The 50,712-nt window shown below is 71.5% G+C and carries 47 protein-coding genes and 1 tRNA gene (1 of these 48 running past the window's edge); 24 read left to right on the forward strand and 24 right to left on the reverse strand.

Going from position 1 to position 50,712, the window contains the following annotated elements; translation table 11 throughout:
• From mshC to ABZX90_RS18960, 4 genes are all read right to left on the reverse strand, one after another.
• On the reverse strand, window position 1 holds a 1-nt sliver of the coding sequence (gene mshC, locus ABZX90_RS18945; RefSeq protein ID WP_355206193.1) for a cysteine--1-D-myo-inosityl 2-amino-2-deoxy-alpha-D-glucopyranoside ligase. It extends 1,229 nt beyond the left edge of the window; only 1 of the gene's 1,230 nt is visible here; the start codon is cut by the window's left edge — 1 of its three bases falls inside, at window position 1; its stop codon lies off the left edge, out of view.
• A gap of 109 nt (window positions 2-110) precedes the next feature.
• Complete coding sequence (locus tag ABZX90_RS18950; RefSeq protein ID WP_355206196.1) at window positions 111-938, reverse strand: SCO1664 family protein; 828 nt, start codon at window positions 936-938, stop codon at window positions 111-113.
• On the reverse strand, window positions 902-1,492 hold the full coding sequence (locus ABZX90_RS18955) for a DUF3090 domain-containing protein (RefSeq protein WP_351134483.1): 591 nt from the start codon (window positions 1,490-1,492) through the stop codon (window positions 902-904). The genes ABZX90_RS18950 and ABZX90_RS18955 overlap by 37 nt, the downstream gene beginning before the upstream one ends.
• A 120-nt stretch (window positions 1,493-1,612) precedes the next feature.
• On the reverse strand, window positions 1,613-2,299 hold the full coding sequence (locus tag ABZX90_RS18960; protein WP_351134484.1) for a histidine phosphatase family protein: 687 nt from the start codon (window positions 2,297-2,299) through the stop codon (window positions 1,613-1,615).
• 98 nt (window positions 2,300-2,397) lie between these two features.
• Between ABZX90_RS18960 and corA the strand changes: the two genes are divergently transcribed.
• A complete protein-coding gene (gene corA / locus ABZX90_RS18965; protein WP_351134485.1) occupies window positions 2,398-3,396 on the forward strand; it encodes a magnesium/cobalt transporter CorA in 999 nt (332 codons plus the stop codon).
• A 49-nt stretch (window positions 3,397-3,445) separates the two neighbouring features.
• On the opposite strand, the gene ABZX90_RS18970 is transcribed toward corA, so the two are convergent.
• Together ABZX90_RS18970 and ABZX90_RS18975 are read right to left on the reverse strand one after the other, a co-directional pair.
• The gene (locus ABZX90_RS18970) at window positions 3,446-4,234 is read right to left on the reverse strand and encodes a ferritin-like domain-containing protein (RefSeq protein WP_351134486.1); all 789 of its coding nucleotides are present in this window, start codon (window positions 4,232-4,234) and stop codon (window positions 3,446-3,448) included.
• Between the two features lie 225 nt (window positions 4,235-4,459).
• Window positions 4,460-5,515, reverse strand: a complete 1,056-nt coding sequence (locus tag ABZX90_RS18975; protein WP_351134488.1) for an LLM class F420-dependent oxidoreductase — start codon at window positions 5,513-5,515, stop codon at window positions 4,460-4,462.
• A gap of 264 nt (window positions 5,516-5,779) precedes the next feature.
• On the opposite strand from ABZX90_RS18975, the gene ABZX90_RS18980 reads away from it, so the two are divergent.
• Both ABZX90_RS18980 and ABZX90_RS18985 read left to right on the forward strand, forming a co-directional pair.
• Complete coding sequence (locus ABZX90_RS18980; protein ID WP_355206202.1) at window positions 5,780-6,763, forward strand: aldo/keto reductase; 984 nt, start codon at window positions 5,780-5,782, stop codon at window positions 6,761-6,763.
• Window positions 6,760-8,991: a helix-hairpin-helix domain-containing protein gene (locus tag ABZX90_RS18985; protein ID WP_355206205.1), complete on the forward strand. Its 2,232-nt coding sequence runs from the start codon at window positions 6,760-6,762 to the stop codon at window positions 8,989-8,991. The genes ABZX90_RS18980 and ABZX90_RS18985 overlap by 4 nt, the downstream gene beginning before the upstream one ends.
• Before the next feature lie 117 nt (window positions 8,992-9,108).
• On the opposite strand, the gene ABZX90_RS18990 is transcribed toward ABZX90_RS18985, so the two are convergent.
• Window positions 9,109-9,807, reverse strand: coding sequence for a hypothetical protein (locus ABZX90_RS18990; protein WP_351134494.1), 699 nt, complete (start codon window positions 9,805-9,807; stop codon window positions 9,109-9,111).
• A gap of 47 nt (window positions 9,808-9,854) precedes the next feature.
• Between ABZX90_RS18990 and ABZX90_RS18995 the strand changes: the two genes are divergently transcribed.
• A complete protein-coding gene (locus tag ABZX90_RS18995) occupies window positions 9,855-10,043 on the forward strand; it encodes a DUF5703 family protein (protein WP_326788735.1) in 189 nt (62 codons plus the stop codon).
• 105 nt (window positions 10,044-10,148) lie between these two features.
• Here the strand turns inward: ABZX90_RS18995 and ABZX90_RS19000 are convergent, their stop codons facing one another.
• From ABZX90_RS19000 to ABZX90_RS19010, 3 genes are all read right to left on the reverse strand, one after another.
• Window positions 10,149-11,036: a chaplin family protein gene (locus tag ABZX90_RS19000; protein WP_355206208.1), complete on the reverse strand. Its 888-nt coding sequence runs from the start codon at window positions 11,034-11,036 to the stop codon at window positions 10,149-10,151.
• A 212-nt stretch (window positions 11,037-11,248) separates the two neighbouring features.
• A complete protein-coding gene (gene chpH / locus ABZX90_RS19005; RefSeq protein WP_351134498.1) occupies window positions 11,249-11,482 on the reverse strand; it encodes a chaplin ChpH in 234 nt (77 codons plus the stop codon).
• 212 nt (window positions 11,483-11,694) lie between these two features.
• Window positions 11,695-13,020, reverse strand: a complete 1,326-nt coding sequence (locus ABZX90_RS19010) for a M20/M25/M40 family metallo-hydrolase (RefSeq protein WP_351134500.1) — start codon at window positions 13,018-13,020, stop codon at window positions 11,695-11,697.
• A 186-nt stretch (window positions 13,021-13,206) separates the two neighbouring features.
• On the opposite strand from ABZX90_RS19010, the gene ABZX90_RS19015 reads away from it, so the two are divergent.
• The 4 genes from ABZX90_RS19015 (at window position 13,207) to ABZX90_RS19030 (ending at window position 19,375) form a co-directional block, all read left to right on the forward strand.
• Window positions 13,207-13,294, forward strand: a tRNA-Leu gene (locus tag ABZX90_RS19015).
• Window positions 13,295-13,621: 327 nt separating this feature from the next.
• The gene (locus ABZX90_RS19020; RefSeq protein WP_355206212.1) at window positions 13,622-17,497 is read left to right on the forward strand and encodes a Pls/PosA family non-ribosomal peptide synthetase; all 3,876 of its coding nucleotides are present in this window, start codon (window positions 13,622-13,624) and stop codon (window positions 17,495-17,497) included.
• Between the two features lie 74 nt (window positions 17,498-17,571).
• Window positions 17,572-18,996, forward strand: coding sequence for a M1 family metallopeptidase (locus ABZX90_RS19025; protein WP_355206215.1), 1,425 nt, complete (start codon window positions 17,572-17,574; stop codon window positions 18,994-18,996).
• 4 nt (window positions 18,997-19,000) lie between these two features.
• Complete coding sequence (locus ABZX90_RS19030; RefSeq protein ID WP_355206218.1) at window positions 19,001-19,375, forward strand: YchJ family metal-binding protein; 375 nt, start codon at window positions 19,001-19,003, stop codon at window positions 19,373-19,375.
• 88 nt (window positions 19,376-19,463) lie between these two features.
• On the opposite strand, the gene ABZX90_RS19035 is transcribed toward ABZX90_RS19030, so the two are convergent.
• A complete protein-coding gene (locus tag ABZX90_RS19035) occupies window positions 19,464-20,165 on the reverse strand; it encodes a FadR/GntR family transcriptional regulator (RefSeq protein ID WP_351134508.1) in 702 nt (233 codons plus the stop codon).
• 130 nt (window positions 20,166-20,295) lie between these two features.
• Between ABZX90_RS19035 and ABZX90_RS19040 the strand changes: the two genes are divergently transcribed.
• Together ABZX90_RS19040 and ABZX90_RS19045 are read left to right on the forward strand one after the other, a co-directional pair.
• Window positions 20,296-20,823, forward strand: a complete 528-nt coding sequence (locus ABZX90_RS19040) for a gluconokinase (RefSeq protein WP_351134510.1) — start codon at window positions 20,296-20,298, stop codon at window positions 20,821-20,823.
• 223 nt (window positions 20,824-21,046) lie between these two features.
• The gene (locus ABZX90_RS19045; RefSeq protein ID WP_351134512.1) at window positions 21,047-22,444 is read left to right on the forward strand and encodes a gluconate:H+ symporter; all 1,398 of its coding nucleotides are present in this window, start codon (window positions 21,047-21,049) and stop codon (window positions 22,442-22,444) included.
• 97 nt (window positions 22,445-22,541) lie between these two features.
• Here ABZX90_RS19045 and ABZX90_RS19050 read toward each other — a convergent pair whose 3' ends face one another.
• From ABZX90_RS19050 to ABZX90_RS19070, 5 genes are all read right to left on the reverse strand, one after another.
• The gene (locus ABZX90_RS19050) at window positions 22,542-23,177 is read right to left on the reverse strand and encodes a cytochrome b/b6 domain-containing protein (RefSeq protein WP_351135328.1); all 636 of its coding nucleotides are present in this window, start codon (window positions 23,175-23,177) and stop codon (window positions 22,542-22,544) included.
• Window positions 23,161-23,850 carry a molybdopterin-dependent oxidoreductase gene (locus ABZX90_RS19055; protein ID WP_351135334.1) on the reverse strand — a complete coding sequence of 230 codons (690 nt, stop codon included), beginning with the start codon at window positions 23,848-23,850 and terminating at the stop codon, window positions 23,161-23,163. Before ABZX90_RS19055 ends, ABZX90_RS19050 begins: the two co-directional genes overlap by 17 nt.
• A gap of 291 nt (window positions 23,851-24,141) precedes the next feature.
• Window positions 24,142-25,707: an APC family permease gene (locus ABZX90_RS19060; RefSeq protein WP_351135330.1), complete on the reverse strand. Its 1,566-nt coding sequence runs from the start codon at window positions 25,705-25,707 to the stop codon at window positions 24,142-24,144.
• Window positions 25,708-25,748: 41 nt separating this feature from the next.
• Window positions 25,749-26,699 (reverse strand): hypothetical protein, encoded by a 951-nt coding sequence (locus tag ABZX90_RS19065; RefSeq protein WP_351135332.1) that lies wholly within the window; start codon window positions 26,697-26,699, stop codon window positions 25,749-25,751.
• A 409-nt stretch (window positions 26,700-27,108) separates the two neighbouring features.
• Window positions 27,109-28,764: an FAD-binding dehydrogenase gene (locus tag ABZX90_RS19070; protein WP_355206225.1), complete on the reverse strand. Its 1,656-nt coding sequence runs from the start codon at window positions 28,762-28,764 to the stop codon at window positions 27,109-27,111.
• 302 nt (window positions 28,765-29,066) lie between these two features.
• Between ABZX90_RS19070 and ABZX90_RS19075 the strand changes: the two genes are divergently transcribed.
• The 7 genes from ABZX90_RS19075 (at window position 29,067) to ABZX90_RS19105 (ending at window position 34,166) form a co-directional block, all read left to right on the forward strand.
• Window positions 29,067-29,960 (forward strand): DMT family transporter, encoded by an 894-nt coding sequence (locus ABZX90_RS19075; RefSeq protein ID WP_351135229.1) that lies wholly within the window; start codon window positions 29,067-29,069, stop codon window positions 29,958-29,960.
• A gap of 76 nt (window positions 29,961-30,036) precedes the next feature.
• Window positions 30,037-30,552 (forward strand): NUDIX domain-containing protein, encoded by a 516-nt coding sequence (locus tag ABZX90_RS19080; RefSeq protein WP_355206229.1) that lies wholly within the window; start codon window positions 30,037-30,039, stop codon window positions 30,550-30,552.
• A gap of 65 nt (window positions 30,553-30,617) precedes the next feature.
• On the forward strand, window positions 30,618-31,010 hold the full coding sequence (locus tag ABZX90_RS19085; RefSeq protein WP_355206232.1) for a DUF202 domain-containing protein: 393 nt from the start codon (window positions 30,618-30,620) through the stop codon (window positions 31,008-31,010).
• Window positions 31,007-31,333, forward strand: a complete 327-nt coding sequence (locus tag ABZX90_RS19090; protein WP_351135224.1) for a DUF202 domain-containing protein — start codon at window positions 31,007-31,009, stop codon at window positions 31,331-31,333. The genes ABZX90_RS19085 and ABZX90_RS19090 overlap by 4 nt, the downstream gene beginning before the upstream one ends.
• A gap of 152 nt (window positions 31,334-31,485) precedes the next feature.
• Window positions 31,486-31,782 (forward strand): hypothetical protein, encoded by a 297-nt coding sequence (locus ABZX90_RS19095; protein WP_351135222.1) that lies wholly within the window; start codon window positions 31,486-31,488, stop codon window positions 31,780-31,782.
• Between the two features lie 140 nt (window positions 31,783-31,922).
• On the forward strand, window positions 31,923-32,945 hold the full coding sequence (locus ABZX90_RS19100; RefSeq protein ID WP_351135220.1) for a phosphotransferase family protein: 1,023 nt from the start codon (window positions 31,923-31,925) through the stop codon (window positions 32,943-32,945).
• 6 nt (window positions 32,946-32,951) lie between these two features.
• On the forward strand, window positions 32,952-34,166 hold the full coding sequence (locus ABZX90_RS19105) for an acyl-CoA dehydrogenase family protein (RefSeq protein WP_355206236.1): 1,215 nt from the start codon (window positions 32,952-32,954) through the stop codon (window positions 34,164-34,166).
• A 134-nt stretch (window positions 34,167-34,300) separates the two neighbouring features.
• On the opposite strand, the gene ABZX90_RS19110 is transcribed toward ABZX90_RS19105, so the two are convergent.
• The 3 genes from ABZX90_RS19110 to ABZX90_RS19120 form a co-directional block, all read right to left on the reverse strand.
• Window positions 34,301-34,894: a TetR/AcrR family transcriptional regulator gene (locus ABZX90_RS19110; RefSeq protein ID WP_351129704.1), complete on the reverse strand. Its 594-nt coding sequence runs from the start codon at window positions 34,892-34,894 to the stop codon at window positions 34,301-34,303.
• Between the two features lie 80 nt (window positions 34,895-34,974).
• The gene (locus tag ABZX90_RS19115) at window positions 34,975-36,636 is read right to left on the reverse strand and encodes a long-chain fatty acid--CoA ligase (RefSeq protein WP_355206239.1); all 1,662 of its coding nucleotides are present in this window, start codon (window positions 36,634-36,636) and stop codon (window positions 34,975-34,977) included.
• Entirely contained in the window at window positions 36,633-37,397 is a 765-nt protein-coding gene (locus ABZX90_RS19120; RefSeq protein WP_351129709.1) for an SDR family oxidoreductase, read from the reverse strand. The genes ABZX90_RS19115 and ABZX90_RS19120 overlap by 4 nt, the downstream gene beginning before the upstream one ends.
• A 197-nt stretch (window positions 37,398-37,594) precedes the next feature.
• Between ABZX90_RS19120 and ABZX90_RS19125 the strand changes: the two genes are divergently transcribed.
• Both ABZX90_RS19125 and ABZX90_RS19130 read left to right on the forward strand, forming a co-directional pair.
• On the forward strand, window positions 37,595-38,842 hold the full coding sequence (locus ABZX90_RS19125; protein WP_355206242.1) for a DUF1343 domain-containing protein: 1,248 nt from the start codon (window positions 37,595-37,597) through the stop codon (window positions 38,840-38,842).
• Window positions 38,843-38,968: 126 nt separating this feature from the next.
• A complete protein-coding gene (locus ABZX90_RS19130; protein ID WP_351129713.1) occupies window positions 38,969-40,291 on the forward strand; it encodes a serine-threonine protein kinase in 1,323 nt (440 codons plus the stop codon).
• Between the two features lie 55 nt (window positions 40,292-40,346).
• Here the strand turns inward: ABZX90_RS19130 and ABZX90_RS19135 are convergent, their stop codons facing one another.
• Entirely contained in the window at window positions 40,347-43,139 is a 2,793-nt protein-coding gene (locus ABZX90_RS19135) for a penicillin acylase family protein (protein ID WP_355206245.1), read from the reverse strand.
• Window positions 43,140-43,437: 298 nt separating this feature from the next.
• Between ABZX90_RS19135 and ABZX90_RS19140 the strand changes: the two genes are divergently transcribed.
• Both ABZX90_RS19140 and ABZX90_RS19145 read left to right on the forward strand, forming a co-directional pair.
• Entirely contained in the window at window positions 43,438-44,040 is a 603-nt protein-coding gene (locus tag ABZX90_RS19140) for a hypothetical protein (RefSeq protein WP_351129717.1), read from the forward strand.
• A gap of 437 nt (window positions 44,041-44,477) precedes the next feature.
• Window positions 44,478-45,584 (forward strand): RNA ligase (ATP), encoded by a 1,107-nt coding sequence (locus tag ABZX90_RS19145; protein ID WP_351129719.1) that lies wholly within the window; start codon window positions 44,478-44,480, stop codon window positions 45,582-45,584.
• A 78-nt stretch (window positions 45,585-45,662) separates the two neighbouring features.
• On the opposite strand, the gene soxR is transcribed toward ABZX90_RS19145, so the two are convergent.
• Window positions 45,663-46,217 carry a redox-sensitive transcriptional activator SoxR gene (gene soxR, locus ABZX90_RS19150; protein ID WP_355206250.1) on the reverse strand — a complete coding sequence of 185 codons (555 nt, stop codon included), beginning with the start codon at window positions 46,215-46,217 and terminating at the stop codon, window positions 45,663-45,665.
• Between the two features lie 106 nt (window positions 46,218-46,323).
• Here soxR and ABZX90_RS19155 point away from each other — a divergent pair, with 106 nt between their 5' ends.
• Window positions 46,324-46,785 carry a MaoC family dehydratase gene (locus ABZX90_RS19155; protein WP_351129724.1) on the forward strand — a complete coding sequence of 154 codons (462 nt, stop codon included), beginning with the start codon at window positions 46,324-46,326 and terminating at the stop codon, window positions 46,783-46,785.
• A gap of 111 nt (window positions 46,786-46,896) precedes the next feature.
• On the opposite strand, the gene ABZX90_RS19160 is transcribed toward ABZX90_RS19155, so the two are convergent.
• From ABZX90_RS19160 to ABZX90_RS19170, 3 genes are all read right to left on the reverse strand, one after another.
• Window positions 46,897-47,523, reverse strand: a complete 627-nt coding sequence (locus ABZX90_RS19160) for a TetR/AcrR family transcriptional regulator (RefSeq protein ID WP_351129727.1) — start codon at window positions 47,521-47,523, stop codon at window positions 46,897-46,899.
• A gap of 96 nt (window positions 47,524-47,619) precedes the next feature.
• On the reverse strand, window positions 47,620-47,874 hold the full coding sequence (locus ABZX90_RS19165; protein WP_355206254.1) for a YiaA/YiaB family inner membrane protein: 255 nt from the start codon (window positions 47,872-47,874) through the stop codon (window positions 47,620-47,622).
• A 78-nt stretch (window positions 47,875-47,952) separates the two neighbouring features.
• Entirely contained in the window at window positions 47,953-49,104 is a 1,152-nt protein-coding gene (locus ABZX90_RS19170; protein WP_355206257.1) for an acyl-CoA dehydrogenase family protein, read from the reverse strand.
• Window positions 49,105-49,193: 89 nt separating this feature from the next.
• On the opposite strand from ABZX90_RS19170, the gene ABZX90_RS19175 reads away from it, so the two are divergent.
• Window positions 49,194-49,835, forward strand: coding sequence for a TetR/AcrR family transcriptional regulator (locus tag ABZX90_RS19175; RefSeq protein WP_355206260.1), 642 nt, complete (start codon window positions 49,194-49,196; stop codon window positions 49,833-49,835).
• Between the two features lie 99 nt (window positions 49,836-49,934).
• On the forward strand, window positions 49,935-50,648 hold the full coding sequence (locus ABZX90_RS19180; RefSeq protein WP_355206263.1) for a winged helix-turn-helix domain-containing protein: 714 nt from the start codon (window positions 49,935-49,937) through the stop codon (window positions 50,646-50,648).
• Window positions 50,649-50,712: the final 64 nt, after the last annotated feature.

A 50,712-nucleotide genomic window follows, 5' to 3' on the forward strand; every position in this document is an offset into this window, starting at 1 on the left:
TGTCATGAGACTAACCGGACGGAACTTGCGTATACGAACCGGCCAGCACCTGATGGCCGGGAAGGCCCTCTTGCGCGACGCTCCGCGCCGTGCTGGGACGCCCCCGCCCGCTACACCGGCGGCCAGGGGATCGCGGGCCACTCCCCGCTCGGCTCCGGGTGCTTCCCGGACGCGAGCATCGCCTCGACCCGTGCGCGGGTGGCGTCGATCTCGACGGCGGTGACGAGTTGGGCCAAGCGGGTGGCCAGCGGTGCGCCCGGTGCCAGAGCGTCCCGCAGTGAGGCGAGGACCTCCAGCGCCTCGGCCGTCAGCGGCTCTCCCGCCCAGCCCCACAGCAGCGTGCGCAGCTTGTTCTCGGCGTTGAAGGTGACCCCGTGGTCGATGGCGTAGAGACGGCCCTCCCCCGCGGGCAGCAGATGGCCGCCTTTGCGGTCCGCGTTGTTGATCACGGCGTCGAGGACGGCGAGCCGCCGCAGCCGGGTGTCGTCGGCGTGCACGAGCAGTGCCCTCTCGCCCTCGCCGACCTCGGCGAAAACGATCGCCTTCCAGCCCTCGGCCGGCTCCTCGCCCTCCACGAGCGCGAGCAGCCCGTCGCCGTCCTGCGCGGCCGGTGCCTCGATCCACAGCTGGCACATGCCCTCGCCATACGGCCCGTCGCGCAGGACGGTGGTGGGCACGAGTCCCCAGCCGGTCGCCTCGGAGACCTCGTACGCGGCGACCTCGCGCTGGGCGAGCGTGCCGTCGGGGAAGTCCCACAGGGGCCGCTCCCCGGCGACGGGTTTGTAGACGCAGAACGCCTCGCGGCCCTCGTACGACACGGAGCAGTACAGCACCGCGTTCGAGGCCTCACGGATCCGTCCGCGTACCTTCAGCTCGCCCCGGGCGAGCAGGTCGGCGGTCGTCACGCTCCGCGACGGTATCCGTTCTGGCGCGGACATACGTGTCCTTCCGGGTCGAGCGGGAGGCTGCACAGCGGGCACGGGGGCCGGCCGGCGTTGACGACGTCGAGTGCGCGCTTGGCGAAGGCCCGGGCCTGCGCGCCGGTCAGCCGGACCCGGAGCATCGGCGGACCGTTCTCCTCGTCCTGGAGCAGCCGCTCCTCGGCCTCCGCGAGGTCTTCGTCGGAGTCCGCTTCGAGTTCCACGAGAGCCTGCGCCTCGACGATCATGCGCTGCTCCTCACCGTCCCAGGCCAGCGCCATGGTGCCGACCCTGAACTCCTCCTCCACGGGTGTGTCGAGAGGAGCGGTGTCGGACACCTCGGTGGGGGCCATGGCCGGGACCGGGGCGCTGCCGCCGGTACGCCGGACGACCTCGTCGAGGAGCTCGTCCATCCGCTCGGCGAGTGCGGCGACCTGGGTCTTCTCCAGGGCCACGCTGGTCACCCGGGGGCCTGAGGAGGCCTGCAGGAAGAAGGTACGGCGCCCGGGCAACCCGACCGTACCGGCCACGAAACGGTCCGGGGGGTCGTAGAGGAACACCTGACGGGACACGTCCTGTCTCCATTGAATCGGCATGGGGACCGGCTGACTGCCCCGGTCCGCATCGGCTGCTGAGAACTGGCTGGCAACTGCTGTGCTGGTTCGACCGCTTCACCCTACTGCGGCCGACGATCACGGTGCGCCCGCACCGCCCCCGACCGGGGCGTCGCCGCTCGGGGGTTCCTCGTGCGGGGCGAGGGACGCGAAATCACCGGTGTCCCCGAGGCGCACGAGAAAGGGCCTCAACCGGGTGTAACGGATCGCGGTGATGGAACACGGTTCTACAGAGATCCGCTGGAAGAGGTCGAGATGAAGTCCGAGTGCGTCGGCGACGAGCGACTTGATGATGTCGCCGTGAGAACACATGAGGTAGACGGCGTCGGCTCCGTGGTCGCGCTCCACGCGCGCGTTCCACTCGCGCACGGCCTCGGCGGCCCGGGTCTGCATGGCCCGCATCGATTCGCCGCCCGGGAAGGCGGCCGCGGACGGGTGCGCCTGGACGACCTCCATCAGCGGCTCGTCCTTGAGCTCGGCGAGCTTGCGGCCCGACCAGTCGCCGTAGTGGGCCTCCCCTATGCGTTCCTCGGTGTGCGCGGGGACCTCGGGGCGGGCCTCCAGCAGCGGCTGGACGGTCTCCTGGCAGCGCTGGAGGGGGCTCGTGACGACCTCGGCGATGGGCAGCCCGGCGAGCCGCCCGGGCAGGGCCGCGGCCTGCTGGGTGCCGCGCTCGTCGAGGGCGACGCCGGGCGTCCAGCCGGCGAGCAGTCCCGCGGTGTTGGCGGTGGAGCGTCCGTGCCGGACGAGGATCAGGGTGGGCATGCGGCCCAGCGTAAACGGACGGCTCGCGGAGCCGGCGGGCCCTGTGGAAAGCGGCGCCCGGAGTGCGACGGGGCCGCAACGGCGGGAGAATACGCTCCGTGATCGTCGACTGTGCCATCTACCGTGACGGACGGCGGACGGAGGGCCCCGACGACCTCTCCGACGCCCTGGCGCAGTGCCGTGCCGGGCGGGACGCCTTTGTGTGGATCGGGCTGTACGAGCCCACGGAGAAGGAGTTCGACCTCGTCACCGAGGAGTTCGGGCTGCATCCGCTGGCGGTCGAGGACGCTCTCAAGGCCCATCAGCGGCCCAAGCTGGAGGTGTACGAGGACTCGCTCTTCATGGTCCTCAAACCGGTGTCGTACGAGCCGGAGAGCGATGCCGTCTCCTCCGGCGAGGTCATGGTCTTCGTCGGCGACTCGTTCGTGGTGACCGTGCGGCACGGCGAGGAGTCTCCTCTCGCGGCGGTCCGGCAGCGTCTGGAGTCGGACCGCGAGACGCTGCGGCACGGGCCGACGGCGGTGCTCTACTCGATCGCCGACGCCACGGTGGACCACTACCTGGACGTGGCGACCGAACTCGGCACCGACCTGGAGGAGCTGGAGGCGGAGGTCTTCTCGCCGCAGCTCGGCGGCCGGCGGAACACCGCGTCGCGGATCTACGCGTTCAAGCGGCAGGTGCAGGAGTTCCGCAGGGCGACGGTCCCGCTGGCGGTGCCGCTGGCCCGGCTCGCGGGCTCGGGCCTCGCCTCGACGGCGGTGCCGTTCGTGAACGAGAAGGCGCAGCCCTTCTTCCGCGACGTCAACGACCATCTGCTGCGGGTCAACGAGTCCGTGGAGGGCCTGGACCGGCTGGTGTCCGACATCCTCTCGGCGCATCTCGCGCAGATGAGCGTGCGGCAGAACGGCGACATGCGGAAGATCTCCGCGTGGGCGGCCATGGCGGCTGTCCCGACGATGATCGCCGGGATCTACGGGATGAACTTCGACCACATGCCCGAGCTGCACTGGGTGTGGTCGTATCCGACGGTGATCGCGTGCATGGTCGTGCTCGAGTTCACGCTGTACCGGACCTTCAAGCGACGGGGCTGGCTGTAGCCCGGTCGAGTGCGGGTCCGGGTCTGCCCCGGAGCGGGTCCGGGGGCGGTCAGGCGAATTCCGGTGCCGTCGTGGCGGGGCCGTTCAGCGCGCCGCGCCGTTCGGGCATCTTCAGGGAGACCATCCGGCGCCAGCCCACGGCCCGCTCGTAGGCGTACACGGCGTGGATGCCCGCGGCGAGAACCGTCGCTCTGACCCTGGACCAGCCGAGGATGCGCCCCATGTGGGCCATCACGGCGAGGCTGACGTCCCGGTAGATGCGGATCTCGGCGAGCGCGCACTCGCGCAGGGCCCGCTGGATGGCGCGGCCGTGGCCGGCGTAGGCGAAGCGCAGCAGTTCCTCGTGGCAGTAGGCGAGGTGGTTGTCCTCGTCGCCCGAGATCATCCTCACCGCGCGGCCGATGTCGGGGTGGTCGGCGAAGTGCTTGCGCAGCAGGTCCATCTGCTCGGAGGCGCGCTGTTCGGTGACCCTGCTGTGGGCGAGGTAGGTGACGATGTCCGGCACGGTGAGCGGCTGGTCGTCCTTGAGCTTCTCGTGCGCCAGGCCGATGCCGTGCCGCTCCAGGAGCATCGTGTAGTCGGTGTCGGGCGGAACCTCGACGGGTTCGAGGCCGCGCTTCTTCATGAGGGCGTTGAAGATCCGCCCGTGCTTGTCCTCGTCGGCGCCGTGCCGGGCGATCTTGGGGGCGAGCTCGCGTTCGCTCGCCGGGACCAGTGCGGCGATCCGGGCGTTCTCCCAGCCCCCCTGCGACTCCCCGCTGGCGGCGATGGAGCAGAAGAGCCGGTACGACTCGTCGTGGTCGAGGATCTCCTGGAACAGACTCTTGGCCGAAAGCATCACTGACACCTCTCCGCAGGGTTGTGCAGAAAACGAGTCAAATGGGATGTCAGCGACCCGGCAACCGATGTGTCGGACAAATGCGCCGAACGGTGGACGAGGAGGCGGGCCCGGGCGCGTAACCAAGGAGCCGCCGACGCGTTGTTCTGCATGACGGCCGTGGCGGGGAAGACCCCCGAGCCCCCACCACGGCCGTAGAACTTTCCCGGCGCCGTTCCGGCCCGGTTACGCGAGTCCGGCCCGCTCCATGGCGTCGGAGCCGGCCCGCAGCGAGGCGATCCGGTCGTCCAGCGTGAAGCCCGCGGGGGCCAGCGTCAGCGTGGTGACCCCGGCGGCGGCGTACGCCTTCATGCGGTCGGCGATGCGGTCCACCGAGCCGAGCAGCGTCGTCTGGTCGATCAGCGCGTGCGGGACGGCGGCCGCGGCGCCCTCCTTGTCGCCGGACAGGTACTTGTCCTGGATCTCGGCGGCTTCCTTCTCGTAGCCCATGCGCTGGGCGAGCTGGTTGTAGAAGTTCTGCTTGCGGCTGCCCATGCCGCCGACGTACAGCGCGGTGTACGGGCGGAACATGTCGGCGAGAGCGGGGACGTCCTTGTCGTCGCCGAGGGCGAGCGGCAGGGTCGGGCAGACGTCGAACCCTTCCATCGTCTTCCCGGCCTTCTCGCGGCCCGCGCGCAGGTATTTGATCGCGGTGTCCTCGAGGTGCTCGGCCGAGGGGAAGATGAGCAGCGCGCCGTCGGCGATCTCGCCGGTCTGCTCCAGGTTCTTGGGGCCGATCGCGGCGACGTACAGCGGGATGTGCTCGCGCTCGGGGTGCACGGTCAGCTTGAGCGGCTTGCCCGGGCCGCCCGGCAGCGGCAGGGTCCAGTGCTCGCCCTCGAACGACAGCCGCTCACGCGTCATCGCCTTGCGTACGATCTCCACGTACTCGCGGGTGCGGGCCAGCGGCTTGTCGAACTTGACGCCGTACCAGCCCTCGGAGACCTGCGGCCCGGAGACGCCGAGGCCGAGGCGGAAGCGGCCCCCCGACAGCGAGTCCAGCGTCGCGGCGGTCATCGCGGTCATCGCGGGCTGCCGGGCCGGGATCTGGAAGATGGCCGAACCGACGTCGATGCGCTCGGTCTGGGCGGCGACCCAGCTGAGCACGGTGGCCGCGTCGGAGCCGTAGGCCTCGGCGGCCCAGCAGACGGCGTATCCGAGCCGGTCGGCCTCCTGGGCGACGGCGAGATTGTCCCCGTCCATTCCGGCGCCCCAGTAGCCGAGGTTGATGCCGAGCTGCATGGCCGATTCCCCTTACCGATCAGTAACGTCCCTTGTGTCCGAGACCCTAGCGTGCGTGCGGCCCGGGCGGGGAGCGGCTCGTTCGCCTTCTCGGCACGGGTGCGGGACGCAACCGTGCGGCCCGGCGCCGCCCCTTGTGTCCGCCCGCGCACGCCGGTCCCGGCCGCCGTCCGGCGCCACCCGTCGTCACGTGCGGCAATCGGTGGAATTTCGGTTGTCCACAGGCCCCCACGCGGCCGGTGTCGGACAGTAATCTCGGCGTCCATGGAGCAGAGGCATCTCGGCCGTACCGGCCTGCGTGTGTCCCGGATCGGACTCGGCACCCTCACATGGGGCCGGGACACCGACGAGCATGACGCCGCCGACGTCTTGAAGACGTTCTGGGAATCGGGCGGGACCCTCGTCGACACCGCGGACGTGTACGGCGACGGGGAGGCCGAGTACCTCCTCGGACGCCTCATGGAAGGGCTCGTGCCGCGCCGGGACCTGGTCATCTCGACGAAGGCGGGGAGCGTCCCCGACCCGGACCGCCGCTTCGACGGCTCGCGCAGCCATCTGCTGTCGGCCCTGGACGCCTCGCTCGCCCGCCTGGGCACGGACTACGTGGACCTGTGGCACGTCCACGCCTACGACCCCGACACGCCCCTGGAAGAGACCCTCCAGGCCCTCGACCTGGCCGTCAGCAGCGGCCGAGCGCGCTACGCGGGCGTGTCCAACTTCTGCGGCTGGCAGCTCGCCAAGGCCGCCACCTGGCAGCTCGCGGCGCCCGGTATACGCACCCGGCTGGCCAGTACGCAGATGGAGTACTCCCTGCTCCAGCGCGGCGTCGAGCGGGAGGTGCTGCCCGCCGCCCTCGACCTGGGCATCGGGCTGCTGCCTTCCTCACCGCTCGGGCGCGGGGTGCTCACCGGCAAGTACCGCAACGGCACGCCGACCGACTCCCGTGGCGGCTCCGAACACCTCGCGCCGTTCGTCGCGCCCTATCTCGACGACACGGCGAGCGGCATCGTGGAGGCGGTGACGACCGCGGCGGACGGTCTCGCCGTGACGGCGCTCCAGGTGGCGCTCGCCTGGGTCCGCGACCGGCCTGGGGTCGCCGCCCCCATCGTCGGCGCGCGCAACGCGCAGCAGCTCACGGCCGCGTTGTCAGTGGAGACCCTTAGTCTTCCTGACGAGATCTGCCGGGCGCTCGACGATGTGTCGGCCCCGGTGCACCACTATCCCGATCACGACTGGAGCACGCTGTGAGCACGGAGCCCGAGACCACGGAGGACGCGGAGCCGAGGACGCCGGGCGCGGGCACGGCCGGCGCCGCCCCCGAGAGCACGGGCGAGGACGTGGGCCACGCGGACGCGCACGCCGGGGACGAGGGCACAGACACCGAGGCCGGCGCCGGTGCGGAGGCCGCCGCGGGGACCGAGACCGCCGAAGGCGCCGCCCAGCTGTCCGAGGCGGCCGCCGAGTTGGCGGCCCAGCGCCTGGAGCGGGAGCGGATCGAGCGGCGGAAGGCCGAGAAGCAGGCGCCGATCGAGGCCGGGACCAAGCTCAGCGGCACGGCCGCGGATCTGCTCGCGGCGGTACGGGCCGTGGAGCGCGGCGAGAAGCCCGTGGCCACCGCCTTCCGTGAGCCGGAGCCCGCGCCGCGCCGGGCCGCGCAGGAACCCGTGCGGCGACCGCAGCCCATGGCCGCACCGGCCGCGGCGGCGCCGGCCGCCGCGCCGGAAGCCGTCGGGGCCGTCCGTGCCGTGCTCACCGAGGGCGGCGCGCCCGAAGCGCTCGCGGCACAGATCGTCGCGGCCCTGGGCGAGGGTGCCGACGACCAACTGCGTGAGGACCCCTGGCAGTTGCTGCGGGTCGCCGGAGTGCGGCCCGAGCAGGCCGACGGGTTCGCCCGGGCGCTGCTCGGCGCGGAGTGCGGCCCGGACGACGAGCGTCGAGGCCGGGCGCTGACCGTGTGGCTCCTGGAGCAGGCTGCCGTCGCCGGGCACACCGCCCTGGACGCCCCGGCGCTCGTCGCGGCGCTCTCCCAGCGCTCGGTGCCGGACCCCGACGCGGCCGTGCAGAGCGCCCTCGCGGAGGGCGAGGCCCTGGTCTTCCAGGACGCGCTCGACACCGCTCCCCCGGCGCCGCAGGACGACGAGGAAGAGCCGCAGGAGCGCCCGGTGCGGATCCTGATCGGCCTGGAGCGGTACGCGCTGGCCGAGGAGAGCCTCGCCGACGGACTCGCCCGGGTGATGAACTCGGTGCCGAAGGAGGACGGTTCGGCCGCCGACTGGGAGCGGGCCGCGGCCGCGGCCGACCGCTCCGCCGGGGAGCTGATCCGCGCGGTCGCCGCTCACGGCCTGGTCCTGCACACCGGCGGCGACGCCTCCCGGTCCGAAGCGGCGGCGCTGTTGCAGGCGGCGCGTGGGCTCGGCCTGCGCGGCTGGGCCGCCACGCACACCGCCGGCGGCCGCGACGGCTTCGCCGCCGAGCCGGCCCGGCACGACCTCGCGGACACGTCCGCGGACGGCCCGCCGACCGGCGTCGCCACCGTCGGCGGACTCCTCTCCGGCGCCGAGGGCCCGGGCCGGGACGCGGAGGGTGCCCTGGACCTGGACGTCCTGGTCGTCCTCGACGCGCCGCAGCTCGACGTCGAGGCGGCGGCGATGATCGCCGAGTCGCTGCCGGACGGGGCGCGCCTGGTGCTGAGCGGTGATCCGGGGGTGCTCTGGTCGGCGGGCCCCGGCCGTGTCTTCGCGGATCTGCTCGCCGCCCGTGCCTGCCCGCAGGTGGCCTCGCGCACCCCCGACCCCGGGCCCATCGGCGAGCTGGTCTCCGGGGTCGGCATCGGCGAGCTCAACCAGGTCGAGGCGCCCGGCAAGGAGGTCGTGATCGTCCCGGTGCGTGACGCCGGCGAGGCGGTTCACCGGACTGTGCAGCTGGTCGCGGACTCGGTGCCGCGCGCGATCGGCATCCCGGCCGAACAGACGCAGGTGATCACGCCGGGGCACGGCGGCGCGGTCGGCACCCGCGTGCTGAACACCGCGCTCAAGGAGCGGCTGAACCCCGGCCCGGGCCGCTTCGGCGGCTTCGACCCGGGCGACCGGATCGTCCACTCCCCCGAGCCGGGTCGTTCGGTGCCGGGCCACGTGGTGAAGGCCGACGCCGAGGGGCTGCACCTGGAGTGCTCGGGCGCCCCCGTCGTCGTACCGAAGGAGCGGGTGGAGCAGGCCGTGCGGCACGGCTGGGCGCTCACCGCGCACCAGGCGGTGGGCATGCGCTGGCCCGCCGCGGTCGTGGTGCTCCCGGGCGACGCCGCGGCGGCCCTGACGCGGCCGTGGGTCTACACGGCCTTCGGCCGGGCCGAGCGTCACCTCTCCGTCGTGCACGGGGTGGAGCAGGCCCTGCCGCACGCCGTGGCCGAGGTCCCGCAGAAGCCGCGCACGACACGGCTGCAGGCGCTGCTGAAGGCGCAGGCGCCGGCCGCGGGCTGATCGGCACCGGGCGGGCTGATCGGTACCGGGCCCGTACCGGTGCCCGTGAACACACGAGTGGCGGCCACCGTTGTCCGGTGGCCGCCACTCGTGTGCGCCCACCGTGGTGGGCCGGGCTCAGCGATCCGCGTCCGGCTGGTCCAGGGGGGCGAGCTCCCCGTCGGGGCCGAGGTCGTCGTCCAGGTCGTCGTCGTCCGACTCGTCGTCGAAGACCGCGCTCACGTCGAAGCGGCAGACGACGCGCTGCGGGTCGATCGACTCGAAGGGTGCCTCCAGCCATTCACCGGGCTCGGCGGGTTCGTCCGCGGCGGTCACCCAGAGTGTGGAGTCGCCCTCCTCCAGACCGAATTCCTTGTGCCGGGAAGCGATCTCGTCCGGCTCGAACTCGCCGAACAGGACTCCGAGCGCCCCGTGAACGGTGCCGGCCGCCGCGTCGAAGCCCTCGGTGGCGGTGGCGCCGTCCTCCTCCACGGCTTCCACCCGCTGGGCCTGCGCGAGCAGTCGCTGCGGCTCCACCACCGCGTAGTCCCGGCGGATCACCACGCTCAGCGCGTTCGGCTCCTCGGGTCCGGTGTACGGAGGCAGCGTGTCATCACTGCCGGGGATCTCGAAGGGCGTGACCTCGTCGTAGCGGTCGTAGAGGAGTTCGTCGTACTCCTCGGCCGCCGCGGCGAGCTCGTTGAACGCCTCGTAGACGGCCGGGTCGTCATCGCCCGTCCTGCGCTCGACCGCGGCCAGGTGGCGGTCGAGAGCGGTCTTGACCGCCTCGGCGGCGGCGCGTACCTCGGCAGCGGTGGGCTGCACAGCATCAGACATAGTGCAGACGCTATCCGTACAGGGCCTCTGCCCGCACAATAGATGCGATGCCGGAATACGAATTTGTCGACGTGTACGTACCTCGCGGGGTCTCCCGCAAGGACACGACACGTCTGCTGACGGACCATGCAGAGTACGGACACTGGGAGTTGGACCGCCTGAGTCTGCTGCGCGACGGCAGCCGCAGGGTGCGGTTGCGCCGGCGAATCATTCGCCAGGTGCGTGCCACGTGGTGACGGAAGGCCGCTGAACCGGAGCGGGCCCCGCCGTCGCGGGGCCCGCACCCGTCACGCCACGGGGGAAAAGCGTGGCGCCTCGGTCACACCGGTGACGTGCCGTGGTCACGCATGTGCCGAGCGCGCCCGGCGGTAGAGCACGGCTCCGGCCAGGAGCGCGGCGGCTCCCGCGGGTACGACCGCGCCGAGCGGAAGCTCACTGCCCGTGTGCGCGAGCTGGGCCGCGCCGTCCGGGGCGCCCTGCGCCACGGACGAGGAACCCGGTCGACCGACCTGCGAGGCACCCCCGCGGTGCTTGCCCCCGCCCGCGGGGGACGTGCCCGGCTGCCCGGGCGTACCCGGGGTGCCCGCCTGGCCCGGGGTTCCGGGGTGACCGGGCTGCCCCGGGTGACCGGGGGTTCCCGGGTGGCCCGGCTCACCAGGCTGGCCCGGGTACCCGGGGTGACCCGGCTGACCAGGGTTTCCGGGGTGGCCGGGGTGGCCGTGCGGGGGTGTGTGGTGGCCGCCGCCGGGCGGGGTGGTGGAGTGAGCGCCCGACGCGCCGTTCGCGCAGCCGTCGGCCGCCGCCGCGTTGCCGACCCCCACGACGTTGACACTGTTGCCGCAGACATTGACCGGGGCGTCGACCGGCACCTGTACGTGGTTGCCGGAGCCCACACCCGGCGAGTGACCGGCGTGGCCGCCGGCCCGGGATCCGCCGGCCGAGTGGCCGCCCGTACCGCCGTGACCGCCGGACGCACCGCCCCGGCCGCCGGGGTTGACGCAGGTGTTGCCCATCGCCGGGTTGAGCACCCCGACCACGCTCACGGTGTTTCCGCAGGCGTTGACCGGCGCGTGCACCGGCACCTGCACCGTGTTGCCCGACAGCACGCCGGGCGAGTCCGACGCGGAGCCGCTCGCACCCGAGTCGGCGTGTGCGGAGACGCCGGTGACCGCGAGCACGCTGCCGGCCGCCGCCACGGTCATCAGGCCTTTGCGGGTGATCTGTCGCATAGCTGAATCCCTGCCTTAGTCCTTGGGACGTGGACCAACAGTCCTTGGGACGTGGACCATCCGGAACACGCGCACACCCAGACGTGTGCGCGGAAAGCCGGTCGGCCCCGGAGCGCGTGGTGCGCACTCCGGGGCCGACGAGCTCAGACCCTCACGAAGCGACCCTCATGAGGTGACCCATGGGGTGCCCCCGCATGGGATGAGGCACAACGTCACTTGTTGATGCAGGTGTTGCCGAAGGCGGGGTTCAGCAGCCCGATCACGGAGACCGTGTTGCCGCAAACGTTCACGGGGATGTGAACAGGCACCTGGATGACGTTGCCGGAAAGGACGCCCGGGGAGTGCACGGCGGCACCCTGGGCACCCGAGTCGGCGACGGCCAGGCCCGCACCCGCGAGAACCAGACCACCAGTAGCAGCCGCAGCAGCGACGACCTTCTTGATCATTATTCCTCCTTGTAGGCAAATGCGATCCCAAGCAGCGGATCGCAACACCTGTAACGAGGAGGGAGTAGTAGGGCTATGGGCTTATGGTCGCATTCACCCGTCCCGGGCGATCTCCGTACGCGCGGGCGAATGTCGGCGTCAACACCCCACAACCCTTCGTCAACGTCCCACAACCCGTCGTCGGCGCGTCCGGGCAACCTGTCGGCGACGCGTCACGAGGCGTCGATGAAACGGTCCAGTACGCGCACGCCGAACTGGAGCGCGTCCACCGGCACCCGCTCGTCGACGCCGTGGAACATGCCGGCGAAGTCCAGCTCCGGCGGCAGCTTCAGCGGGGCGAACCCGAAGCAGCGGATGCCGAGGTCGGCGAAGGACTTGGCGTCGGTGCCGGCCGAGAGCATGTACGGCACGGCGCGCGCGATCGGGTCCTCGGCGGAGAGCGCGGTCTGCATGGCGTCGACGAGGGCACCGTCGAAGCCGGTCTCCAGGGCCTTGTCCGCGTGCACGTCCTCGCGCTTCACACGGGGGCCGAGAATGCGGTCGAGGTCGGCGAGGAACTCCTCCTCGTAGCCCGGCAGATAGCGGCCGTCGACATGCGCGGTGGCCTGCCCCGGAATCACGTTGACCTTGTAACCGGCGCCCAGCTGGGTCGGGTTGGCGGTGTTCTGGAGGGAGGCGCCGATGAGCTTGGCCAGGCCGCCGAGCTTGGCGAGCGTCTCGTCCATGTTCTCCGGGTCGAGCTCGGTGCCGAGGGCGTCGCCGAGCTCGTCGAGGAAGTGCCGCAGGGTCTTCGTCACCCGCACCGGGAACGTGTGCCGGCCGAGCCGCCCGACGGCCTCGGACAGCTCGGTGATCGCGTTGTCCTTGTGGATCATCGAACCGTGTCCGGCGGTGCCGTCCACGGTGAGCTTCATCCAGTGCATGCCCTTCTGCGCGGTCTCGACGAGGTACAGCCGCAGCTTCTCGTTCACCGTGAAGGAGAAGCCGCCGACCTCGCCGATCGCCTCCGTGACGCCCTCGAAGAGGTCCGGGTGCTTGTCGACCAGATGCCGGGCGCCCCAGGTGCCGCCCGCCTCCTCGTCGGCGAGGAAGGCGAGGACGATGTCGCGCGGGGGCTTGCGGCCGGTGCGCATCCGCTCCCGTACGACCGCCAGCGTCATGGCGTCCATGTCCTTCATGTCGACCGCGCCGCGGCCCCACACCATCCCGTCGGCGATCTCGCCGGAGAAGGGGTGGTGGGTCCAGTCCACCGCGTTGGCCGGTACGACATCGGTGTGGCCGTGGATGAGCAGCGCGGGCCGCGAGGGGTCCTCGCCCTCGATGCGGGCCACCGTGGACGCGCGCCCCTTGTGGGATTCGAAGATGCGCGGCTCGAGGCCGACCTCGGCGAGCTTCTCGGCGACGTACTCCGCGGCCTTGCGCTCCCCCGGGCCCGAGTGGTCCCCGTAGTTGCTGGTGTCGATCCGGATCAGCTCACGACAGAGGTCCACGACCTCGTCCTCGCCCGTGACGTTCCTGGTCGTGCCGCTCTCGCTCACGCTGCTTCCTCCCGCTGTCGCCGCTGGTGGTCCCCCACATCCTCTCCCCGATCCCCTCCCCTCCCCAAGGCAGGACCCGGCCCGTCACACGCAGTTCACGCGGCGACAGGGGGTGATCGGGGGCCCTCGAAAGCCTGGTAATGTTTCCTCTGTCGCCGCGAGGGAAACCCGCGCGACAAACACCTTGTCCGGGTGGCGGAATGGCAGACGCGCTAGCTTGAGGTGCTAGTGCCCTTTATCGGGCGTGGGGGTTCAAGTCCCCCCTCGGACACCAGCTGAGACCCCACTTCGTGTGGGGTCTTCTGCGTTCCTGGCACAGCGAGGGCCCCGGTCATCAGGCCGGGGCCCTCGCTCGTCGTGTTCGGGGTGTCACGGAAAGATGTGGGGCAGATCTCGTCACGCTGACATATCCCCACGTCACAGCGCTGCTACGAAGGTTCGGACGACCCGTGCGGAGTGCCTCGCATCGCTGATTTCCAGGTCCGAGGCTAGCGTCGTACTAAAATTGCAGGCTTGTTCGGAGCTGGACCGGAATATCCCCAGGCGTACCTGCGGGCCCACCGGCTCCCCGGAGTCTCCGGGAACAACACGTGAGGACCCGATGGCAGCCCTCCAGCAAGGCCCCGCACTCGCGTTGTCCGACGACGAGGTGCGTGCGGAGTTCGGTGACCAGGCGCGCTTCTCCGCCTCCTCGGCCGCCTCGCCGCGCACGCTCGTCGACATCTTCGACGCCTCCGTACGGGCGTACCCCGACGAGCCCGCTCTCGACGACGGCCGGCGTGCCCTCACCTACCGCGCCCTGGCCGCCGAGGTCGAGGCCATGCGGTGGCGGCTCGCGGAGGCCGGGGTCGGTCTCGGGGACCGGGTCGGCGTGCGGGTCCCGTCCGGCACGAACGAGCTGTACGTGGCGATCCTCGGTGTCCTCGCGGCCGGTGCCTCCTATGTTCCGGTGGACGCCGAGGACCCCGACGAGCGGGCCGAGCTGGTCTTCGGCGAGGCGGGGGTGCGCGCGGTCGTCGGCGCCGCGCAGGAACTGACCGTCACCGGCCGCTCCGAGGTACCCGCCGGGCGGCCCGGCGTCGAGCACGACGCGTGGATCATCTTCACCTCGGGTTCCACCGGCAAGCCCAAGGGTGTGGCCGTGAGCCACCGAAGCGCCGCCGCCTTCGTCGACGCGGAGGCCGACCTCTTCCTGACCGAGGAGCCGATCGGCCCCGGCGACCGGGTCATGGCGGGCCTCTCCGTCGCCTTCGACGCCTCCTGCGAGGAGATGTGGCTCGCGTGGCGGTACGGGGCCTGTCTGGTGCCCGTGCCGCGCTCCCAGGTGCGCAGCGGCGCCGATCTCGGGCCCTGGCTGGCGGAGCAGGACATCTCCGTCGTCTCCACCGTGCCCACGCTCGCCGCCCTGTGGGAGCCGGAGACCCTCAACGACGTCCGGCTGCTGATCTTCGGCGGCGAGGCCTGCCCTCCCGAGCTGACGCAGCGCCTGGTGACCGAGGGCCGGGAGGTCTGGAACACGTACGGGCCGACCGAGGCGACCGTCGTGGCCTGCGCCTCGCTGCTGACCGGCGACGAGCCCATCCGTATCGGGCTGCCGCTGAACGGCTGGGAGCTGGCCGTCGTCGACGAGGCCGGCGAGCTGGTGCCGATGGGCGGCACCGGCCAGCTGGTGATCGGCGGGGTCGGGCTCGCCCGCTACCTCGACGCCGAGAAGGACGCCGAGAAGTACGCGCCGCTCGCCTCGCTGGGCTGGGAGCGGGCGTACCGCAGCGGTGACCTGGTCAAGGCCGAACCCGAGGGGCTGATCTTCCTCGGACGGGCCGACGAACAGATCAAGCTCGGCGGACGCCGGATCGAGCTCGGTGAGGTGGACGCGGCACTCCAGGCGCTGCCCGGTGTCGCGGGCGCCGCCGCCGCCGTACGCACCGCGCGCGGCGGCAATCAGCTCCTCGTCGGCTATGTGGTCACCCAGGACGGCTGGGACCAGGCTGCCGCCGTCGAGAAACTGCGCGCCGAACTGCCCGCCGCCCTGGTGCCGCTGATCGCCCCGGTCGAGGACCTGCCGACCCGGACGTCCGGCAAGGTCGACCGGGGCGCGCTGCCCTGGCCGCTGGAGGGCCTGGAGACCGGCGGCGCCAAGGAGCAGCTCTACGGCACCGAGGCCTGGCTCGCCGAGCAGTGGAGCGACGTGCTGGGCATCCCCGTCGGGGGCGCCCTCGACGACTTCTTCGCGATCGGCGGCAGCAGCCTCGCGGCCGCCCAGCTCACCACGAAGCTGCGCGCCCGCTACCCGAGCGCCGCCGTGCTCGACATCTATCAGCAGCCCGTGCTGCGCAAGCTCGCCCGGCATCTGGAGAAGTCCCGCCAGGACGACGGCGCCGAGCGGACCGTGACGCCGGTCCCGCTGCGCGCCAAGCTGATCCAGCTGCTCGCGCTGATCCCGCTGTTCAGCCTGCTCGGGCTGCGCTGGACCGTGGCGCTGGCCGCGCTCGGCAACGTACTGCACTGGTTCGGTCCGTATCCGTGGGCGCCGGACACCTCGTGGTGGCTGGTGGGCACCGGTGTGCTCGTCCTCTTCAGCCCGCCGGGGCGGCTCGCGATCGCCGCGGGCGGTGCGCGGCTGCTGCTGCGCGGGGTGAAGCCCGGCCGCTACCGGCGGGGCGGGGGCGTCCATCTGCGGCTCTGGACGGCCGAACGGCTCGCCGGGTTCAGTGGCGCGACCTCGCTGACCGGGTCCTGGCTGGAGCGGTACGGCCGTGCCCTGGGCGCCAGGATCGGCCAGGACGTGGATCTGCACTCGCTCCCGCCGGTGACCGGCATGCTGAAGCTGGGCCGGGGTGCCGCCGTCGAGTCCGAGGTGGACCTGTCGGGGTACTGGCTGGACGGTGACCGGCTGGAGATCGGCACCGTGAAGGTGGGAGCCGGAGCCGTGGTCGGAACGCGCAGCATCCTGTTCCCGGGGGCCCGGGTCGGCAAGCGCGCCGAGGTGGCCCCGGGTTCCGCCGTGGCCGGGCAGATTCCGACCGGGCAGCGCTGGGCCGGCGCGCCCGCGGTCAAGCTCGGCAAGGCCAAGCGCGCGTGGCCCAAGGACCGGCCGCAGCGCGGCACGTACTGGCGGGCGATGTACGGCGCGACCGGGTTCGCGCTGAGCGCGCTGCCGATGCTGGCCGCCGTCGCCGCGCTGCTCGTGGCCCGGGTGTTCGTGAGCGCGGACGCGGGGCTCGGTGAGGCGCTGCGCGGTGCCGCGCTCGCCCTGGTGCCGGCGACGCTCGCCTTCGGTCTCGCGTACGCGCTGCTGCTCCTGGTGTCCGTACGGCTGCTGAGCCTCGGGCTGCACGAGGGCACGCATCCGACGCACAGCCGGATCGGCTGGCAGGCCTGGACGGTCACCCAGCTGATGGACCGCTCCCGGGAGACGCTGTTCCCGCTGTACGCCGGGCTGATCACACCGGTGTGGCTGCGGCTGCTGGGCATGCGGATCGGCCGGGGCGCCGAGGTGTCGACCGTTCTCGCGCTGCCGAGTCTGACGACGGTCGGCGAGGGCGCGTTCCTCGCCGACGACACACTGACCGCGCCGTACGAGCTCGGGGGCGGCTGGATGCGCATCGGGCGGGCCGAGATCGGCCGCCGGGCGTTCCTCGGCAACTCCGGGATGACCGCTCCGGGCCGCAGTGTGCCGGACGGCGGTCTGGTCGGTGTGCTGTCGGCGACGCCGAAGAAGGCGAAGAAGGGCAGCTCGTATCTGGGGCTGCCGCCGATGAAGCTGCCGCGTGCGGCGCAGGGCGGCGATCAGAGCCGTACCTACGACCCGTCGGCCCGGCTGCTGTGGGCCCGCGGTCTGGTGGAGCTGTGCCGGCTCGTGCCGGTGTTCTGCTCGGCGGCGCTGGCCGTGCTGACGGTCGCCGCGCTGTGTGCGCTGGGACCGTGGGCGTGGGCGTTCTCGGGGGCCGTGCTGCTCGCCGTGGGTGTGCTCGCCTGCCTGGTCTCCATCGCGGCGAAGTGGCTGCTGGTCGGCCGGCACCGTGCCGGTGAGCACCCGCTGTGGAGCGGTTTCGTGTGGCGCAACGAGCTTGCCGACACCTTCGTGGAGGTCGTCGCCGTGCCGTGGCTGGCCGGATCCGTACCCGGTACGCCGCTGATGACCGCGTGGCTGCGCGGACTGGGCGCGCGGATCGGCAGGGGCACGTGGGTCGAGAGTTACTGGCTGCCCGAGACGGACCTCGTGACGCTCGGGGACGCGGCCACGGTCAACCGGGGCTGTGTCCTGCAGACCCACCTCTTCCACGACCGGATCTTGCGGACGGATACTGTGGTCCTCCGTGAGGGCGCCACCCTGGGCCCGGGCGGAATCGTCCTGCCCGGCAGCATCGTCGGGGCCCGCTCCACCCTGGGTCCCGCGTCGCTCGTGATGGCGGCGGAGTCCGTTCCCGACGACACCCGCTGGCTGGGCAATCCGATCGAGGCCTGGCGTTCGTAGAAGACGTGACCTGCATCGGATACGAAGGGCGGTACAGCGGTACGTCGAGCACAGGGCAGGGAGCAGTCGCAGCGGTGAGCGTTCAGCAGACAGCGGGATCGGACCCCTATTTCCCGGCCAACGGAGATCCCCGTTACCGGGTGCACCGCTACGAGCTCGCGCTGGACTACCGACCCGGCCCGAACCGGCTCTCCGGCACCGCGCGGCTCAACGCCATAGCGGGCCGTTCCGCGCTGACCGAGTTCCAGCTCAACCTGGCGGACTTCCGGATCGGACGGGTCCGCGTCGACGGCAAGGCGCCGCACTACACGCATCGGGGCGGCAGGCTGCGGGTCCGTCCGCCGAAGCCGATACGGGCCGGCGCCGCCTTCACCGTCGAGGTGCACTGGTCGGGCAACCCCAAGCCGGTCAGCAGCCCCTGGGGCGGGCTCGGCTGGGAGGAGCTGGAGGACGGTGCGCTGGTGGCGAGCCAGCCGATCGGCTCGCCGTCCTGGTACCCGTGCAACGACCGGCCGGCCGACAAGGCCGCGTACCAGATCTCGATCACCACGCCCTCCTCCTACACGGTGGTGGCGGGCGGACGTCTGCTGACGCGGACGACGAAGGCGTCGACGACCACCTGGGTGTACGAGCAGTCGGCGCCGACCTCCAGCTACCTGGTGGGTCTGTCGATCGGCAAGTACCAGACGGTGCTGCTCGGCGACCCGGGCCTCGGGGGCGTACCGCAGTCCGGGCATCTGCCCGCGCAGCTGCTCCCGGAGTTCTCCCGGGACTTCGCGCGCCAGCCCGCGATGATGGAGCTGTTCGAGGGCCTCTTCGGGCCGTATCCGTTCGGCGAGTACGCGGTGGTGGTGACCGAGGAGGAGCTCGATGTCCCGGTCGAGGCGCAGGGTCTTTCGCTGTTCGGGGCCAACCATGTGGACGGGGCACGGGGTTCGGAGCGGCTGATCGCGCACGAGCTGGCGCACCAGTGGTTCGGCAACAGCGTGTCCATCGCGGACTGGCGGCACATCTGGCTGAACGAGGGGCTCGCGAAGTACGCCGAGTGGCTGTGGTCGGAGCGCTCGGGCGGGCGCCCGGCGCGTCAGCTGGCCGCCGCCGCGCACCGGAAGCTGTCCGCGCTGCCACAGGACCTGCTGCTGTCCGACCCGGGCCGCAAGCTGATGTTCGACGACCGGCTCTACGAGCGCGGCGGGCTCACGGTGCACGCGATCCGCTGTGCGATGGGCGACGAGGCCTTCTTCCGCATGCTGCGCGGCTGGGCGACCCTGCACCGGGGCGGTGTGGTCACCACGTCCGTCTTCGCCGCGCACGTCTCGCGCTACGCGGCCGAGTCCCTGGACGACCTCTTCCGGGCGTGGCTGTACGAGACGGCGCTGCCGCCGCTGCCGGCACAGGCCCCGCCGCAGCCCGCCCCGCAGCTGCCAGCCCCGCAGCTGCCGGCCCGGCCCACCTATCCGCCCACGAACGCGGACTCCGCCCGGGTCCGGGGAGAATGACCCCATGACCAGTCGTTCCTGTCCTTGCGGGCTCTCCGAGCCGTACGCGCGGTGCTGCGGGCGTTTCCATCGCGGCGAGGCCGCGGCGCCGAGCGCCGAGGCAGTCATGCGGTCGCGCTACTGCGCCTTCGTGAAGGAGGACGAGGGGTACCTGCTGCGGACCTGGCATCCGCGGACGCGACCGGCCCGGGTGGAGTTCGACCCCGGGATGCGGTGGACCGGTCTGGAGATCCTGGACACGGTTCAGGGCTCGGCGTTCCACAGCATGGGGACCGTGACCTTCCGGGCCTCCTACCGGGGCGGCTCGCTGCACGAGCGGAGCCGGTTCGAGCGGGTGGACGGGGCCTGGGTGTACGTGGACGGGGAGTTCCTCGACTGACCGTCAGGGGGCGCCGGCCGTCAGGGTGCACTCGCCTTCAGACTGCTCCGGCGCTCAGAGTGCTCCGGCGTTCGGAGTGCACGCGCCGTCAGGGCGCCAGGACGTCCAGCTCCTGGAGTGCGCCGACGGTGATCTCGCGGGTGAGCCGCTCGGCGCGGGGCGCGTCGCCCTCACGGACGGCGGCGGCGACCTGGACGTGCAGGGTGACGGCGGCGGGGTCGGGGTCCTCGAACATGACCTCGTGGTGGGTCCGGCCGGACAGGACCTCCGCGACGACGTCACCGAGGCGGGCGAACATCTCGTTCCCCGACGCGTTGAGGATCACCCGGTGGAAAGCGACGTCGTGGACGAGGTACGCCTCCAACTGCTGCCCGCGTGAGGTGGCGACCATGCCGAGCGCGCACTCGGTGAGCTCCGCGCACTGCTCGGCGGTGGCGTGCCGCGCGGCCAGCCCCGCGGCGACCGGTTCGACCGCCGAGCGCAGCACGGTGAGCGAACGGAGCTGGTGGGGGCGGTCGGCGCCGGCCAGCCGCCAGCGGATGACCTGAGGGTCGTACACGTTCCACTCGGACTTGGGGCGGACCGTCACGCCGACGCGGCGGCGGGACTCGACCAGGTACATGGATTCGAGCACCCGGACCGCCTCGCGCATCACGGAGCGGGACACCTCGAAGCGCTGTGCGAGTTCGTCGGTGCGCAGCACGCTCCCCGGCGGGTAATCGCCCGCCGTGATCGCCGGCCCGAGGGATTCCAGTACATGTCCGTGCAGTCCCCGGCCCCGTGTGGTCATGGAGCCAGCGTACGAGGCAGACGCCCAGAACAAAAAGTCAGACTTATATGTCACATACTCTTGAATTCATCGTACCTAATACGTTTCAGTGGCGTCGACATCAGATGTCGACGAAGACAGCGAGAGCGCGATGCAGCACAGTCCCACCCCCCATGTCGTCGTGGTCATGGGCGTCGCAGGCACCGGAAAGACCACCATCGGTCCGCTGCTCGCGGCCCGGCTCGGCGTTCCGTACGCCGAGGGCGACGACTTCCACCCGCAGGCCAACATCGCCAAGATGACGGCCGGGACGCCGCTGACCGACGAGGACCGGTGGCCCTGGCTGGACGCCATCGGGCGCTGGGCGCACGACCGGGCCGGGCTCGGCGGTGTGGTCAGCAGTTCGGCGCTGAAGCGCAGTTACCGGGACCGGCTGCGGGCGGCGGCGCCCGGGGTCGTCTTCGTGCATCTCACCGGCGACCGCGAGCTCATCGAGGACCGGATGTCGCACCGCAAGGGGCACTTCATGCCCACGGCACTCCTGGACTCGCAGTTCGCCACGCTCCAGCCGCTGGCGGCGGACGAGGCGGGGGTCCTGGTGGATGTGTCCGGCGGCCCCAACGAGATCACCGAGCGGGCCGTGGCCGCGCTCGACGGTCTCGCACCGCCCGAGCGGTAACGCCGACCTCAGGCGGTGACGCCGTCCCCACGCGGTAGAGCCGTCGCCTCGCGGTGACCCCATCCCCCTCGCGGTGACCCCGTCTCCTCGGGGTTACGCCTGTCCTTCACCGCACCGCCCGCCGCGCGCGGCGGGCGCCTTCTCCACCTCCGCCTTCCGTCCGGAAGGCCCTTTCTTCGCGCACCACCTTCCCCGCGTCCGTTTCTCAAGCAAGGGAACCACCGTGACCAGACTCAGTGTCGAGATGCTGGCAGCGGACACCGTCGAACCGATCACTTCGGCGGGCCACGCTCAACTGGGCATAGCCGTACTGGCGGGCATCGCCGTCATCGTCCTGCTCATCACCAAGTTCAAGCTGCACCCCTTCCTGGCCCTGACCATCGGCTCGCTGGCCCTCGGGGCGTTCGCCGGTGCCCCGCTCGACAAGGTCATCGTCAGCTTCACCACCGGACTCGGCTCGACCGTCGCCGGCGTGGGTGTCCTGATCGCCCTCGGCGCGATCCTCGGCAAACTGCTCGCCGACTCGGGCGGCGCCGACCAGATCGTCGACACGATCCTCGCCAAGGCGGGCGGGCGCGCCATGCCGTGGGCGATGGTGCTGATCGCCTCGCTGATCGGTCTGCCGCTGTTCTTCGAGGTCGGCATCGTGCTGCTGATCCCGGTGGTCCTGATGGTCGCCAAGCGCGGCAACTACTCGCTGATGCGCATCGGCATCCCGGCGCTCGCGGGCCTGTCGGTGATGCACGGTCTGATTCCGCCGCACCCCGGCCCGCTGGTCGCGATCGACGCGGTCCACGCGAACCTCGGCATCACCCTCGCCCTCGGTGTCCTGATCGCCGTTCCGACGGTGATCATCGCCGGTCCGGTGTTCTCGCGGTACGCGGCCCGCTGGGTGGACGTCCAGGCTCCCGACCGCATGATCCCGCAGCGTGCCTCGGAGGACCTGGAGAAGCGCCCCGGCTTCGGCGCGACCCTCGCCACCATGCTGCTGCCGGTGGTGCTGATGCTGGCCAAGGCGCTGGTGGACATCGTCGTCGACGACCCGACGGACATGACACAGCGCGTCTTCGACGTCGTCGGAGCGCCCCTGATCGCCCTGCTCTCGGCCGTGATCGTGGGCATGTTCACCCTGGGCCGGGCGGCCGGCTTCACCAAGGACCGCATCTCGACGACCGTCGAGAAGTCCCTCGCGCCCATCGCCGGCATCCTGCTGATCGTGGGCGCGGGCGGCGGCTTCAAGCAGACGCTGATCGACTCCGGTGTGGGTCGGATGATCCTGGAGATCTCCGAGGACTGGTCGATCCCCGCGCTGCTGCTGGCCTGGCTGATCGCGGTGGCGATCCGTCTCGCGACCGGTTCGGCGACCGTCGCCACCATCTCGGCGGCCGGCCTGGTCGCGCCCCTCGCGGCCGACATGTCGACCGCCCACACCTCCCTGCTCGTCCTCGCGATCGGCGCGGGCTCGCTCTTCTTCAGCCATGTCAACGACGCCGGCTTCTGGCTGGTGAAGGAGTACTTCGGCCTGAGCGTCGGCCAGACCGTCAAGACCTGGTCCGTGATGGAGACGATCATCTCGGTGGTGGCCGGAGGCCTGGTGCTGCTGCTGTCCCTCGTCATCTAGGGACTGTCCGGATCCAGGGACTGTCCGGCGCGGTCGGGCCGTGGGGAGAGCCGAACTCTGCTCTCCCCACGGCCCGATCGTCGTCGTCGGCACCTGCTCACGGCCGCCACAGCGGATGTTCACGGTCGGCCCACTGCCGGCTCACCGATCCCGTACGCAGGCCCCGCCGGGCCTCCGGGTCGCCCAGTGCCATGCCGATGTGGCCCGCGAGGACGATACCGACGGTGAGGGCCAGCCAGTCGTGGACGAAGGTCGCCGAGGTGCGCCACATCAGCGGGGTGAGGTGGGTGAACCACATCAGCAGGCCCGTGCCCGCCATCACCAGCGTGGCCCCGGCGATCCAGGCGGCGTAGACCTTCTGCCCTGCGTTGAACTTGCCCGCCGGGCGGGACTCCCGGTCCTTGTCGCGGCGCAGCGCCGCCCGCAGCCACACGCGGTCGTGCGGGCCGAAGCGGTTCAGGAAGCCCAGGTCGCGGCGGAACGCGCGGGAGGCCAGGCCCGCCAGGACCGGTACCGGAAGCATCAGGCCGGCCCATTCGTGGACGCGCACGACGAGTTCGCGGCGGCCGACCAGTTCGGCGAACTGGGGGATGTAGAGGCAGGCCGCGGTGGCCACGCACACCCCCATCAGCAGAGCCGTGACGCGGTGCACCCAGCGCTCGGCCCGGCTGAAGCGCCGTACGTGGGAGGAGTGCCCGGACACCGCAGGGGTGTCGTCAACTCGTGGGTTCATCGTCGCGTCCGTTCGAACGGCCGACCCAGGCGTCGACGTCGTACCCCCGGTTCTCCCAGTACCCGGGACGGACGTCCTCGGTGACGGTGATGCCGGAAAGCCACTTGGCGGATTTGTAGAAGTACATCGGGGCCACGTAGAGGCGGACGGGGCCGCCGTGATTGTGGCCGACGGGCTTGTCCTGCATGCGCAGGGCCACCAGGACGTCCGGGCGGCGGGCCTGCCGCAGGGTGAGGCTCTCCGTGTACGTCCCGTCGAAGCAGGTGAAGCGGATCGCCCCGGCCGAGTGGTGCACCCCGGCGGCGTCGAGGAGGTGGGACAGGCGTACGCCCTCGAAGGGGGTGCCGGGCACCCGCCAGCCGGTGACGCACTGGACGTCGTGCACCAGGCGGGTCTGGGGCAGGGCGCGCAGGTCGGCGAGGGTGTAGCTGGTGGGGTGGTCGACCAGGCCGTCGACGGTGAGGCGGTAGTTCGTCGCGTTCTTGTGGGGAACGGAGGAGGCCACCGAGTAGTAGCGGAAGCCGCCGCCGTTGGGCAGCAGCCCGGTGAGGCCGGTGGGGTCCTTCTCGGAGGCGCCGGCGAGGAAGGATTCCATCCCGCGCTGGAGCGTGGGCGCGGTCAGTACGCCGAGGGCGCCGAGCCCGAGGGTGCCGAGCAGCACCCGTCGGCCGATCGGCCGACCGCGCTCTCCGGGCTCCTCGCGCTCCTCGCGCTCCTCGCGCTCCTCGGGCTCCTCGGGCTCCCGGGGCTCGGGCCGCTCCGGCTCCCGTGGCTCCGGCCGCTCCGGTTTCCGCGATCGAGGTCGCTCCGGGTCCGATTCCCCGGGCCGTTCAGTGTTCACCCACTGATTCGAGCACCCGCGACCCCCAAAAGGCCAGTGGTGGCGGGTGCCCGTCAGCGTTCCGTCATCTCTTCTCACGTCCTGTCCGGGAACAGGGGCCCCGGAGAGGACGGCAGGGCCTCATCAGGAGGCGGACTCGGCCGCCTTGTCCAACTGGAACGCCTCGTTGCCGAGGCCGATCCGGGCGTGTGCCTCGGGCTTGCGGGAGCGCAGCACCAGGCCCTGGACCAGTCCGACGACCAGGGCGATCCCGATGACGGCGGGCAGCAGCACGCTCAGGGTGGAGTCCGGATCCGCGCCGACCAGCACGTCGAAGTCCTTGACCGTGTAGACCGCGATGACGAGCAGGGCGATGCCCGCGATCGCGGAGGTGGCGATCCGCCAGGCCTGGGCGCGGGCCGCGCCGCGGCGGACGAAGAACACGATGACCGAGAGCGACGCGGACGCCATCAGGAGGGTGACGCCGAGCGCTCCGACGTTGCCGCCCCAGGTGAAGAGCTGGAGCACGGGCGCGGTCGGGTCACCGGTCGGCTTGTCGTCGGCCAGGGCGAAGCCGCCGACCACGACCAGGGAGACGACGGTGTGCAGGAGCGAGCCGGTGCCGGGGGCGCCGCTGGCGCCGGAGGTGCGGCCGAACGCGGCGGGCAGCAGACCCTCACGGCCCATGGCGAAGGCGTACCGCGCGACGACGTTGTGGAAGCTCAGCAGGGCCGCGAACATGCCGGTCACGAACAGCACATGGAGCACGTCCGTGAAGGTGGAGCCGAGCCGTGACTCGGTGAGGAAGAACAGCAGCCCGGCGCTCTGCTTCTGGGACGTCCCGACGATCGCCGAGGGTCCGGTGGCGACGGTGAGCGCCCAGGAGCTGATCGCGAAGAAGACGGCGACGAAGCCGATCGCCAGGAACATGACGCGCGGCACGAGGATGTGCGGGCGGCTGGTCTCCTCGGCGTACACCGGGGCCTGTTCGAAGCCGGTGAAGGCCGCGATGCAGAAGCAGAGCGCGGTGCCGAGGCCCGCTCCGGTGAGCGTGTCCGGGTTGAAGGCGTGCAGCGACAGGCCTTCCTTGGCGGGGTCGCCGATGGCCGCGACATCGAAGACGACGACGAGCGTCACCTCGATGATCAGCAGCACGCCGAGCACCCACGCGTTGACGTCGATCTTCAGCCAGGCCAGCGCGCCGACGACGAGCACGGCGGCCAACGCCGGTATCCACCAGGCGACTTCGGTGTCGAGGTAGGTGGCGAACAGCCCGGAGACCTCGAAGCCGAAGAGTCCGTAGATACCGACCTGGAGCGCGCTGTAGGCGACGAGGGCGACCGCGGCCGCGGCCGCGCCCGGGGTGCCGCCGAGCCCGCGTGAGATGTACGCGTAGAAGGCGCCCGCGTTGTGGACGTGCCGGCTCATCTCGGCGTACCCCATGCTGAAGAGCACGAGGACGATGCCGAGGATGACGAAGAGCAGCGGCTGCCCGACGATCCCCATCACCGCGAAGGTGGCGGGCATGACCCCTGCCACCACCATGAGCGGTGCGGTCGCCGCGAGGACGGACAGCAGCAGCCCTCCCGTGCCCAGCCGGCCGGCGCGCAGGGCCCGGTCCTGACCCTTGAAGGTGCTGATGCCGGCGCCGTCGGCGGCGGGTCTTCCCGTGCTCGACGTACTCGATGTGCTCGAACTGCCCGTCGTCATCGCGGGGTCGTCCTTTCGGATGTCAGGTCTTCGGGGGTCGTTCACCCCGCGCCGAGCACGCTGTCGCGCGCGGCGCGGAAGGCTTGGTACCCGTCGCGGTCCGGGTACGACCACGGAGCCGGGGTGGCGTGCTCCGCGATGCGATGGAACAGGGCGGCCGCCTCGCCGTCCCTGCCCTCGCAGATCTTGGCGTGGGCAAGGAAGTTGAGGTCGACGAGCCGGCGCGGATGGTCGGCGTGCTCCCACTCCAGCCACCAGTCGAAGGCGGCTTTCATCACCTGGCGGGCCCGGCGCCCGGCCCAGTGTCCGGAGGCGACCGGGTCGGCGGGCTCGCTCCCGGCGCCGGCGAGCACGCGGAAGCGCTCCGCGTGCGCGACGACCGGAAGGATCGCGAGCGGTGAGTCGGCGGGCGCCTGTTCGGCCGCCCAGTTGGCGAAGTCGTACACCTCGTGCAGGGGGTCCTGGCCCGCCGCGGCACGGCGCTCGGCCAGCCGGGCGACCATCAGATGGTGCGCGTGGTGATGGACGGCGTGCCGGTGGCGCACCTCGTCGAAGAGCCGGACCACGTCGTCCTCGGCGCCGAGCGAGCGCTCCAGGAGGAGCAGGGCGAGCCAGGGGGTGGGGTCGGCGGGGGCGAGGGCCGCCGCCCGGTGGCAGGCGTCGCGGGCGCGCTCCGGGCGTTCCTTGCCGTTCAGGGCGCGTTCCACGGTGGCGCAGCCGAGGAGTACAGCGGCGTCGGGGGACTCCGGTTCGGCGAGCTGCCAGTCGCGGGCCCAGGCGAGCGTCGCGGACTCCTGCGCGAGGACGGTGACACGGTGTCCGCGGCGGTCCCAGTCGTCGCCGGTCGCGCCGAGGAGCGCGCGGACCTCGGTCCACCGCCCCTGGTTCAACGAGGTGCGCGCGGCTACGAGTTCGGCGTCGTCGAGGGCGGCGTCGAAGGACTGGGCCGCGCGCTTGCGACCGCGGCCCAGAGGAGGTGGGGGTGGTGACACCGCTGCTCAACCTCACAGGCGCGGTTCGTCAAAGAGTGATCACGCACAGCAAACCCGGAGCCACAGGTTCAAGTCAAGCTCCGGCCAAGTCGCTACACGTGTCAACTGCCTCTGCATGCGGTGGAGTTGATACACGCCGCCCCACAACGTCCTGAACGGCCGCCTTGTCCGTACGACATGAACGGCCATCTTGTCCCTACAACTTGAACGGCCGCTTCACCCCGACGACTTGGCCGGCCGCCATGTTCCCGCGTGCCGAACGGCCGCCCCGGGCCGATGGCTTGAACGGATTCCCCGGCCTTGCACGCCGAACGGCCGCCCCGGACCGGCATCAGGAACGGCCGCCCTCGGCCCGACGCGCCGAACCGCCGCCCCGGACCGATGTCCGGGGCGGCCGCCTCGGGTGCGATCAGCCCACCGCCTTGGCCGCGGCCCGGCCGGCCGTCCGGCCGGAGAAGAGGCAGCCGCCGAGGAAGGTGCCTTCCAGCGACCGGTATCCATGGACTCCGCCGCCGCCGAATCCGGCGGCCTCACCGGCGGCGTACACGCCCTCCAGCGGGTCGCCGCCCTCGGTCAGCACACGCGAGGAGAGGTCGGTCTCCAGGCCGCCGAGGGTCTTGCGGGTCAGGATGTTGAGGCGCACCGCGATCAGCGGGCCCGCCTTGGGGTCGAGGATGCGGTGCGGGGTCGCGGTGCGGATCAGCTTGTCGCCGAGGTACTTGCGGGCCCCGCGGATCGACATGATCTGGAGGTCCTTGGTGAAGGGGTTGGCGATCTCCCGGTCCCGCGCGACGATCTCCCGGCGCAGCGCCTCCTCGTCGATGAGCGGCTTCTCGGTGAGTGCGTTCATACCGCGCACCAGCGCACCGAGGTCCTTCTCGACGACGAAGTCGGCGCCGTTGTCCATGAACGCCTTGACCGGAGCGGGCACATCGGCGCGGGCCCGCCCGATGACGTCCCGGATGGACTTGCCGGTCAGATCGGGGTTCTGCTCCGAACCGGAGAGCGCGAACTCCTTGCCGATGATCTTCTGGTCGAGCACGAACCAGGTGTAGTCGTAGCCGGTCCGCATGATGTGTTCGAGGGTGCCGAGCGTGTCGAAGCCCGGGAAGAGCGGTACCGGCAGCCGGTTGCCGCGCGCGTCCAGCCAGAGGGAGGAGGGGCCCGGCAGGATGCGGATGCCGTGCTTCTCCCAGATGGGGTTCCAGTTCTGGATGCCCTCGGTGTAGTGCCACATGCGGTCGCGGTTGATGAGCCGGGCGCCGGCCCCCTCGGCGATCCCGAGCATGGCGCCGTCGACGTGGGCGGGGACACCGGAGATCATCCGCTCGGGCGGCGTGCCCAGCCGCTCGGGCCAGTTGGCGCGGACGAGGTCGTGATTGCCGCCTATGCCGCCGGAGGTGACGATCACGGCCTGGGCCGTGAGTTCGAAGGTGCCGGTGACCGTGCGGCTGCTGGCCTGGCCGCGCTCGATGCCGGACGGCTCCAGGATCTCTCCGGTGACGGTGTCGACGGAGCCGGCGCTGCGGGACAGACCGGTGACCCGGTGGCGGAACCGCAGCTCGACCAGACCACGGGCGACTCCCTCCCGTACCCGTCGCTCGAAGGGCGCGACGAGGCCGGGCCCGGTCCCCCAGGTGATGTGGAAGCGCGGCACGGAGTTCCCGTGCCCGTTGGCGTCGTAGCCGCCGCGCTCGGCCCAGCCCACCACCGGGAAGAAGCGCACCCCCTGACCGTGCAGCCAGGGCCGCTTCTCGCCGGCCGCGAAGTCGACGTACGCCTCGGCCCACTGGCGCGGCCAGTGGTCCTCGGGCCGGTCGAAGGCGGCCGTGCCCATCCAGTCCTGGAGGGCGAGCGCGTGACTGTCCTTGATCCGCATGCGGCGCTGCTCGGGCGAGTCGACGAAGAAGAGCCCGCCGAAGGACCAGTGGGCCTGGCCGCCGATCGACTGCTCGGGCTCCTGGTCGAGGAGGATCACCTTGCGGCCCGCGTCGACGAGTTCCGCGGTCGCCGCGAGCCCCGCAAGGCCTGCTCCGATGACGATCACATCTGCGTCGTAGGCCATGGGCCCGTCCTCTCGACATTCCGACTGGTCGGATCGGGTCGGCGTCACGGGGACGACTTGATGACGTTTGTCACGACCCGATCGGCAACATCGCTGGTTGGTGAGACATTGGTGGTAGGTGGTGGTCGACCGTACGGGCGACCAGCACTTGTTACTGATCGGTCAGATCCTTCGGCAAGAAAGGTGACCGAGTCAACTGCCTGGTTCCTGGTAGTCCCGGGGGCAGGCCCCCGGCCCATGGCACTACAGTCGGCGGCAATCGCAACCGTGGCCCCGACTCCCGATGTTTCGAGGTACCCAGCGTGTCGGTACTGGTTCTCGTCCTCGCCGTGAGTGCGGCCTGCTGCCTGGGCTTCGGCTTCGTGCTCCAGCAGAACGCGGCCTCGCACGCCCCGCTGAGCGACTTCCTCTCCGTCCGCCTGCTGCTCGACCTCATCCGGGTCCCGCGCTGGCTGGGCGGCATCGGGCTCATGGTGTGCGGCATGGTGCTCGGCGCGATCGCGCTCGGCAAGGGCGAGGTCACACTGGTGGAACCGCTCCTCGCGACCAACCTGCTCTTCGCGCTCGCGCTCTCCCGCCACCAGACCAAACAGCCGCTGGGCCGACAGGGCTGGGCCGGGCTCCTGCTGCTCGCGGGCGGCGTCTCGGCGTTCATCGTGGCCGGTCAGCCCCAGGGCGGCGAGGCCGTCGACGACCCGCTGCGGCACTGGCTGATCATCGGGATCGTGGTCGGGACCGCCCTGCTGCTCACCACGTACGCGAAACGCTCCCGGCTGAGCGCCGGGCCGGTGCTCCTCGCCACGGCCGCCGGGCTGCTGTACGGCCTCCAGGACGCGCTCACCCGGGTCAGCGGTCAGCGCTTCGGTGACGGCGGCTGGAGCGAGCTGCTCACCGGCTGGCAGCCCTACGCGGTGGTCGTCCTCGGCGTGACCGGGCTGATCCTGGTCCAGAGCGCCTTCGAGACCGCACCGCTGCGGATGTCGCTGCCCGCCCTCACCGCCGCCCAGCCGCTGGCCGGCATCGCCTGCGGGGTGGGCTTCCTCGGGGACCAGCTCCGCACCGACCCCGGAGCCCTCGCCTGGCAGGCCGCCGGGCTCGCGGGCGTCGTGGTGGGGATCGTCCTGCTGGGGATGCACCCGGCGATGCCCTCGGGCACCGCGGAGCCGGAGCGCTCGCGGGATCTCCAGCCGCACTGAGGCTCCAAGCCGACAACTCCGCGCAGACGGCTCCGGGCTCCACCCAGGCGCTCCCGCGAGCTGCTTGGATGGTTCCATGAGTGCCGCTGACGAGATCCTCGACATCGTGGACGAGAACGACCAGGTCGTCGGGCAGTCCCCGCGCGGGGAGGCGTACGCGCGCGGGCTGCGCCACCGCTGCGTGTTCATCCAGGCCCGGGACGCCACGGGCCGGGTCTTCGTCCACCGGCGCACCCCCACCAAGCTGGTCTTCCCCTCCCTGTACGACATGTTCGTCGGCGGAGTCGTCGGCGCGGGCGAGTCGTACGACGACGCGGCGCTCCGCGAGGCCGAGGAGGAACTCGGCGTCTCCGGGCTCCCCCGGCCGACCCCCCTTTTCAGATTCCTGTACGACGACGGGGCCGGGGCGACCTGGTGGTCGGCCGTGTACGAGGTCCTGTGCGAGCTTCCGGTGAACCCTCAGGTGGAGGAGGTCGCCTGGCACGACTTCCTCACCGAGGACGAGGTGGAGCGCCGACTGACGGAGTGGACGTGGGTGCCGGACGGGCTCGCGGCCCACGAGCGGCTCAGGGACTACCGGGCGATGGACTGAGCGCCCGACGGTGACGGGCGGCTCCGGCAGCGTCCCGCGCCAGGCCCGCCGGTAGGGTCCTGGACGTGATCGAACTCGTGCGCAATGTCCGGTTGTGGTTCGCGCCCCAGGAGATCCGGGAGGAGGGCGGAACCCCGGACTACCGGTTCTCCCTGGCCAATGAGCGGACCTTTCTGGCCTGGCTGCGCACCGCGCTCGCGCTCATCGGCGGGGGTTTCGCCGTGGACCAGTTCCTGCCGGACCTGCGCTGGGCCTGGCGGGCCGGCCTCGCCCTGGCCCTGCTGGCGGCGGGCGTGCTCTGCTCGCTGCGGGCCGTCAACCACTGGGTGCGCTGCGAGCTCGCAATGCGCCGCGGTGAGGACCTGCCGGTGTCGCGGTTCCCGGCGGTGCTGAGCATCGTCGTCGCGGTCGTCGCGGTCGCGATGGTCGTCGTCGTCCTCGCCGGCTGGGCGGGATGACGACGCCCGCCCGGGAGGAACGCGACCCGGGCCTGCAGCCGGAACGTACGCGGCTGGCCTGGCGCCGTACGACCCTCTCCAGCACCGTCGTCGCCGTGCTCGCCGTGAAGGCGGCCCTGCACGACGGCGGCCCGGCCGGGATCGTGGCGTGCGCGTTCTGCTGCGTTCTCTGGCTGGCCTTCCTCGCCCTCGCCCACCGCCGCATCCGGACGCTGGCGACCGCGGGCCCGGCCGGCCCGGCCGCTCTCGCTCCCCGGCACGCGACGGCGGCGACCCTGTGCGCGATGGCGTTGGCCCTGTGCGCGGTGGCGTTGGTGTTCTAGGGCACGCCCCGGGGCCACTCGGGCGCCACGCGGCCCGAAATGGCCGGAATAGGGACACTTTGTGGCGCTAGCCTGGATCGTCGCTCCGCCCCCGCGTCACGCGGACGACGCCCTTCACGTCCCACTTCACGTCACAGCCGAAGGTGAGCACGATGACCACCCTTCACCAGGAGCACCCCACCCACCAGCACGTCCACGGTCCGAACTGCGGGCACCCCGAGGTGCGGCACGGGGACCACGTCGACTACGCGCACGACGGGCATCTGCACCGCGAGCACGCGGGGCACTGGGACGAGTGCGAGCCGAGCGGCCATACGGCGCACGACCGGCACGACCATCAGCACGGCGAGGGCTGCGGGCACCCAGCCGTGGCGCACGGCGACCATCTCGACTACCTGCACGACGGCCACCGGCACGCCGAACACGGCGGCCACTGGGACGACCACTGACCCATCGGCGGTGATCGGCGTCTCCCCCGGGCTCGCGCGCTCCGGGGGAGACGCCGATCACGTTTCGCGCAGCCGCTGGACGACATACCGACTGGTCGGCATCATGGTCACGTCCCGTTCCCGTGTGCTGAGGAGCAATGATGAGCCCGGACCACCCGCCAGGTCTCGATCTCGACCGGTTGCGCGGCCTGCTCGACCGTGAGCGGCCCGGACTGGTCAGCGGCCCGCTGACCGGCCGGCTGATCGAAGGCGGACGGTCGAACCTCACCTACGCGGTCTCCGACGGAACCGCCCGGTGGGTCGTACGGCGGCCTCCGCTCGGCCATGTGCTGGCCACGGCGCACGACATGAAGCGTGAGCACCGGGTGATCAGCGCGCTGCATCCGACGGCCGTGCCGGTCCCGAACCCCGTGCTGCTGTGCGAGGACGACTCGGTGCTCGGCGCCCCGTTCTACGTCATGGAGTTCGTGGAGGGCACGCCCTTCCGCACCGCCGGCCAGCTCGCCCCGCTCGGCCCGCAGCGCACCCGCGACGCGGTGCTCGGCCTGGTGGACACCCTGGTGGAACTGCACTCGGTCGACCCCGCCGAGGTGGGGCTCGCCGACTTCGGCCGCCCCGAGGGCTTCCTGGACCGGCAACTGCGCCGCTGGGGCAAGCAGCTGGACGCGTCCCGGAACCGTGAGCTCGCCGGGATCGACGAGCTGCACGCCGCACTGGGACGCGAACTGCCGGGCTCCCCCGCACCCACCGTCGTCCACGGCGACTACCGGCTCGACAACGTACTGATCGGGCCCGACGACCGGATCAGGGCGATCCTGGACTGGGAGATGTCCACGCTCGGCGATCCGCTCACCGACCTGGGGCTGCTCGTCATGTACAGCACGCCCCTGGACCTGCCCAACTCCCCCATCAGTACGACCGCTTCGGCCGCCGGGCATCCGGAGGCGGCCGAGATCGTCGAGCGGTACGCCGCGCGCTCGGGGCGCGACGTGTCCGCCGTCTCCTGGTACACGGCGTTCGCGTGGTTCAAGCTCGCCGTGATCCTGGAGGGCATCCACTACCGCTACACGAAGGGCCAGACCGTCGGCGCGGGCTTCGACCGCATCGGCGAGCTGACGCCCGTCTTCATCGAGCACGGCCTGACCACCCTTCAGGAAGGCTGATCCGCCATGGACTTCGGATTCGACGCGCGCACCGAAGAGCTGCGCCAGAAGCTGCTCACCTTCATGGACGAGTACGTCTATCCGGCGGAGGCCGTCGCGGAGGAGCAGCGCGCTCTGCTTGCCTCGCCGTGGGACACGCCCGCCGTGGTCGGGGAGTTGAAGGCCGAGGCCCGCAGGCAGGGGCTGTGGAACCTCTTCCTGCCGGACTCCGAGTACGGTGCCGGGCTGACCAATCTCCAGTACGCCCCGCTCGCCGAAATCACCGGTCGCAGCCCGCACTTGGCGCCCACCGCGCTGAACTGCGCCGCTCCGGACACCGGCAACATGGAGGTGCTCACCCAGTTCGGCGACGAGCAGCAGAAGAAGCAGTGGCTGGAGCCGCTGCTCGCCGGTGAGATCCGCTCCGCGTTCGCGATGACGGAGCCCGAGGTGGCCTCCTCCGACGCGACGAACATCACCACGCTCATCGAGCGCGACGGCGACTCGTACGTCATCACCGGCCGCAAGTGGTACATCTCCGGGGCGATGAACCCCGACTGCAAGATCTTCATCGTGATGGGCAAGACGGACCCGGACGGCGCCGACATCCGCCGTCAGCAGTCGATGATCCTGGTCCCGCGCGACGCACCGGGCCTCGTCGTCCAGCGTGCCATGCAGGTGTACGGCTACGAGGACCACTCCCACGGCGGGCACGCGGAGGTCGTCTTCGATCACGTCCGGGTCCCGGTGGGCAACCTGGTCGGCGAGGAGGGCGGCGGTTTCGCCATCGCGCAGGCGCGGCTCGGTCCGGGCCGGATCCACCACTGCATGCGGTTGATCGGCATGGCCGAGCGCGCCATCGAGCTGATGTGCCGGCGGGCGGTGTCCCGTACGGCGTTCGGCAAGCCGCTGGCCCAGCAGGGCGTGGTCCAGAACTGGATCGCCGACGCGCGGGTCGCCGTCGAGCAGCTGCGTCTGCTCGTCCTGAAGACGGCCTGGATGATGGACACGGTCGGCAACAAGGGCGCCCACACGGAGATCCAGGCCATCAAGATCGCCACTCCGCGCACCGTCGTCGACATCCTCGACAAGGCCGTCCAGCTGCACGGCGCGGGCGGTGTGAGCCAGGACTTCCCGCTGGCCGAACTCTGGGCCGCCGCACGGACCCTGAAGCTCGCCGACGGACCGGACGAGGTCCACCAGCGCTCGCTGGCGCACCGGGAGATCAAGAAGTACGTCTGATCGCAGCTGTGTGACCACAGCGCCGCGGCCCCACCGTCCGGTGGGGCCGCGGCGCTGTCCGCGCTCGGTCTGTCGTCGGTGCTCCGTCGGCCGTCGGTACCGGGTGCTCCGCCGGCCGTCCGTGCTGCGGTCCGCTACGGGCGCAGTGCGCGCAGCAGCAGGTCCGCCAGGTGGTCGGCGACCTGTTGGGGGGCGAGCGGGCCGTCGGGCCGGTACCAGGTCGACAGGTGGTGGACGGAGCCGAAGTGGTAGTCGACGACCAGGTCGGCCGGGGTGGCCGTGGAGAAGACGCCCTGCTTCTGGCCCTCCTCGATCAGGGCGCGGAAGCGCTCGTGGTAGCGGCGCCGCTCGGACCGCACCTGCTTGAGCTTCTCGGGGCCGAGGTGGTGCATCGACCGGAAGAAGATCGAGGCGTCGTCGAGGTTGTCGATCGTCGTGACGACCACGTCGGCCGCCGCGCCCCGCAGCCGCTCCTCCACCGGCGCGTCGGCGTCCGCGAACGCGTCCAGCCGCTCCTGCTGGATGCGCAGCACGCGCGCGTAGACCTCGTGCAGCAGGTCGTCCTTGGAGCCGAAGTAGTGGTAGAGCGCCCCCTTGGTGACACCCGCCGCCTCGACGATCTCCTGCACCGAGGTGCGGTCGTAGCCCTGCTCGGCGAAGAGCCGGGTGGCGGCGGCCAGCAGCCGCTGCGGGACGGGAGTACCGTCACCGTCCGTCGTCCTGGGCACTGCCGCCACCTGCCTTCCGTGCGTTCACATCGATAACCGTCGTCCGCGAGGAGCCCTGGGACTGCACCTTGTCCTGGGGACTACTGGGAGTCCTGGGACCGGGAACGCAGTTCCCGACGGAGGATCTTCCCACTCGCCGTCTTCGGCAGTTCGGGCAGGATCTCCACCTGCCTCGGATACTTGTAGGCGGCCAGTCTCTCCTTGCAGTACGCGGCCAGCGCGGCGGGGTCCTCGGAAGCACCCGGACGCAGGCTGATGTACGCCTTGACGGTCTCCCCGCGGTAGCCGTCGGGGATCCCCACGACGGCCGCCTCGCGGACCGCCGGGTGGGTGTACAGGACGTCCTCGACCTCGCGCGGCCACACCTTGAAGCCGGACGCGTTGATCATGTCCTTCTTGCGGTCGACCACGTAGAGCCAGCCGCTCTCGTCCATGAAGCCGATGTCGCCGGTGTGCAGCTCGCCGTCCGGGAACGTCTCGGCGGTGGCTTCGGGACGACGCCAGTAGCCGGGCACCACCTGCGGACCGCTGACGAGGATCTCGCCCTGCTGTCCGAAGGGGACCTCCTCGCCCGAGTCGTCGACGATGCGGACGACCGAGTCCGGGCCCGGCACGCCCACGGCCAGCGTCCCGGAGACCGGGTCCACCGGTGCCTCCAGGCCCGGCGGCACGGAGGCGCACGGCGCGGTGCACTCGGTGAGCCCGTAGCCGTTGCGGATGTACGGCCCGAAGCCGGCCCGGAACTTCTCGACGAGCGCGGGCGGCAGCGGGGCACCGCCGGAGGAGATGTTCCGGAAGGAGGAGAAGTGGTCCGGCGTGACCGCCGGGTGGGCGGCCAGCGCCATGAAGGCGGTCGAGGGGCCGACCGTGTAGAGCGGCCGGTGCTCGGCGAACGCGTCGAGCACGACCCCCGCCTCGAAGCGGTACGCGAGGACCAGTGTGCCCGCGCTGTTCATGCAGGCGGCGAGCTGGCAGACCATCCCGGTGATGTGGAAGAGCGGCGCCATCGCGAAGTACACAGGTGCCTCGGGCAGCGCGAGGCCGGTCCGCTGCCGTTCGGCGTTGTGCATGATGTTGCCGTGCGTGTTGGTGGCTCCCTTGGGGGTGCCGCTGGTGCCCGAGGTGTAGCTGATCAGCGCGATGTCGGACGGGCCGAGGCCGCGGTCGCCGGGCGCCTTGTGCCCCTGCCGGGCGACGGCGACGAGGTCGTCGGCCCCCGCGTCCGGGGCCAGCCGCTCGAAGGACAGCACGCGCGGGTCGTCGCGCGTCTGGAAGTCGCGTTCGCAGGCCGTCAGGACGATCCGTACGGGCGAGTCGGCGGCGGTCTCGCGCAGATACGCGTCCCAGGCACGGTCGGAGCAGACGACGGCGCTCACCTCCGCGTCGTGCAGGACGTGCCGGACCTCGCCGGACTTGTACATCGGGTTGACCGGCACGACCGTCGCGCCGGCCTTCCACGCGCCGAGCAGGGCGAGCACGAAGTGCGGGGAGTTCTGGAGCATGATCGCCACCCGGTCGCCCCGCCGCAGACCGCGGTCGGCGAGGTGCCCGGCGACGGAGTCGCTCAGCTCGTCGACCTCGCGGTAGCTCAGCCGCCCGTCGAAGTAGGCGAGCGCGGTGCGGTCCGGGCTCTGCGCGACCGTGTCGGCGAGGGCGTGCACGAGGGTGTCGGCGGGGCTCACCGGAGCGCGCTGCGCCTCATTGAGGAGCGCGACCCAGGGCCGGTCGGTGTAGCGGGTCACTCGGTGGTCTCCCACTTCTGCTGGAGGTGGTTCATGTTCGTCATCCAGCGGTCGGGGTCGGCGGCCCGCGCCTGGTAGTACCCGGCGACCTCGGGGTGCGGCAGGATCAGGAAGCGGTCCTCCTCGATGCCCTTCAGGAGCGCGTCGGCCACGGCCTCGGGCTCGATGGCGGTCGGCTGGAGCACCAGGTCGCCCGCGCTGCCGGTGGCGTCGAGCATGTCGGTGCGCACGCCCTGCGGGCAGATCGCGTGGACCTTCAGACCGCGGTGGCGGTACGTCAGCGACAGCCACTCGGCGAACGCGTACGCGCCGTGCTTGGTGACACTGTACGGGGCGGCGCCGATCATGGTGAGCAGCCCGGCGGCCGAGACGGTGGAGACGAAACGGCCGCTGCCGCGCTCCAGCCAGTCCGGCAGCAGTGCGTGGGCGGCGCGTACGTGGGCCATCACGTTGACGTCCCAGGCCAGAGCCCAGACCTTCTCGTCGGCCGCTTCGGAGCCTCCCGAGGCGACGCCCGCGTTGGCGCAGTAGACGTCGACCGTGCCGCCGAGCGCGTCGCGGGCCTCGGCCACGATCAGGGAGGCGTCCCCCGGTACCGCCGTGCCGCCGATCTCGTCGGCCACCGCCTTCGCCTTGTCCGCGTCGAGGTCGTTGACCACGACCCGCGCTCCCCCGGCGGCGAAACGGCGGGCCAGCGCGGCCCCTATGCCACCTCCCGCTCCGGTGACGACCACTCCCGCACCCTGCACGGCTCCCACCATCGGTCTCCTTCGATGCGACACGGCTCTCCTGCGGCACCAGACTAACCAGTCGGTATGTAACAAGGGAAGGGTTCCAGGCCGGTGCCGGCGATCACATGAGGAGCCACGACAGGCCGGAGGGATCCGCACCCTACGAACTTCCCCCGCGAGCCCCTAGCGTGCCTGTGTCAACCTTCCGCGAACACGGAGGTCACACCATGCGCATGTCCCGACGGTCACTGCTCGCGGCCGGCACCGCCGCGGCGGCCCTGACTCCCCTGCCCGCCGGGGCGGCGGTGCCGGGCGCGAGCACCGGACACCGGCTCCGCACCGGCTTCGAGCGCCTCGCCGGGGCGGGGTACGCCCAACTCGGCGGTGGACGCGTCGGCATGGTCACCAACCCCACGGGCATCACCCGCGACGTCCGCCACATCGTCGACGTCATGCACGCCGACGATCGCGTGAACCTGGTCGCCGTCTTCGGCCCCGAGCACGGCTTCCGGGGCACCGCGCAGGCCGGCGGCTCCGAGGGCCGCTACGACGACCCGGCGACCGGACTCCCCGTCTACGACACGTACTTGAAGAGCGGTCAGGTTCTCGCCGACGTGTTCACCGCCTCCGGCGTGGACACCGTCGTCTTCGACATCCAGGACGTGGGAGCGCGCTTCTACACGTACATCTGGACGCTGTACGACTGCATGGAGGCGGCGCAGCTCGCCGGCAAACGGTTCGTGGTGCTCGACCGGCCCAACCCGGTCACCGGCCGGGCGGCCCAGGGACCGGTCCTGCACAAGGAGTTCGCGACGTTCGTCGGACGGCAGCCGATCGCGCAGGCGCACGGGATGACGGTGGCGGAGCTGGCCCGGCTCTTCAACGGGGAGTTCCTGGCGGCGCCCGTGGAGCTGGACACCGTACTGATGTCGGGCTGGAGGCGCGGGGAGTTCTACGACGCCTCGGGGCTGCCCTGGGTGCCGCCCAGCCCGAACATGCCGACGGCGGACACCGCGCTGGTGTACTCCGGGACGTGTCTCTTCGAGGGGACGAACCTGTCGGAGGGGCGCGGCACGACACGGCCGTTCGAACTGCTCGGCGCGGAGGGCGTCGACGGGCGCTGGGCCGCGGCGGCCGGTGAACTGGGGCTGCCCGGCGTGCACTTCAGAGAGGCGTACTTCGCTCCCACCTTCTCCAAGTTCCAGGGCAGGACCATCGGGGGTGTCCAGATCCATGTCCACGACCGGGCGGCGTACGACCCCGTCCGCACCGGAATCGCGCTCCTGGTGACCGCGAGGAAGGTCTGGAGCGGCTTCGCCTGGCGCTCCGACAACTGGATCGACAAGCTGACGGGCTCGACGCTGGTGCGCACGACGATCGACGCGGGAGCGGGCGCCGACGAGGTCGTGGCGGCCTGGCAGGACGAACTGGACGCCTTCCGCAGGGTTCGGAAGCAATACCTCATCTACAAGTGAGCCGCCGCCCTTTTCCACGGACGAGTGACGGATGCGTGACGAGTAAGTCGTGACGTATGGCCAACTTTCCCCGCCGGGTGGACGATGCGCCCATATCGCGCCACTCGCGGGGTCAGGGGGCCTCTCATGAAGGAACCGGCAGTGAGTGTGTCTCCCTACTGGGAGCTGACGTTCGACGCGGACGGGGACGCGGACGGCCGCGAGCGGGACCGGTGGATCGAGGAGGTGCCGCGCCGCGGGGTCCGCGACCTGATCGTCTTCACGCACGGCTGGAACAACGACCGTTCGGGCGCCACTCGCCTCTGCAGCCGCTTCTACGAACCGTTCCCGGAACTCGCGCCGGCCGCGCGCCTCGGCTACGCGGGGGTGATCTGGCCCTCGATGCGCTTCTCGGACGAGCCGATCCCCGACTTCCCCGCGGCGGCGGCCGCCGCTGTCGCCCCGGCCGCCCGGCCGGTCCTCGGCAAGAACACCCGGCACGCACTCCTGGAGGTGTTCCCCGGCCGTGCCACCGTGGTCGAGCAGATCGCCCGGCTGCTCGACCAACAGCCGGACGAGGGAGCTTCGTTGGAGGAGTTCTGCCGTCTCGTACGGCTGCTCGTCGAGGTCCGTCCGCAGGGGCCGCAGACCTCGTTCGCGGCGGACACCCTGGCGGAGGGCGTGCCGGAGAGCGATCCCGAGATGCTCTTCGGGGACGCGGCGACGGTGTGCGGCGAGTTCGCGCAGGCGCTCGCCGGGGCCGGGGCTCCGGGAACAGCCGCCTTCGCGCTGCCCCGGCTGTGGGACGGAGCGCACGAACTCCTGCGCCAGGCCACGTACTACGCGATGAAGCGGCGCGCCGGCACGGTCGGTGAGCGCGGGCTCGGGCGGGCGATCGGGCAGCTCGCGGCGGCGGCGCCGGAGGTGCGTGTGCATCTGGTCGGGCACAGTTTCGGCGGCCGCCTGGTCTCGTTCGCGCTGCGCGGGCTGCCCCCCGGGGTGCGCACGGTGAAGTCGGTGACGCTGCTCCAAGGCGCGTTCTCGCACTACGCGTTCGCGGCCCGGCTGCCGCACGACGCGCGGGCGAGCGGTGTGCTGGACGGGCAGCACCACCGGATCGACGGCCCCCTGGTGTGCTGCTACTCCCGCTTCGACTCGGCGCTCGGCACGATCTACCCGCTGGCCTCGCGGATGGCGGGCGATGCCCGGTCCGTCGCGGCGGACTTCGACCTCGGCCGCGCGCTGGGTGTGAAGTGGGGCGCGATGGGCCACGACGGGGTGCAGGCGGTGCCGGGGACCAGGACGCTGACGCTCGCGGAGGCCCTGCGCACCCGGCTGCCCGTCTCGGGGTGCGTGAACATCGACGCCGCCGCGGTGGTGTGCCGGGGCGGGGCACCCTCAGGCGCGCACAGCGACATCTGCCACCGCGAGCTGGCCCAGGTGGTGCTGGCGGCGGGCCGCGTCCGCTGACCCGCCGCCGCTCCGGTGCCGGCCGCTCCTTGGACCTACCGGCGCCGGTCCGTGCTCACCGGTGTGAGGTGTACTCGACGACCTGCTGGTAGGTCGGCCGGTTCTGCCAGCTGATCTTGCCGTGCTTGATGCCGCCGAGCGTCCGCTGGACGATCGAGTCGGCGCACCACTGGTCGCCCGCCGAGCACTGGTCGTCGCCGGGGTAGACGGTGGCCGCGGTCTTGCCCGCCGCCTCCTTCAGCGTGCTGATCAGGGCGTCCCGGCAGGCGCCGAGGCTGCCGGCGCCGCAGTACTTCCGCGACAGGCCGCCCTGCACGGACTCCCCGAGCACCGCCCGGATGTCCTTGTCGACATAGCTCCACCAGCCGTACTGGAAGGAGCTTCCGGCGTGCGAGCCGGTCGGTCCGTGCCCGGCCGACGGTGCCTCGTCGATGGGGAGGTTGCTGCCGAACGCGGTGTACAGGCCACTGCCGAGCCCGGGCTGGAACTCCGCCTTCACCAGCAGCGGCCACCAGGCGTCCAGGATGCGGACCGCGTCGGCGTCGGCGTAGGTGTGCGAACCCGCGGAGGTCTCCTTGCGCTTCGCGCCCGCCGTCACCCAGGCGGACAGCTTGCTCACCGCCGCCGCGGCCGTGGAGTCCGTGACCGGGGAGCTGTTGACGACCTTCAGCAGGTCGGGGAGCACGTCCTCGGCCCGCAGATCGGCGAGCGCCGCGTCGGCCATCGCCTTCACCAGCGCGGACCTGGTCACCCCGCCCGCGGCGACCAGCTTGGCGACCCGGTCCTCCAGCAGGTTGCCGCGGTGCACCGAGCCGTCGCCCCAGGAGGACGTCGTGTAGTCCTTGGCCTGCTTGTTGTTCCAGGAGATGTAGTAGTCCTGGTCCACGGAGTTGGGGTGCGCGGACGCCGGGGTGTACGCGGCGGTGTTCGTGGCCGGGTCCCACTTCTGCCACTCGTACGCGGCCTGCGCCCACACCGGGAACTCGGCGTCGACCCCGCTCGCCCGTACCGGGTTGTCACCGCTGTTGTAGTACGCGGTGTGTGCCGAGTCGGCGTAGAACCAGTTGAAGGTGTAGTTGATGTGCTGCACAGCGCTCTGGAAGGTCGCCGGACTCTTCACGAAGTCAGGGTCGTTGAGCATCTGGAAGCCGATGATCGAGTCGGCCTCGTGCATGTAGGAGGAGCGCAGGGTGGTGTACGCGACCTTCTTGCCGCCCACGGTCGCACGGTAGGCCACGGGACCGTACTTGGTCCGGTAGACCTGCATCCGGTACGAGCCCGCCGCGGTGCCGTCGGCGACGGTCGGCTTCCAGGAGTTGGTCCGCTCGACCTTGTCCATCGCCGTGCAGGTGCCGTGGTAGAGGTAGTGGTAGTCGTCCTGGCACAGCTCGACGGCGTATGTGTCGATGATGTCCTGGCCGGAGGTCGTCGCGCTCCAGGAGTAGTCCTGGCCGCGGCCGAGTTCGACGTACATGCTCAGGCCCGCGAAGGAGGCGCCGCGGGCGCTGAGGCCCGGGCCCTGGATCTCCTGGAGCATGAGCAGTTGTGGCGCGAAATAGCCGGTCTGCGGGCCGAAGACGGCGATCGGGTGGCCGCTGGCGGTGTGCTTGCCGCTGACCACGAGGGCGTTGGACATACCGCGCTTCGCCGAGGTGAGTGAGGTCTTGGCCGCCGTGGCCGAGGCGCTGGTGGCGCTCGCGGTGGCCGCGCTGCCGGTGCGGTCGTAGACCAGCTGCTCCTGGGCCACCGAGCCGGCGTCGGGCAGGGCCTCGCCCTGCGGGCTGTCCGGCTTGGCGGCGTAGGGGAAGCTCTGGCCGTTGTGGACGGTGAGCGCCGCTTCCGGGTCGTTGCGCTCGCGGAAGGACTCCCAGACCTCGGTGCCCTCGGCCACGCCGTACTGGGACTGGGCGGCGAGCAGCGAGAGGGCGTTGTTGACCTCGCCGCCGCCTCCGGAGCCGAACAGCGAGCCGATGACGGAGGCCAGCGCCACCAGGTCGGTGAGCTTGAAGTGGTCGATGGTTCCGGCGTTGGTGATGGAGTCCTTGTGGCCGGTCAGGACGTACTCGCCGGGGAAGTAGCGGCCGCTGTCGGAGGCGTCGATGTAGGCGTTGATGCCGTCGATGTAGGCGTTCGCGTCGGCGAGGGCCTGGGTGCCACGGGCTCCGGCGCTGCTGGTCGCGTTGTCTATCTGGGCCTGCAGGTCGGCCTCGGTGTAGGGCGCGTTGCGCCAGAACTCCTGCTCGAGGCCCTGGTTGGAGGCGGCGCCGCCGGCGAAGCCGGTCAGCTGGCCGCGTCCGACGTGCCGGAAGACGTCCATCAGCCACAGCCGGTCCTGGGCCGCGGCGAACCCGGCGCCGTACTCGGTGCCGTAGCGGGTGGTGCCGGTGATGTGCGGGACGCCCGTCTTCTTGTCGCGGACGATCGTCACGTCGGTGCGGCCGCCGGGCTTGGTGGTCGAGGCGACCTGGTCCGAGGCGACGCCGAAGGAGGCGTCGTTGAAGAAGTCGTTGATCTTGGTGTCGGTGAGGGTGGAGTAGCCCGAGGCCAGGTTGCCGTAGGGGGCGAGCTGGTCTTCCGCGTGGCTCGGCTGGGTGCCGAAAGCCTGGTTGAGCAGGATCTGGGCGAGGGTCGCGTTGCCGTTCTCACCGGGCGGCAGGATGTCCGAGCACTGGCCGCCGCAGTAGTCGTTCGCGGCGGTCGCGGTCGAGGTGTCGGCGGCGGACGCCTGGGAAAGCGGCGACAAAAGACCGGCAATGAGCACGCATAGGGATGCTGCCTTGAGGAACTTGGGGAATCTGCGGGGAGTTCTCAGTCTGTCCAACGTGGTGCGTGGGGTGCTCGGTGGCATGTCAGCTCCTACCGACGGGGGGTGGGCCGGACGTTACCGCCGGTATCCCCGAGTTTGAAGATGAACATGCGTCAGTTTTTGGGATTCATGGCAAGCGTGGGCTCGGCGGATGACCGGCGGACAGCCCGCTGAGGGCAACGGGAGGCAGGCCGGGGGCACTCGGCGGGTGCCTCGAGGCGGTCATCGGAAAATTGGATGGAGCCGAATCGCTTGTCGATACGTCTACTCGACGACGTCCGTACGAGACGGCGCCGAAGTGACCGGAGTACAGGTGCAGGTGTGACGGAGGTGCAGGGCGATGGCCGGTTTCCGGAGTCTGGCGAGACAGGTGCGAGATCCGAGGTGTGATCTGGCACTGCGGCGGTACTCACTGCGCAAGTGCCTGGAGAGGTTCGCTCCTTACGGGCATCGGGCGACCTGGGACCATCTGTGTTCCCGGGCCGGGTTCGGTCCCGAGGACCGGTCCCCCGATCCGGCGCGGCTCGTGGCCGCACTGGAGGAACTGGAGGAGGCCCGCTCCGTCTGGCTCGCCTACGAGGTCGAGTTCGCGCAGCGTCGCAAGAAGGAGAAGCACGACGGGTTGCGCAGGCCGGGCAGTGTCGACGACTGGCACCGGCTGACCTGGGGCGGGTTCGGTGTCGCCTGGTGCGACAACCCCCGTGTCCACCCTCATGAACCACTGGCCGAGGTGCTGCGCCGGTTGATCGCCGCACTGGAGCGCGAGCCGGGCGCCGTCTGCCCGGTGTGCGCCGGCGAGCGCCTGGTGTGGATGTACGAACTGGCCCACGAACCGTCGTCGGGCCCCGTCTGCACGAGCTGCGGAATCGCGGTGCCGCGGCCCGTCCTGACCCCGGAAGCCCTGGCGGGGGCCAGGCGCGTCCGGCTGCTCGTGTCGGCGTGAGTGCCCCGCCGGGCCGGGCGGCCGGGACTCCGCCGGGCTGAACGGCGCGGGGCAGGGGAACTGCGGGTGAGCCGTCGGCCGCGGAGGGTCCGTGGCCGGGCACGCAGTTCCCGGCACCCTGGTGGTCAGTCCCTCCGGCACCATCGGGGGCATTGTGCCGGTCTGTCCGAGCAGAGCGCGCGGATCGGCCGACGGCGCCGTCGTGCCGAGGTCGCCCGGGGGGACGGCCCGATCCGCGGCTGCCGAGACGGTCATGTCAGGGGCCAGGGACCGCTCGTGGCGGAGGGGGCTCGTTCGGTACGGGGCGGCCCGGCGCACGCCGGGGGGCGGGTCGCGGCCGTCGCAGCTGGCAGCCGTAAATTCGCTGGTTCCAGCCGTTTCCCCCAGGGAGAGTTGGGGGCGATGAAACACGGCTGAGCAACCCGAGGAGTCCCCCGATGTCGACGCTGCGCGTCACCGCCGAAGTGCTGACCGTCCACGAGCATCCGAACGCCGACGCGCTCGAACTGGCCCAGGTGGGCCTGTATCGGGCCGTGGTCGCCAAGGGCGCGTACCGCACCGGCGAGTGGGCGCTCTACATCCCTGAACAGTCCGTGCTGCCGGCCCCGCTGATCGAGGAGCTGGGGCTGACCGGGCGTCTGGCGGGCAGTTCGTCGGACCGGGTCAAGGCGGTGCGGCTGCGCGGCGAGCTGTCGCAGGGCATCGTGTGCCGCCCGAAGGCGCTGGCGGACGTGGACCTGGCGCGGGCCGCCGAGGACGGCACGGACTTCGCGGAGTTCCTCGGCATCGTGAAATGGGTGCCGCCGGTCCCGCCCACGATGAACGGCGATGTCGAGTCGGCGCCCGAGCTGCTGCCCTGGGTCGACATCGAGAACATCCAGCGGTACCCGGACCTCTTCACCCCGGGCGAGCCCGTCGTCCTGACGGAGAAGCTGCACGGTTCGGCCTGTCTGCTGACCTACCTCGCCGACGAGGGCCGCGTCCACGTCTCCTCGAAGGGCTTCGGCTCCAAGTCCCTCGCCCTGAAGGAGGATCCGCGCAATCTGTACTGGCGCGCCGTACACGGTCACGGTGTCGCGGCGGCCGCCGCCCGGCTCGCCGAACGACTGGGCGCGCGCCGCGTCGGCATCTTCGGCGAGGTCTACGGGGCGGGCGTGCAGGACCTCTCGTACGGCGCCGACGGGCGCCGCGAGACGATCGGCTACGCCGTGTTCGACGTGTCCGCGGAGATCGACGGCGAGGTCCGCTGGCTGGACGCGCAGGAGCTGCTGACGGGCGAACTCCCGCTGGTACCAAGGCTGTACGAGGGGCCGTACGACATCGAGCGGGTCCTGGAGATCGCCTCGGGCCGGGAGACCGTGTCCGGTCGCGCGCTGCATCTGCGCGAGGGCGTCGTGATCCGCCCCGGCGCTCCCGCTCCCGACGGGCCGGAGGGGACGTTCGTGGCCGCCGAGCGGTACAGCCCGGTGACGGGCGGACGGGCCATAGCCAAGGCGGTCAGCCCGGCGTACCTGACCCGCAAGGGCGGTACGGAGTACGAGTGAGGGGCGGGCCGGACGACGGACGCGTGGACCGGGCACGACGGATCACGCCTAACCGGTGAGGGTGGTGGGAACGGCGTGTCAGCGGCAGTCTCCCACCGTCTCCTGGCGCGGCCCGGGCTCGCACTCCCGGGCCTGCTCCCGCTGCCGCTCCCGGGGCTCGGGTGCCGCCCGTGCGCCGGAGCGCTCCACCATGAGCCGGGATCCGGCCTGGCGCTCGCCGAAGACGTCGTCGGGGTTGGAGAGCACACAGTTCTCCAGGGAGAGGCAGCCGCAGCCGATGCAGTCCGTGAGGTGGTCCCGCAGCCGGCCGAGCTGTTTGATGCGCTCGTCGAGTTCCGAGCGCCAGGCCTCCGACAGCCGGGCCCAGTCCTCGCGCGTCGGGGTGCGCTCCTCGGGGAGTTCGGCGAGCGCCTCGCGGATGGTGGCGAGCGGGATGCCGACGCGCTGGGCGGCCCGGACGAAGGCGACACGGCGCAGGGCGTCACGGTGGTAGCGGCGTTGGTTGCCCGTGGTGCGGCGGCTGCTGATCAGGCCCTTGGACTCGTAGAAGTGCAGAGCGGAGACGGCGACGCCGCTACGGGCCGACAGCTGTCCGACGGTCAGCTCGTGGATCGTCTCTGGGATCTGGGGCACCCCTCCAACCTACCCACCGCGTCACACGTCCGGTCCGTTGACATGCGCCTCGCGTCCGACCATGCTAAGCAGTCGCTTAGACTATGAGATGCGGGAGGCCAGGGACATGGCAGAGCCGAGGACGTTCGCGACGGTCGACGAACTGCGGGGCGCCGTGGGCGAGCAGCTGGGGTACACGGACTGGGTCGAGATCGAGCAGAAGCGGATCGACCTGTTCGCGGAGGCGACCGGCGACCACCAGTGGATCCACGTCGATCCCGAGAAGGCCGCGGCGGGTCCGTTCGGCACCACGATCGCGCACGGCTATCTCACCCTGTCGCTGCTGCCCCTCTTCGGCCCGCAGCTGATCAGCGTCGAGGGCGTGAAGATGGGCGTCAACTACGGGACGAACAAGGTCCGTTTCCCCGCCCCCGTCCCGGTCGGCTCGCGGCTGCGCGCCACCGCGGCGATCACCGCGGTGGACGACGTGCCGGGCGGTGTCCAGGTGTCCGTGGCCTTCACCGTGGAGCGCGAGGGCGGCGACAAGCCGGTCTGCGTGGCGGAGTCGGTCTCGCGCTACTACCTGTGAGACCGGCGCCCCGGCCCGGCGTCCCCGGAACCGGCGGCTTCGCGTTCGCCGACGCCTCCGGGACCGGGAGCCTCGCGTCGGACCGGGGATGTCCGCGTCCGCGCCGGGGGCCTACTCCTTGTATCCCACCATCCGCCGGACCAGGTCGGCATAGAGGGCGCCGACCTCGTCCGGCGTGCGGGGACCGTCGACGTTGAACCAGCGGGCCACGTCGATGCACAGGGACAGCACGGCGAGGGTGGTGCCGGGTACGTCCGGGACGTCGAAGTCGCCCGCCACGACGCCGTCCTGGATGATGCTGCGGACCTCCGCGTCGACCTGGCGGCGCAGCGCGATGATCTCGGCGCGCGCGTCGGGCCCGAGGGCGTCGAGTTCGTACTGGACGACGCGGGCGGTGGTGTGCTGGCCCGCGTGCCACCGTACGAAGGACCGTACGGCGTCGGAGAGCCGCTCGGCGGCCGTTCCCTCGCCCTCGGCCGCGGTGCGCACGATGTCCAGCGCCTTGTCGTGCCCGATGCGGCTGATCCGGTGGAGCAGCTCTTCCTTGGTCTTGTAATGGATGTACAGCGCGGCCGGGCTCATGCCCGCCCGGCCCGCGATGTCCCGGGTCGTCGTCGCGTGGTACCCGCGCTCGGCGAAGGCCTCGACCGCGGCGACGAGCAGCCGCCGTGCCGCGTCCGGGGTGACCTCGGCCCACGGCTGCATCTCGCCGCCGGGCGTCTCCTGCGCCGCACTCATCGCTGTTCGCCCCTTCTCCACTGACAGGGTGAACACCATACCCCTGAACCTGAGCGAGCGCTTAGCGTCACCGGCCGGGTCATGTCCGCGCGGGGATCAGAGCTTCTCGAACGGGTCGTACATCCGGCCGCCGGGGCGGTTGCCGTCCTGACGGTCGCGGATCACCTTGGCGAGCGTGAAGGACGACGTCACCAGATAGAGGACGGCGATGGCCAGGAAGCCCCGCACCCAGGCGTCGGCGTGGAGTTTGAAGATGCCGAGGGCGGTGGCGGCCATCGCGACGGAGAAGGACGCCACGGCCTGACCGTAGAAGGCGGCCGTGTTCTGCTGTTTGCCCGGTGTCTCACTCATGGGACAAGGATCGGCGGACGTGGCCGCCGCCACATCCGCCGTCGTACTCAGGGACGTACTCAGAGTCAGAACTCGGAGTCAGAACGCGGAGACACCCGTCAGGGCGCGCCCGATGACCAGTTTCTGGATCTGGCTGGTGCCCTCGTAGAGGGTCATCACCCGGGCGTCGCGCAGCAGTTTGCCGGCGGGGTACTCGTCGATGTAGCCGTAGCCGCCGAACACCTGGAGGGCGTTGTTCGCGGCGCGCACGGCGGCCTCGGACGCGAAGAGCTTGGCCTTCGAGGACTCGGTGGCGAACGGCAGCCCGCGGTCCACGAGATCGGCGACCCGCCAGGTGAGCAGCCGCGCCGCGTCCACGTCGACGGCGATGTCGCTGAGGAGTTCCTGGACGAGCTGGTGGTGCGCGATGGTCCTGCCGAACTGTTCCCGCTCGGTCGCGTACGTCACCGCCGCGTCCAGCGCGGCCTGGGCTATGCCGACACAGCCCGCGGCCACCGACATCCGGCCCTTGGCCAGCGCCGACATGGCCACCGCGAAGCCCTTGCCCTCGGGCGCCATCATGGCGCTCGCGGGCACGCGCACGTCCGCGAAGGCCAGTTCCGCGGTGGCCTGGCCGCGCAGTCCGAGCTTGCCGTGGATGGTGCGGCGGGTCAGACCGGGGGTGTCGGCCGGCACCAGGAAGGCGGAGACGCCCTTGTGGCCCGGGGCGTCGGTGGAGCGGGCGAAGAGCAGCACGACGTCGGCCCAGGTGCCGTTCGTGATGAACGTCTTGGTGCCGTTGATGACGTAGTCGTCGCCGTCCCGCACGGCCCTCGTCGACAACTGGCCCGCGTCGGAGCCGGTGCCCGGTTCGGTGAGCCCGAAGCAGCCCACGTACTCGCCGGAGGTCAGCCCCGGCAGCCAATGGCGCTTCTGCTCCTCGCTCCCCCAGTACGAGATCGACTTGGCCACGAGCCCGAGCGAGACGGAGACGATCCCGCGCACGGAGGAGTCACCGCGCCCCAACTCCTCGGTGACCAGGCAGTACGCGAGATGGTCGCCGCCGCTGCCGCCGTACTCCTCGTCGATGGTGAGGCCGAGGAAGCCGACCTCGCCGAGCTTCTTCACGATGGAACGGTCGACGTCCTCCGCCCGGTCCCACTCGACGACGTGCGGGGCGATCTCGCGACGCACGAAGTCCTGGGCGAGCTGCCGGACGGCGGTCTGCTCATCGCTGAGCCCAAGGTTCATGCCGGGTCACCCCACAAATCGCGGACATTGAAAGCCGTACATTTAAATTAGCACTGCTAGTTTCCTGATGCAGCCCTACTATGTGCGCCATGGCCCGACCACGCAAGCCCCTCCTCAGCACCGACCGCATCGTCGAGACGGCACGGGCCCTGGTGGACTCCGAGGGGCTGGCGGCCGTCTCCACGCGCCGGCTCGCCGCGGAACTCGGGGTGAGCGGGCCCTCCCTCTACAACCACTTCCGCACCAAGGACCAGATCCTGGAGGCGGTCGCGGACTCGGTGAGCGCGCTGGTCGACCTGTCGATGTTCGAGGACGGCCGCGACTGGCGCACCGCGCTGCACGACTGGGCCGTCTCCTACCGCGCCGCGCTGCGCGACCACCCGAACATCGTCCCGGTCCTCGCGCGCGGGCCGGGCCGCCGGCCGGCCGGACTCCGGCTCGCCGACGCAGTGTTCGGGGCCATGGTCGGCGCGGGCTGGCCACCGGCCCAGGCCACCTCGATCGGGGCGCTGATGCGGTACTTCATCATGGGGTCCGCGCTGGGCTCGTTCGCCGGGGGCTTCGTGGACGACGAGAGCGCGTACGACCCCGCCGACTATCCGCATCTGGGGCAGGCGCACCTCCTGGCCGAGCAGCAGGAGAAGATCGACGAGCGGGCCTTCGAGACGGGGCTCAGCGCGCTGCTGGACGGCCTCGCGGTGCAGTACGCGGGGCTGGTCCGGGAAAGTTGAGCGAGCTGGTCCGGGAAGCCTGAGCGGGCCCGGAAGCCTGAGCGGACGCTCGCGATACTTCGGTGACCGCCGAAGTGTCCGTGGCGCATCCTGGACGGCATGACAAGGGCGAAGGATCCCGTCGGGCCGGGCCTCGCGGCGCTGGCCGGGCTGATGGCGGACGAGACGCGGGCCGGTTTTCTGCTGGCGCTGCTCGACGGGCGGGCGTGGACCGCCGGTGAACTGGCACGGCGGGCCGGTGTCGCGCCGTCGACCGCCAGCGAGCACCTCGGCAAACTCGTCGCGGGCGGCCTGCTCACCGAGGAACGCCAGGGACGGCACCGTTACGTCCGGCTGGCCGACACCCGCGTCGCCCAGCTCGTCGAGGACCTCGCCGCCCAGGTGACGCCCGGTGCCGCCGAGCGCCCCCGGACGCTGCGGGAGGCCGGCGCGGGCTCGGCGATGGCGCGCGGCCGGACCTGTTACGACCATCTCGCCGGACGGCTCGGCATCGTCCTCACCGAGGCGCTGACCGGCCGCGGACTGCTCCGCCAGGACACCGGGTTCGCCCTCACCGAGGCCGGACTGCGGTGGTTCGACGCCGCGGGCATCCCCCTGGAGCGCGGCGGACGCCGTCCGCTCACCCGTGCCTGTCTCGACTGGACCGAACGGCGTCCGCACCTCGCGGGCACCGCCGGTGCGGCACTGTGCCGGCACGCGCTGGACGCCCGGTGGTGCGTACGCATCGGCTCGGACCGGGCGGTCAAGGTGACCCCGGACGGCGAGCGCGCCTTCGCGGAGCTCCTCGGGATCGAGGCACCGGCGCTCCGCTGAGCCGCGCCCCTCGCCTCCCTTCGCCTTCCCTCCCCCCGCGTTCCGGATCCTGCCCGGATCCAGG

This window comes from Streptomyces sp. NPDC002935, from assembly GCF_040611295.1.
In the GTDB taxonomy this organism is placed as follows: Bacteria; Actinomycetota; Actinomycetes; order Streptomycetales; family Streptomycetaceae; genus Streptomyces.

Coding starts and splice junctions, on each gene's coding strand:
- ABZX90_RS18950 (WP_355206196.1), bottom strand. CDS start 938: ATGTCCGCGCCAGAACGGATACCGTCGCGGAGCGTGACGACCGCCGAC.
- ABZX90_RS18960 (WP_351134484.1), bottom strand. CDS start 2,299: ATGCCCACCCTGATCCTCGTCCGGCACGGACGCTCCACCGCCAACACC.
- ABZX90_RS18970 (WP_351134486.1), bottom strand. CDS start 4,234: ATGCTTTCGGCCAAGAGTCTGTTCCAGGAGATCCTCGACCACGACGAG.
- ABZX90_RS18975 (WP_351134488.1), bottom strand. CDS start 5,515: ATGCAGCTCGGCATCAACCTCGGCTACTGGGGCGCCGGAATGGACGGG.
- ABZX90_RS18980 (WP_355206202.1), top strand. CDS start 5,780: ATGGAGCAGAGGCATCTCGGCCGTACCGGCCTGCGTGTGTCCCGGATC.
- ABZX90_RS18990 (WP_351134494.1), bottom strand. CDS start 9,807: ATGTCTGATGCTGTGCAGCCCACCGCTGCCGAGGTACGCGCCGCCGCC.
- ABZX90_RS18995 (WP_326788735.1), top strand. CDS start 9,855: ATGCCGGAATACGAATTTGTCGACGTGTACGTACCTCGCGGGGTCTCC.
- ABZX90_RS19000 (WP_355206208.1), bottom strand. CDS start 11,036: ATGCGACAGATCACCCGCAAAGGCCTGATGACCGTGGCGGCGGCCGGC.
- chpH (WP_351134498.1), bottom strand. CDS start 11,482: ATGATCAAGAAGGTCGTCGCTGCTGCGGCTGCTACTGGTGGTCTGGTT.
- ABZX90_RS19020 (WP_355206212.1), top strand. CDS start 13,622: ATGGCAGCCCTCCAGCAAGGCCCCGCACTCGCGTTGTCCGACGACGAG.
- ABZX90_RS19030 (WP_355206218.1), top strand. CDS start 19,001: ATGACCAGTCGTTCCTGTCCTTGCGGGCTCTCCGAGCCGTACGCGCGG.
- ABZX90_RS19035 (WP_351134508.1), bottom strand. CDS start 20,165: ATGACCACACGGGGCCGGGGACTGCACGGACATGTACTGGAATCCCTC.
- ABZX90_RS19040 (WP_351134510.1), top strand. CDS start 20,296: ATGCAGCACAGTCCCACCCCCCATGTCGTCGTGGTCATGGGCGTCGCA.
- ABZX90_RS19050 (WP_351135328.1), bottom strand. CDS start 23,177: ATGAACCCACGAGTTGACGACACCCCTGCGGTGTCCGGGCACTCCTCC.
- ABZX90_RS19060 (WP_351135330.1), bottom strand. CDS start 25,707: ATGACGACGGGCAGTTCGAGCACATCGAGTACGTCGAGCACGGGAAGA.
- ABZX90_RS19070 (WP_355206225.1), bottom strand. CDS start 28,764: ATGGCCTACGACGCAGATGTGATCGTCATCGGAGCAGGCCTTGCGGGG.
- ABZX90_RS19080 (WP_355206229.1), top strand. CDS start 30,037: ATGAGTGCCGCTGACGAGATCCTCGACATCGTGGACGAGAACGACCAG.
- ABZX90_RS19090 (WP_351135224.1), top strand. CDS start 31,007: ATGACGACGCCCGCCCGGGAGGAACGCGACCCGGGCCTGCAGCCGGAA.
- ABZX90_RS19095 (WP_351135222.1), top strand. CDS start 31,486: ATGACCACCCTTCACCAGGAGCACCCCACCCACCAGCACGTCCACGGT.
- ABZX90_RS19100 (WP_351135220.1), top strand. CDS start 31,923: ATGAGCCCGGACCACCCGCCAGGTCTCGATCTCGACCGGTTGCGCGGC.
- ABZX90_RS19105 (WP_355206236.1), top strand. CDS start 32,952: ATGGACTTCGGATTCGACGCGCGCACCGAAGAGCTGCGCCAGAAGCTG.
- ABZX90_RS19120 (WP_351129709.1), bottom strand. CDS start 37,397: ATGGTGGGAGCCGTGCAGGGTGCGGGAGTGGTCGTCACCGGAGCGGGA.
- ABZX90_RS19125 (WP_355206242.1), top strand. CDS start 37,595: ATGCGCATGTCCCGACGGTCACTGCTCGCGGCCGGCACCGCCGCGGCG.
- ABZX90_RS19130 (WP_351129713.1), top strand. CDS start 38,969: ATGAAGGAACCGGCAGTGAGTGTGTCTCCCTACTGGGAGCTGACGTTC.
- ABZX90_RS19135 (WP_355206245.1), bottom strand. CDS start 43,139: ATGCCACCGAGCACCCCACGCACCACGTTGGACAGACTGAGAACTCCC.
- ABZX90_RS19140 (WP_351129717.1), top strand. CDS start 43,438: ATGGCCGGTTTCCGGAGTCTGGCGAGACAGGTGCGAGATCCGAGGTGT.
- ABZX90_RS19145 (WP_351129719.1), top strand. CDS start 44,478: ATGTCGACGCTGCGCGTCACCGCCGAAGTGCTGACCGTCCACGAGCAT.
- ABZX90_RS19155 (WP_351129724.1), top strand. CDS start 46,324: ATGGCAGAGCCGAGGACGTTCGCGACGGTCGACGAACTGCGGGGCGCC.
- ABZX90_RS19160 (WP_351129727.1), bottom strand. CDS start 47,523: ATGAGTGCGGCGCAGGAGACGCCCGGCGGCGAGATGCAGCCGTGGGCC.
- ABZX90_RS19165 (WP_355206254.1), bottom strand. CDS start 47,874: ATGAGTGAGACACCGGGCAAACAGCAGAACACGGCCGCCTTCTACGGT.
- ABZX90_RS19170 (WP_355206257.1), bottom strand. CDS start 49,104: ATGAACCTTGGGCTCAGCGATGAGCAGACCGCCGTCCGGCAGCTCGCC.
- ABZX90_RS19175 (WP_355206260.1), top strand. CDS start 49,194: ATGGCCCGACCACGCAAGCCCCTCCTCAGCACCGACCGCATCGTCGAG.
- ABZX90_RS19180 (WP_355206263.1), top strand. CDS start 49,935: ATGACAAGGGCGAAGGATCCCGTCGGGCCGGGCCTCGCGGCGCTGGCC.